Below are 57,671 nucleotides of genomic sequence, written 5' to 3' on the forward strand. Positions count from 1 at the left end.
CGGAGGGCCCCTGCGCGGGAGTCCCGCTCACCAGCGAGCCTCCGCTGCCCGACGCCGAGCCCCTCACCAGCGAGCCCCCGCTCTCCGACGCCGCCCCCCTGACCAGCGAGTCCGACGCCGCCATGGACGCCACCGGACTCGACTCCTTCCCGGCGCAGTACGTCCCGGAGCCCTAGATGGCCGGTGCCGGACCGGCCGAGCCGCCTTCAGAGTCGCCCTCCGACTCTTCCGAGTCGTTCTCCGACCCTTCCGAGCCACCGTCCGGGCTTTCCGCGCCGCCCCCCGGGCGGGCGCCGGTTCCCGACCCTTCCGAGTCTTCCGCGCCCTCCGCGGACCTGTCCCGGCTCGCCGCCCTCCATGGCGTCGCCACCGCCTACAGCCCCTCCCCGGACCGTACGGTCGCCGCCTCGGTCACCGCCGTCACCCGCGCCCTGGCCGCCCTCGGCGTGGACGCGGGGACCCCCGAGGCCGTCCGTGACGCGCTCGCCGCCCGCGAGCGGGAGCAGGCCGAGCGGCTGCTGCCGCCCACCGTGGTCGGCTGGGGCGCCGGCGCGCCGCCCGCCCTGGCCGCGCTCCCCGAGGGCACCCGGCTGCTCGTCCGCACCGAGCAGGGCGAGACCCGCGTCTCGGCCGGGAACCTCCCGCCCGGCGTGCACCGGGTGACCGCCACCGCGCCCGACGGTCGCACCGGCGAGGCCCACCTGATCGTCGCCCCGCCCCGGCTGCCCGCACCCCCGGCCCGCTCCTACGGGCTCCTCGTCCAGCTCTACTCGCTCCTCTCCCGCCGCTCCTGGGGCATGGGCGACCTCGCCGACCTCGGCGAACTCGCCACCTGGGCCGGCCGCGCCCTCGGCGCCGGATTCGTCCAGATCAACCCGCTGCACGCGGCCGTCCCCGGCACCCCGACCGACCCCTCGCCCTACCGGCCGTCCTCCCGCCGTTTCCCGGACCCGGTCCACCTGCGGATCGAGGACGTCCCGGAGTTCGCGTACGTGGGGGAGGGCGAGGGCCTCGCGGAAGCCACGGACATCGCGGGAGCCGCGGAAGTCACGGACATCGCGGGAGCTGCGGGAGCCGCGGGCCTCGCGGGAACCGGGGACGACCGCGACCGGCGGCGGGGCCCGCGGCGGGAGCGGCTGGAGGACCTGCTCCAGCGGGCCGCGGAGCTGCGCGAGGCGGTACTGGACAAGGGCGCCCTGATCGACCGGGACGCCGTCTGGGCGACCAAGAAGGCCGCACTCGAAACGATCGTGAACGAGGTACCGCTCGGCCCCGGCCGCCTCGCCGCCTACCGCGACTTCCTCGCCGAGCAGGGGCAGGCCCTGGAGGACCACGCCACCTGGTGCGCGCTCGCCGAGGTGCACGGCCCCGACTGGCACACCTGGCCCGCCGCACTGCGCGACCCGCGCTCGCCCGGGACCGCGCGGGCCCGCCGCGAACTGGCGGCCAGGGTCGACTTCCACTCCCGGCTGGCCTGGCTCACCGACACCCAGCTCACCGCTGTCCAGCGGGCCGCGCGCGAGGCCGGGATGCCGCTCGGGATCGTCCACGACCTCGCGGTCGGCGTGCACCCCGGCGGCTCCGACGCCTGGGCGCAGCAGGACACCCTCGCCGCCGGCATGTCGGTCGGCGCGCCCCCGGACGCCTTCAACGCCCGCGGCCAGGACTGGGGCCTGCCGCCCTGGCGCCCCGACCGGCTCGCCGCCTGCGGCTACGCGCCGTTCCGCGCCCTGCTCCAGGCCCTGTTCCGGTACGCGGGCGCCCTGCGCATCGACCACGTCATGGGCCTGTTCCGGCTCTGGTGGGTGCCCCAGGGGCAGCCGCCCACCGAGGGCACGTACGTCCGCTACGACGCCGAGGCGATGCTCGCCGTCCTCGTCCTGGAGGCCTCCCGTGCCGGGGCGGTGGTGATCGGCGAGGACCTGGGCACGGTCGAGCCCGGCGTGCGCGAGGCACTGCGCGAACGCCGGGTGTACGGGACGTCGGTGCTCTGGTTCGAACGGGACTGGGAGGGCGACCGCCGGCCCCTGCCGCCGGAGACCTGGCGCGCCGACTGCCTGGCCACCGTCACCACCCACGACCTGCCGCCCACCGCGTCCCGCCTCACCGGTGAACACGTCGGGCTCCGCGACGGCCTCGGCCTGCTCACCCGCCCCCTCGCCGAGGAACACGCGGAGGCCGTCGCGGACACCGCGGAGTGGCTGGACCTGCTGACCGGGCTCGGCCTGCTGCACGGCACGGACGGCGCCGCCGACGTGGAGGAGGAACGCATCCAGGCCGTCCACCGCTACCTGTTGCGCACCCCCGCCCGGATGATCGGCGTCTGGCTCCCCGACGGCGTCGGCGACCGGCGCCCGCAGAACCTCCCCGGCACCTGGGACCAGTACCCGAACTGGCGCCTGCCCATCGCCGACGCGCAGGGCCGCCCGACCCCCCTGGAGGACCTGACGGCGTCCCCGAGACTGCGCGCCCTGCTCGACGTGGTGCGCACCCGCACCGACCGGCCGGACGGAGCGGACAGCACGGACGGTACGGACAGCGCGGACGCCCCGGGCGGGACCTGAGGGCAAACCGGCTCACACCGGTACATACCCGGTGCGACCGGGGTCCCGTACGCACCCCCGGACGCGCGGGCCCCACGGCTGTTCGCTACGTTGGCACCGTGGACAAGACGAACGCCCTGCGCGCCGGCGCCCTGGCAGCCGGTACGACGCTGATGATGCTGCTCATGACGTCCCCCGCGCTCGCGCTCACCCGCGACGACGGCGACGACCCCGGCACGGGCCTGAGCGTGATCGAGACGCTGGGACTGTACGTCGTGGCCCCGATCGTGCTCTTCCTGGTCATCGCCGGGCTGGTGATGGTCCTCGACAAGTCGCACAAGCAGAAGGACACGACCAGCTCCAACATCAGGATCAAGCCCGACGCCCAGACCGACGTCAAGGCCTGACCCCGGTCCCGGACTCCGGCCGGTCGTCCCCGCAGCTTTCCGAGGGCGCCGGCCCCGCCCCCCGTACGCGTGAATCGCCGTACGGGGGCGGGGACGGCGCCCTTCGTGCCGGGTACCGCCCCGCCTCGATGAGTGATGTCCGCAGCAGTGGGCCGGTCCCTCTCTCCGAAACAGCCAGGGGTACCCCCACGGGTGCGCGGATCTGTTCCCCGCACCCACGGGTGGCTTCCCCCACGACTCACAGCGGCGACTTTTCGCGGCTGCGGGAAGCACCTGTGGTGAGCCGGGGTCGATGTCCACGACGATGGGCAGCAGGGCAGCGGCCCGAACCGGGGGCAGACACTCAGGCACCTGGCGACGACACGGCCACCACCGGCGGGCTGTCCCTGTAGCCGGCGTCCCGTCGGTGGCACGTACGGCGTGCCGCCCAGGTGGCGTTTCGGCAGGAGAACCCCTTGGGGCGTCCTTTCCGGCTTGAGACGATCACCGGGACCGTATGAACGAACGCAGGGGTGGGGAACATGATTGCTCTGGTGCTGCTCGGCATCTTGGTGCTCGTCGTCGGCGGGTGCGTATGCGTGGTGTGGGCGGAGCGCGGCGGGCCCCGCTGGGTCCGCGTCGTGGCGGCCGTGACGCTCGGTGCGGGGGAGTTGCTGCGCCGCTCCGGGAAGAACCGTCGCCGGGACCTGGACCGGCCCACCGGCGACGGTGACTAGGCCGTGTGTGAGATGTGGTGGCAACGCCGTCGATCCCGTGGCGGTCGTCCCGTCGTCGGTGTCGGCGGCAACAGCCGCTCCGGCCGCACCCGCTGTTCGCCCGTCAGGCCACCACGAGGCGTTCCGAGATCGCTTCAGATCTTGATCAACACCTCGGCACGCGGCCTAGCCCTGCGTCGGGTTGCTGTCCAGCTTGCGCCGCTCCCGGCGGTTGGGGTGGCGGATGACTACTCCCGCCATGCCTCCGGACCCGGTGAGCCGGATCAGCGGAGTTCCCGGGAGCCGGTCGGGAGTGGTCTTGTCCGTCAGGCCGCCGAAACCGGGATCCATGCCGCTGGTGTCCGCGGCCCAGCCGTCGGGGATGACAATCGTGACACCGGATGTCTCCCCGTACGCCTCCACTGCGACCTCCGTGAGGCGGCACTCGGCCCGGGTGAAGTCGACCTTCACACCCCCCACGCCTCCGTGAGCGATCACGTGCCCGGGAACCTCCCAGCGCCCGGGGCCTCGAGACGCGCCGTACATGCCGCCCTTGAGCACCAGCGGCGGCCGGCTCTCAGAGGAATTCAGCCTCGGCAAGTCGGCGGTCAGGACGGCCAACTCGGCGTAGGTCTTGGACTGCAACGCCTGCTCCAGGCGCAAATCCAGCTCATCGAAATCGATTCGCCCCTCGGCTGCCGCATCGCGCAGCTGCTCCACCACTGCTTCCCGGTCGTCGTGAGAGGCGCGGAGCTCTCCTGAGGGAACAGGGCGCGGAGAGGGCTCCGGAGGCTGGACAGTCATCTGATTCCTCTCGTGGATACCCCCGCCTTCAGGCGGGGGAGGAAACGAAACCCCTGCGGAGCAGGGCAGGAGGCGGGGTTTCGCCGCCAGGACGAAAGGCCGTGCTCTGACCAGCAGGTTTGATGCTCACAAACAGGCCCACTAGTTTGTGAGCCATGGCCACTCACGTGAAGCGGGCGTACAAGTACCGCTTCTATCCGACCGATGCGCAGGCAGCGGAGCTGTCGCGCACGTTCGGGTGCGTGCGAAAGGTCTACAACCTCGCCCTCCAGGCCCGCACCGAGGCGTGGACACGGCAGGAGCGGGTCAACTACAACGCCACCTCGGCGATGCTGACGGCCTGGAAGAAGACCGAGGAACTCGCCTTCCTCAACGAGGTGTCCTCGGTCCCGCTCCAGCAGTGCCTGCGGCACCTGCAGACGGCATTCGCGAACTTCTTCGCCAAGCGGGCCAGGTACCCCCACTTCAAGAGCCGGAAGAAGTCCCGGGCGTCCGCCGAATACACCACCTCCGGCTTCCGGTTCCGCGACGGCCGGCTCACCCTCGCCAAGATGACCGAACCGCTGAACATCGTGTGGTCGCGCCCGCTTCCCGAGGGGGCGAAGCCGTCCACGGTGACGGTGTCGCGAGACGCGGCCGGGCGCTGGTTCGTGTCGATGCTCGTTGAGGACCCGACGGTGAAAACCCTGCCCCCCGTGGACACGGCGGTCGGGATCGACGTGGGCCTCACCTCCTTGCTGACCCTGTCGACCGGCGAGAAGATCACCAATCCGAGGCATGAACGCAGGGACCGTGCCCGTCTGGCCAAGGCCCAGAAGGCACTCGCCCGCATGGAGAAGGGCTCCGGCAATCGGGCCAAGGCCCGCCTCAAGGTCGCCCGCATCCATGCCCGGATCACCGACCGACGCAGGGACCACCTGCACAAACTGTCGACTCGTCTCGTGCGTGAGAACCAAACGCTCGTGATCGAGGACCTGACCGTGCGCAACATGGTCAAAAACCGGAGGCTGGCCCGCGCCGTCTCCGATGCCGCATGGACCCAGTTCCGGAGCATGCTGGAGTACAAGGCGCAGTGGTACGGCCGGGAGGTGATCGCGGTCGACCGCTTCTTCCCCTCCTCCAGGCTGTGCTCGGCCTGCGGAGCCCTGCAGAGCAAGATGCCCCTCCATGTCCGCACCTGGACATGCCGGTGCGGCATCACCCACGACCGCGACGTGAACGCGGCGAAGAACCTTCTGGCCGCCGGACTGGCGGCAGCAGCCTGTGGAGACGGTGTAAGACCTCAACGGAGCACTCCGAGCGGGCAGTCGTCGATGAAGCAGGAACCCCGGCGGGCGACCGCCGGAATCCCCCGCCTTTAGGCGGGGGAGGAAGTCAAGGCCACAAGGATAAGCAGCCGGCGGACCGAGCGGACTGGGACTGCACATCTCAAACGCTGCCCGGTGCTCTGACCGGGAAGGTTCGCAGGGTCGGCGGTTGGAGCGGTTGGTCGGGCGGTGACGTCCGTTGCGACGCAGGTGAGTGGTCGCGGGAGCCACCGCGACCACCTCGATGCCGTCCGCGTCCGCCACGGCCGTACCGCCAACGGGGCCGCCTTCCTGACGCGTCCTGGAAAAAGTTGCGGGTCGCTGTCGATCCGGCCACGTCCCGTTCGACATCGTGACGTGGGGCACCTCGCCACACGAGGATTCGACAGGACCTGACGAGGAAACACGTGGATCAACTGCTGAGAGTCATGAACTTCGCCGTCTCGAGTGACGGAATCGGTGCCGGTGAGCACCAGAGCCTCGAGCGACCGTTCGGCCACGTCCATCCCGAAAAATTGTTCGCCTGGGCCGGCGCCACGGCGAGCTGGCCCATGCGCACCGACCCCGGGGGGAGCCGCGGCCTCGACGACTACTTCACGCGGGACTTCGCACGCAACATCGGCGCCGAGATCATGGGCCGCAACAAGTTCGGCCCCCAGCGCGGTCCCTGGCAGGACCATGACTGGCGCGGCTGGTGGGGCGACGAGCCCCCGTTCCACACCCCGGTGTTCGTCATGACCCACCACAAGCGTCCGTCGTTCACGCTCTCCGACACCACGTTCCACTTCGTCGACGACGACCCGGCTACGGTCCTCGAACGGGCACGGGAAGCGGCGCAGGGCAAGGACGTCCGCCTCGGCGGCGGGGTCACCACCATCCGGCAGTTCCTCGATGCCGACCTCGTCGACACCCTGCACGTGGCGGTCTCGCCGGTGAAGCTCGGGTCAGGCCTCCGCCTCTGGGAGTCCCCCGACGAGCTGCTCGACCGGTTCCACCTGGAGGTCGTGCCCAGCCCGAGCGGCGTGACGCACCACCTGTTCTGGCGGAGATGACGCGAGGGCCCACTCGAGTTCAGGCTGCGACTGCGAGAGGGCGTCCGTCCCATCGGATGCCCTTCTCGCCGCGGATGCGGACGATGCGTCCGTGCACTGTCCGCAGGTAGGCCGCGAGTTTGCGGATCGACCAGCGGGTGAAGGGGATGTCACTCGCACCGGAGCGGTCACGTGACCTCATCCATGAGCTGACCAAGGAGCTGTGAGGAACCCGATGACCCTGACCACTCGGTGGCGGAAGTCTTCCTGCTCCGGCGGCGGCGAGGGCAACGACCGTGTCGAGATCGCGGAACTGGACAGCGATACAGCCGTCCGCGATGCGAAGACTCCCCCCGCTCCCCTCTCCGTCCGCGCCCGGCCTTCACCTCCCTTGCCCAAGGGCTGACAAGGTGTCAAAGGCGCTCGAAAAACGTAGACATGACCGGGTGTCAGGGCGGAAAGCGTCGTTTCTAGACTCTGCCCATGAACACTCAAGCCACCCTGCCCGAGGTACCGGCCGGCGACGCCACCGAACTGGCCCTCTTCGCGACCATGTCCACCATGCGGGCCATGCGGCGCCTGAAGCCCGACCCGGTGCCCGACGAGCTCCTGGACCGGCTGATACAGGCGGCCGTCTGGGGCCCCAGCGGCGGCAACATGCAGCGCTACGAGTACGTCGTCGTCACCGACCCCGAGGTCATGGCCGAACTCGCGCCGCTGTGGAAGCGGTGCGTGGACGCCTACCTCGCCACGACCGGCAAGTACGCCCCCGCAGGCATGGACGAGGCCGCGTACGGGCGCATGGTCGCCGCCATCGAGTACCAGCGCGACCACTTCGCCGAGACCCCGGCGCTGATCATCCCCTGTTACCGGTTCCCCGAGCCGAGGATGGAGGAGGAGGGCGTGCGGAAGTACGCCGAGGCGCTCGGCGCCGAGGGGACGGCGCGCATGGGGCGGATCCAGGAGCGCTTCTCCGCCCTCGCGGAGGGCTCCTGCGTCTACCCGGGCGTGCAGAACCTGCTGCTCGCCGCGCGGGGCCTGGGACTGGCCGCCAACATCACCATCTGGCACCTGATGCTGGAGGAGGAGTGGAAGGCGGCCCTCGGGATTCCCGAGGACATGAACACCTTCGCGGCCATTCCGGTGGGGTGGCCGCGCGGCAAGTTCGGTCCGGTGAGCCGCCGCCCGGTCGCGGAGGTCGTACACCGCGACCGCTGGTAGGCCACAGGCGCCGGGCGCCGGGCGCTGCGCCGTTGAGTCGCCGCGCCGTTGCGCCGCAGGACTGTTGAGCCGCCGGGCCGCCGCCGGGCACCGGGCGGGGGAGGATGCCCGGCCCGGAGCGCGGTGGTGGTCCGGCGTTCGGCGTTCACACCCCGGACGTCGGCCGGTCCGCCACCTCTACCTCTCGGTGGCGAGCAGCAATTCCCTCAGCAGATCCGCCAGTTGTTCCGCCCGTTCCCCGCCCAGGGCGGACAGGGCCTCCGTCTGCAGGGCGAGGCCCGCGCCGACCGCCTCGTCGGCCAGGCGCAGGCCCCGCTCGGTGAGCGTGACCTGGAGCCCCCGGCGGTCGTGCGGGTCGGGGGAGCGGCGCAGCAGTCCCGCCCGCTCCAGCTTGTCGAGGCGGCCCGTCATCCCGCCGGTGGTGAGCATCAGCGTGGCCGAGAGCCGGCGCGGGGAGAGGGTGTAGGGCTCGCCGGAGCGGCGCAGGGTCGCGAGGACGTCGAACTCCCCGCGTGAGATGCCGTACTCGGCGTACGCCCTCTCCATCCGGTCACCCATGGCGCGCGAGAGCCGCTGGACGCGGCCGAAGACCTCCATGGCGGCCGTGTCGAGGTCCGGCCGCTCCCGGGCCCACTGCTCGATGATCGCGTCGACGGGATCCTTGCGCTGCTCGGGGCGTGCACTCATGGGCAGGAGTATCCGTCCCCTCCCAGTCACTCGCAAGAAAGTAGCTCGCTGGAAAGTTGCTTGCTGGAAAGTTGCTTAGCGCTAAGCTACCTTGTGTCTCCCTGAAGCTGCCCCGGGAAGAGGTGTGCACCCATGGCCCCGCGCCGCGCCACCCTGATCGCGCTCACCACCCTCGCCCCCGTCTCCTGGGGCACCACCTACGCCGTCACCACCGAGTTCCTCCCCGCCGACCGCCCCCTGTTCACCGGCCTGATGCGCGCCCTGCCCGCCGGACTGCTGCTGCTCGCGCTCGCCCGAGTGCTGCCGCGCGGTGCCTGGTGGGGGAAGGCGGCCGTGCTCGGCGCGCTGAACATCGGGGCGTTCTTCCCGCTGCTGTTCCTCTCCGCGTACCGCCTGCCCGGCGGCATGGCCGCGGCCGTCGGCTCGATCGCGCCGCTGTGCGTGATCGGCCTCTCGGCGTTGCTGCTGGGGCAGCGGCCGACGGTGCGCTCCCTGCTCGCCGGGGCCGTGGCCGCGTGCGGCGTGAGCCTGGTCGTCCTGAAGGCGGCCGGGGCGCTGGACCCGCTCGGCGTGCTCGCTGCGCTCGCCTCCATCGCCTCGATGTCCACCGGCACCGTGCTCACCAAGCGGTGGGGCCGCCCCGAGGGGGTCGGCCCGCTCGCGCTCGCCGGCTGGCAACTGACCGCGGGCGGCCTGCTGATCGCCCCGCTCGCCCTCCTGGTCGAGGGTGCGCCACCCGCGCTGGACGGCCCGGCGGTCGGCGGTTACCTCTACCTCGCCCTGGTGAACACGGCGGTCGCGTACTGGCTCTGGTTCCGCGGCATCGGCCGCCTCACCGCCACCCAGGTCACCTTCCTCGGCCCGCTCTCCCCGCTCACCGCGGCCGTCATCGGCTGGGCGGCACTCGGCGAGGCGCTGACGCCGTGGCAACTGGCCGGCATGGCGCTGGCGTTCGGAGCGACGATGGCGGGTCAGCTCGCACCCGCGCCTCGACGGAAGGTGCTTGAGCGAGGGGAGCGAGGGGAGCCCGAGCGGAAGGCTTCACGGTGCTGCGACACGATGGCACCGGTGGAGTGCCGCGGTATTCGAGAGGTGCGGTATTCGCCCGCAGGGCGAGCAGCCCCGCACCCGGTCCGGTCATGTCAGCGGTGACAAGGCGTACGGCCTTCGCCGCGACAGGCGCTGTCCGTGAAGACCAGGTGGTGTCTTCGGTCAGGACCGCTTCCGGCTCGGGCGCATTCAGCTCGTCCAAGGTGTGGGCTTAGTTCGCCACCGCCTGCTGGAGTTCGGCGATCACGAGACCACCGTCAGCACGATCTTGCCCTGGAGGTGGCCCTGCGCGGCTCGCGTGTGTGCGCTGCCCGCCGCGGGCAGCGGGTAGGTGCTGTCCACCCCGACCTGGAGCTTGCCCTCGTCGAACAGGCGCCCGATCTCGGCGAGCTGGGGGCCGTTGGAACGCACCTGGATGTTCGAGACCGTGATGCCCAGCCTCGCCGTCTCCTCCGGGTCGTACTGGGCGAAGAACACCGGAAGCATGGTGCCGCCGCGCTTGAGCACGGTCAGGAAGCGTGAGCTGTCCGGGCCACCGACGGTGTCGACCACCAGGTCGACACCGCTGACCACGTCCGCGGCCTGCGTCCTGGTGTAGTCGATGAACTCATCGGCGCCGAGCTTGCGCAGGAACTGCTCGTGCCGGCCCGAGGCCACCGCGATGACGTGTGCCCCCTTCCATTTCGCCAGCTGCACCGCGAAGTGGCCCACTCCACCGGCGGCCCCGTTGACCAGCACGGTCATCCCCGGTGTGATCGGCACCGGCTGGTGCACCCGGCCGGTGAAAGGGGACGGCACGTCGTGGCCGAGCCCGACCAGGTACTGCCAGGCCGTGAGTACGGCCATCGGCGCTCCGGCCGCCTGCACGTGGTCGATACCGGTCGGCTTGTGAGCGAGGTCCGAAGCCGGCGCGGCCGTGTACTCGGCGTACGTCCGGCCGTCGAATCCGGGGAACCGCAGCATGCCGAAGACCTCGTCACCGACGGCGAACCCCGGCACCCCCGGAGCGACCGCCTGGACCACGCCCGACATGTCCGTTCCAGGGATCAGGGGGAACTCCAGCGCCGGCCTCATCCCGGCCGGCATGACCTTCATCCCCTCACGCAGGTACCAGTCCGGCGGGTTGATGCCCGCCGCGTGCACCCGGACGAGCACCTCGCCCGGGCCGATCTCGGGAACCGGCACCTCTTCGTACCGCAGAACTTCCGGCCCGCCCGCTTCGTGGAACTGGATCGCCTTCATCGCGCCTGTCGCTTTCTCGGGGAAACGTTGCTCCTTCAGTCAAGGCCCAGGGCGGCATGGTCGTCCAAGACCGGTTCGGCAACCTGATCATTCCGAAACGGCATGACCCGTACGCTGCAAGGGTGAACGATCTCGGACAGGACCTGGAACTGCGGCTGGTGCGCTACTTCACCGTGGTGGCGGCGCACCAGCACTTCGGCCGGGCCGCCGCCGACCTGCACGTGGCCCAGCCGGCGCTGAGCCGCCAGATCCAACGGCTCGAGAAGCACCTCGGCGCACGACTGCTGGACCGCGGACCCCGGGGCGCCCGGCTCACTCCGGCCGGCCAGAGGTTCCTCCCCCGGGCCCAAGCCCTGCTACAGGCCGCCCGCCAGGCCGAGCTGGCCGTGCGTGAACAAGCCGAGACCCAACGAATCGCCATCGGCTACGTCGAAGACCTGGTGATCACCGCCGCCGTACGGGAACTACGCCGCCGTCACCCGGACGCCGAGATCGCCACCCGGTACCTGAGCTGCCGCGACGTCGGGGCGCTGTCCGACAAGCGCGTCGACGCCCTGATCGCGCGGGCCCCGCTGCCGCTCGCCGCCGACGACGTGTCCACCACCCCGCTGTACGAGGAGCCCCGGATGCTCGTGGTCCCGCACGGCCACCCCTTGGCCGGCCGCACGTCGGTGACCGCGGAAGAACTGGCCGGCGAGGAGGCCGCGCCGTGCGCGTTCGAGACCGCGGACTGGACTTCCTACCGGATCCTCGGGGCCGACGTACCGCCGATCGAGAGCTACGAGGACAAGCTCGAACTCGTCGCGAGCGGCAGGGCGATCGCCGTGCTACCGGTCGGCGACCGGCGTAGCTCACTGCGTCCCGACCTCGTCACCGTCCCGATCGAGGGTGCTCCCCCCAGCCAGGTCGTCCTGGTCAGCCGCGAGGGCGACCCGAATCCGATGATCAGGAACCTCCGGCTGGCGGCCAAGTCCGTCCTGACCGCCCCGGCAGCCTGACCGGGGCCGGCCGACCCGCTCGGCGCTGAACTGCACCGAGCGGTGCTCACGCGCGCCGAGTCCGCGCGGGCCCTTGTACTCTGCACCGGTACTGGCGAGTCCGGGTGGTCGTCGACAGCGGGGGCTGTACTGCATGAGGACGTCGGGACGGACCGCACGAGGATGGCGGGCGGCGGCCGTCGGCTGCGCCGTCCTGGTGTGCGTCGCCGGGTACGGAGTTCGACATCGTCCGCGGACTGCTCGACTACGTGCAGCACACCCCGGCGGCGACGGGACCATCCTGGTGGGTGCGGGGAGCAGGTCGAGCAGCGAGTCGCCGAGGGAGAGCGGCTGGGACCGTCCCTGTGGGCGCGGGGGTCCCCAAGACATTCTGCTCACTCAGGCGTGAGCTCGTACTGAAGCTCGTAGAGGTGGCCGGCCTTCACCATGACCGTGGCTTCCACGGGGCGTTCGTCGTCGCTGTAGACCACGCGCAGGGTGCGGAGTACCGGGAGGTCGCTGGGCAGGTGCAGGGCTTGGTACTGCTCCTGGGTGGGGACCCTGGCCGAGACCCGGTCCACGCTCAGGCGCGGTGGGAAGCCGAGCTGGGCGAGGAGGGCCGGGGTGCCGCCCTTGATCTTCCGTTTGGCCGTGAGGGCGGTGCCCCGGGCGAGGTGCAGGGGGTAGTAGGACTTGACCAGCTCGACGGGCTCGTCGTCGATGGACAGGACTTGATGACGCAGTACCGCGGTCTCGGTGTCGTCGAGGCCCAGCGCGGACGCGACGTCGGCCGGAGGGCGGGCCTCGGTCACGTCGAGCAGGGTGCTGTGCGCCTGGGTGCCGAGGCGTGCGGCCTCGGTGAGCCAGCGGTACGGCTTTCCCGGGGCCGCGGGAGCCATAGACGCGGCCGGGCGTACCGTGCGCTGCCGGTGCTCGCGAACGGTGACCGCAGATCCGGCGCGGCCCACTGCCAGTTGCTCGTCTTTGAGGAGCTGTAGCGCCTTCTGGATGGTCGCGTTCGAGGCGTCGAATCTGTCCTTGAGCCGGGCCGTGGAGGGAAGGCTGGCGCCCGGTGCCAGGTCCCCGCTCATGATTTCGTCCCGGAGGTCGGCGGCGATCCGCTCGTGCAGTGAACGTGGGTCCGGCGACGAGGTGTGGGTGGTGGGCACTGTCATCCGATCCGGATCTCGTAGCTCAGGCGCCGGCGGAGCGCCGGCATGACCATCATGTCGGCCTGGAAGGGGCGGTCGTCACCGTCGAGTGTGACTCGGCTCAGGTGGAGGACGGGCTCGTCCGGCCCCAGGCGCAGGAGGTCGCGTTCCTCCGGGCTCGGCATGCGCGCGGTCACGTCCTCACGTACGCGGACGCCGATGTGTCCCAGCTCGGCGAGGAGCGTCACGGCGCCGCCCGGGATCTTCCTCTCGTCGGCGAGGCGGGTGCCTCGGGCGATGTGTGCGGGGTAGTACGTGTCAGTCAGCTCGCAGGGCTCTCCGTCCAGCTCGATCACCCGCCGGCGCACGATCACCGTCTCTTCGGCGGGCAGCGCGAGGAGCGTGGCGACTTCCTCGGGAGGCGTTGCCTCACCGGCGTACGCGATGCGCTGTGTGCCCTTGCCGCCCCGGGCCGCGGCTTCAGCCGCCCAGGATCCCGGCCGCCCCTTTTCCTGTGGAGTCAGGTACGGGAGTGAGGTGCTGACCCATGTGCTGTCGCTCACGGTGTCCTCCAGGAGGCGAGTGTTCGACGACCTTGCTGCTTTACACGTTAAGTGAACTGCTTCAGATCTCACACCTTACTGCTTTTCGTGAATAGTGGTACGGTGGCCCGGACCGTAGACCCTTGATCCAAGGCGGTGCTCACCGTGCTTCTGTCGCGGCAACGTCGATTCCCGCGGGCTCGCCGCTCGGTGCCCGCCGCACGCAGGTTCGCTCTCGACACGCTCGCCGAGTGGGGTTACCGGGGTCGGGAGGACGACGTGCGCGTCTGCGTGTCGGAGCTTGTGACGAACGCCTTGCTGCACGGCGTACCGCCGGGACGCGAACTCTCCCTGGTGCTGGTCGGCGACGGTCCGCTCGTCCGGATCGAAGTCCGCGACAGCGGTAGTGGGAACCCTGAAGTGAAGGATGCGGCGGTGGGCGACTGCGGGGGGAGGGGGAGCGGCTGAGTATGCGCGGACGCACTGAGCGGATTCCGTGCAGCGAGCGTGCAGCGAGAAGGGCGCCCGGCCGTATACCGCCGGGCGCCCTTCTGAACGTGCGTACCGCTGCTCGGCTACTCCGCCGCCGCGTCCGCCGCCTGGGCGCGCAGGGCGCGTTCCACGCCTGCGCGGGACTCCGAGACGAGGCGGCGCAGGGCCGCGTTCGGCTCGGCGGAGGCCAGCCAGGCGTCCGTCTTCTCCAGGGTCTCCTCGGAGACCTGGACCGCCGGGTAGAGGCCGACCGCGATCTGCTGGGCCATCTCGTGCGAGCGGGACTCCCACACGCCGGCCACCGCCTCGAAGTACCGGTCCGTGTACGGCGCCAGCAGCTCGCGCTGGTCGGTCTGGACGAAGCCGGCGATGACCGCCTCCTGGACCGCGTTCGGCAGCTTGTCGGACTCCACGACCGAGGCCCACGCCTCCGCCTTGGCCTCCTCGGTCGGCCGGGCGGCGCGCGCGGTGGCGGCGTGGCGCTCGCCGGCGGCCGTACGGTCGCGCTCGTACTCGGCTGCGATCTCGCTCTCGTCGTACCGGCCCACCGCCGCCAGCCGCTCCACGAACGCCCAGCGCAGCTCGGTGTCGACGGCCAGGCCCTCGACCGTCTTCGTGCCGTCCAGCAGGCTGTCCAGGAGGTCCAGCTGCTCCGGCTTGCGCGCCGTCGCGGCGAAGGCGCGGGCCCACGCCAGCTGGTGGTCGCTGCCCGCCTCGGCGGCCCGCAGGTGGGCCAGCGTGGCCTCCGTCCAGCGGTTGAGCAGCGTCTCGCGGGCGTTCGGGGCGGCGTACAGGTCGATCGCCAGCTTCACCTGGCGGTGCAGCGACTGCACGACGCCGATGTCCGACTCCTTGCCGATGCCCGACAGCACCAGCGACAGGTAGTCGCGGGTGGCCAGTTCGGCGTCCCGGGTCATGTCCCAGGCCGACGCCCAGCACAGGGCGCGCGGCAGGGAGGCCTCGAAGTCGCCCAGGTGCTCGGTGACGAAGGCCAGGGAGCGCTCGTCCAGGCGGACCTTGGCGTACGACAGGTCGTCGTCGTTGAGGAGGACGACGGCCGGTCGGGCCTTGCCGACGAGCTGCGGGACGGCGGTCAGCTCGCCGTCGACGTCCAGCTCGACCCGGTCGACGCGCACCAGCTTGCCGCTCGCCGCGTCCAGGTCGTACAGGCCGACCGCGATCCGGTGCGGGCGCAGGGTCGACTCGCCCTTGGCGCCGGCGGGCAGCGCGGGCGCCTCCTGGCGGACGGCGAAGGAGGTGATGGTCCCCGTGCCGTCCGCGCCGTCCGTCTCGATCTCCGGGCGCAGGACGTTGATGCCGGCGGTCTCCAGCCACTTCTTCGACCAGGTGCTCAGGTCGCGGCCGGAGGTCTCCTCCAGGGCGCCCAGCAGGTCGGACAGGCGCGTGTTGCCGTACGCGTGCCGCTTGAAGTACGCCTGCACGCCGCTGAAGAACGCGTCCTTGCCGACGTAGGCCACCAGTTGCTTGAGGACCGAGGCGCCCTTGGCGTACGTGATGCCGTCGAAGTTGACCAGCACGTCGTCCAGGTCACGGATGTCGGCCATGATCGGGTGCGTGGACGGCAGCTGGTCCTGCCGGTACGCCCAGGTCTTCATGGAGTTCGCGAACGTCGTCCACGAGTGCGGCCACTTCGAGCCCGGCGCGTCCGCCTGGCAGGCGGCCTCGGCGTAGGTGGCGAACGACTCGTTCAGCCACAGGTCGTTCCACCACTCCATGGTGACCAGGTCGCCGAACCACATGTGGGCCAGCTCGTGCAGGATCGTCGCGGCCCGCACCTCGTAGGCGGCGTCCGTCACCTTCGACCGGAAGACGTACTGGTCCCGGATGGTCACCGCGCCGGCGTTCTCCATCGCGCCCGCGTTGAACTCCGGCACGAACAGCTGGTCGTACTTCCCGAAGGGGTACGCGTAGTCGAACTTCTCCTGGAACCACTCGAAGCCCTGCCGCGTGACGTCGAAGATCGCGTCCGCGTCGAGGTGCTCGGCGAGCGAGGGCCGGCAGTAGATGCCGAGCGGCACCGACTGGCCGTCCTTCTCGTACACGCTGTGCACGGAGTGGTACGGGCCGACGATCAGCGCGGTGATGTACGTCGAGATCCGCGGCGTCGGCTCGAACTCCCAGACGTTGTCCCGGGGTTCGGGCGTGGGGGAGTTGGAGACGACGGTCCAGCCGTCCGGTGCCTTCACCGTGAACCGGAAGGTGGCCTTGAGGTCGGGCTGCTCGAAGCTCGCGAAGACGCGACGGGCGTCCGGCACCTCGAACTGGGTGTAGAGGTAGGCCTGGTCGTCGACCGGGTCGACGAACCGGTGCAGGCCCTCACCGGTGTTGGTGTACGCGCAGTCGGCGCTCACCCGCAGCACGTTGCGGCCGGGGAGCAGGCCGGGCAGGGCGATCCGGGAGTCCGCGAAGACCTCGGCGGGGTCGAGGGCGTCCCCGTTGAGGGTCACCTCGTGCACGGTGGGGGCCACCAGGTCGATGAACGACTCCGCGCCGTTCGCGCCGGTGGAGGCGTCCGCGGAGACGTCGAAGCGCACCGTGGTCACGGACCGGTAGGTGCCGCCCTCCTGCGCGCCGGAGAGGTCGAGATCGATCTCGTACGAGTCAACGGTCAGCAGCTTCGCCCGCTGCCGCGCCTCTTCGCGAGTCAGGTTTGTGCCAGGCACGCGGTCATCTCCTCGTCATGTGTCGGTCTCGCCATCCTTCCACGCCACCGGCGCGGAACGCGATGTCCGTTTACCGCCGGTGAGGCGCCCCGCCGCACGCGAGCCTGGAGGCCATGACGACCCACGCACCCCGCCCCGTTCCGGCGGCGGTCCTGAAGGAACTGCGCAGCCTGGACGACGCGGGCCGCACCCCGGTCCCGTACACCGACGACGAGGGCGGCGCCCCGCTCCGCTGCTGCCTGCGCCACAGCGGGCCGGGCTGGGGGTCCCCCCTGCTCGAACGAAGCTGAGAGCTCGGGGGCCGATCGTCCTGGTCTCCTACGCCCCCCTGCGTCGCTGGGCGGCGGAAACGGGCGCCGACCCGGGCCCGTACGACGAGCAGGGGCCGGTCTTCGTCCACGCCGAGGACTGCGCGGGACCGCGGGGCGGCGACGGCCTCCCCTTCACCGCCGCCCACCGCGTCCTGCGCCGTTACTCCGCCGACGGGCACATCCTGGGCGGCCGGCCGGTGGAGACGCCGGACGGCTTCGGACCCGCCCTCACGGAGGCCTTCACCGACCCGGCCGTCGCCCTCGTCCACGTCCGCGCGGTGGAGTACGGCTGCTTCCTGTACGAGGTGCGGCGCCCGCTGCCGGCGGGCCGTGCCTGACACGCGGGCCCCGGACCCGCCGGCCGGGGAGCGCGGTGCGGGGGACGGCGGTCCGGAAGGGGCGATCCCGAACCGCGGTCTGGAGGGAGACGCCTTGCCGGACGATGCGAGCAGTCGGCGGATGAATGCCACATGAGCGCTCGGATGAGCGCCGTATGGACAGTTGCGTCCGAAGTGCTCACGGCTTTCGGGGAGGGTGATCCGGGGTGTGTGTCCCCTCCGCGGACCGGACGCCTGGACGGAGTTCCTCCGGGGGGAGTGGAGGAAGGGGGCTCACCGCTTCCACGGTGAGCCCCCTTCTCCCGGGTCGGGCGGCGGTCAGCCCTTCAGCTCGTCCGCCACCAGTTCCGCGATCTGGACGGCGTTCAGGGCCGCGCCCTTGCGGAGGTTGTCGCTGGAGACGAAGAGGGCCAGGCCGTTGTCGACCGTCTCGTCGCGGCGGATGCGGCCGACGTAGGACGAGTCCTGGCCCGCCGCCTGGAGCGGGGTGGGGATGTCGGTGAGGACGACACCGGGGGCGTAGGACAGCAGCTCGGTCGCGCGCTCCGGGCTGACCGGGCGGGCGAAACGAGCGTTGATCTGCAGGGAGTGCCCGGAGAAGACCGGGACGCGCACGCAGGTGCCGGAGACCTTGAGGCCGGGGATGTCCAGGATCTTGCGGGACTCGTTGCGCAGCTTCTGCTCCTCGTCGGTCTCGTTCAGACCGTCGTCCACGACGTTGCCGGCGAGGGGCAGCACGTTGAAGGCGATGGGGCGCTTGTAGACGGCCGGCTCGGGGAAGTCGACCGCGCCGCCGTCGTGGGTCAGCTTGTCGGCGTCGGCGACGACCTTCTGGGTCTGGCCGTGCAGCTCCGCCACGCCCGCCAGCCCGGAACCGGACACCGCCTGGTACGTGGCGACGACCAGCGCCTCGAGGCCCGCCTCGGCGTGCAGCGGACGCAGCACCGGCATCGCGGCCATCGTGGTGCAGTTCGGGTTGGCGATGATGCCCTTGGGACGGTTCGCGATCGCGCTCGGGTTCACCTCGGAGACGACCAGCGGGACCTCGGGGTCCTTGCGCCACGCCGAGGAGTTGTCGATCACGACCGCGCCCTGCGCGGCGACCTTCTCGGCCAGCGCCTTCGACGTCGCGCCGCCCGCCGAGAACAGCACGATGTCCAGGCCGGAGTAGTCGGCGGTGGACGCGTCCTCCACCGTCACGCCGTCCAGCTCCGTGCCCGCCGAACGGGCCGACGCGAACAGGCGCAGCTCGGTCAGCGGAAAGTTCCGCTCCTTGAGGATGCTGCGCATGACCGTGCCCACCTGACCGGTGGCTCCGACGATTCCGACCCTCACGGCGTCTCCCTCACTGCCTGCTGCGTCCTGCGACGTATGCGACGTACATGTGCCCTTTGCCCGACGGCCGGGCGTTTCCATCATGCGGCCGACCACGGCCCGCCTGTCCAATTCTTTGCGCCCCCTGCCCGCACAGTGGGACGCGCGAGCAGGCGCCACCGGTCGCGGACCTGCGGTCGCCACCCCTTTGAGCTGCAGGAATTCGTCCTTCGGGGGTCGGCGGCCGCAAGGTTCCCTGCCCCACCCGACTCCCCCCACACAGAGGTGTGACGTACGCCTCTGCCCGGTTCGCGCGACGGGCGAACGTTCCGGGCCCCGCCGGCGTCGTAGGGGAAACGGGGTGAGGGGGGTGGGCAGTGCTGCGCGGAAGGATCCGGCGTGGCCGGCAGGCGTACGGCGCCGCGGAGGACGACCCGCTGGACGCGGCGCAGGAGCGCCGGGTACGGGCGGTGCTCGCGCTCGGCGGGGTGCCGCAGACCGACCTGCCGGACGGGGTGCAGCAGGTCCGGCTGCGGCTGCTGGAACGCGCCGCGAACGGGCAGGAGGCGCCCCGGGACGTCTCGGCGTGGGCGGCGGTGGTCGCCTCCAACCTCGCCATGGACTGGCACCGGGCCAAACGCCGCCAGGAGCGGCTCGGCGAACGCCTCGCCGCGCTGCGCCCCGCCGAGCCCCCCGCCGACGAGGAGACCCGCCTGCTCTCCCTCGCCGTCGCCCGCGGCCTGGACCGACTGCCCGACGCCCAGCGCCAGGTCGTCGTGCTGCGGTTCTACGCCGACCTTCCGGTGCGCTCGATCGCCGAGCAGCTCGGCGTGCCGGAGGGCACGGTCAAGAGCAGGCTGCACACGGCGGTCCGGGCCCTGCGCGCCCGTCTGCACGAGGACGAGGTGGTGTGACGTGAGCGTCCACGACGACCGGGACGACCCCGGGGGCGAGCGGAACAGCACCGGGGACGAGCGCGGCACCGAGTACGACGGCGTCGACGCCCTCATGGCCGCGCTCCTCGACGAGCCGCTGCCCGCGGCGGCCCGGCAGGACCCGGCGTTCATGGCCGCGCGGGACGTGGCGGCCGCCGATGTCGCCGTGCTGCGGGAGCAGCTGGGGCTCATCGGGGACACGCTGGCCCGGGAGGCGGAGTCCGGCCCCGCACCGGTGCGGCCCCTGCCCGCCGTCGCCCGTCCGCCCCGCCGCGCCCGTCGCCCGCTGAGGGTCGCCTTCGGCGCGCTCGCCGCCGCGGCGGCCGCCTCGGTGGTCCTCGGTACGGGCTGGCTCGTGACGCAGGCCGGACAGGGCGACGGCATGTCGTCGTCGGCCGAGGCCGACCGGAAGGCGGTGGGCACCGACGAGGCGCCGGGCGCCAAGGGGTCGGCCGGTACCGGCTTCGGCACCCCTCGTTACCTCGCCTGCGCCCGGCTCGTCGCCGAGGGCACGGTGTCGGCGGTGGAGCCGGTGCCGGGCACCGGACAGGAACGCGTCACGCTGGAGGTGACCCGCCGCTACAAGCCGGAGCCGGGGGCCGGTCCGGACGAGGACGCCCCCGCAGGGGAACGGGACGAGGCCGAAGAGATCACCTTCCTGACCGGGCCGGCCGGCCCACCCCGGCTCCGCACCGGCGACCTGGTCATGGTCGGCCTTCCCCGCGAGGGCTCCGTCCCGGACGCCGTGATCCTCGGTGAGGAGGACATCGCCCCCGAGCGGGCGCGCGTCACCGCCGCCCTGCCCGCCTCACGCGCCCTGACCTGCGAGTGACGGCCGGAGGGCGCACGGACGACGAAGGGGCGGGGGGGGGGGGGGGGGGGGGGGGGGGGGGGCGCCCCCCCCCCCCCCCGGCGGGGGCGCCCCCCCCCCCCCCCCCCCCCCCCCCCCCCCCCCCCCGGGGGGGGGGGGGGGGGGGGGCCCCCGGCCGGCGGGGGGGGGGGGCCCCCCCCCGCCCCCCGCCCCGCCCCCCCGCCCCGGTGCGTCGGAGACGGTCAGCCGCGGCAGCCGTCGGCTGCTACGGCACGACCTTCTCGATCGTCACGCTGCCCGTGCCCGCGACCGTGCCGCGCGCGTTGACCAGCTGCACCCGGCCGAAGAACTCACGGCCCTCGGGAGCCGCCGCGGCGGCCGTGACGGTGCCGGAGACGGTGGCCGACTCGCCCGTGCCGATCCTCACCGGCGTGGCCCCGTCGACCGCGACCTCGCCGAGCGTGGTGGAGAAGAACACGTCCCGGTAGTCGTAGTCGGTGGAACCGGCCGGGACGGAGTAGCCCACGACCCTGACGGTGTAGGTGCCGGCCGCCGGGGAGGCGATGGACACCGACTCCTCCGAGTCGCCGTCGGCGGACTGGGCGACGAGGGCGCCCGCCGCGTTGTGGACCGCCAGGTCCAGGTCGGCGGCGGTGTCGGAGACGTTGCCGATGGCGACGTCGAGCGACGTGGCGCCCTCGGGCACCGTGACGGTGGTGGTGTGCGTGACCCCCCTGGCGATGGCCGGCCGGGTCGACTTGGCGGAGCCCAGCGGGCCGCCGACCAGCTTGCCGTCCAGGCCGGCGGCCTGGTTGGTCACCTTCCAGGAGACGTCGGCCGGGGTGCCGACCTCGGCCTCCGGCACGGTCACGGTCTCCGGGTCGAAGACCGCGCCGAGCACGGCGACGTCCAGCTTGTACGGGTTGTCGAGCAGCGGCGAGGTGCGGCGCGCCTCGACCTCGATCTCCCAGACGCCCGGCTGCGGGTTCACATACGAACGCAGGTCGGGGCGGCAGGTGTTGGCCGGGTTGCTGTAGTTCGGGTAGCAGTTGACCGTCGACGTCGGGTCGGCCGGGACACCGTAGGGGTGGAGGGCGATGAACCGGGTCTGGCTCGTGGCCTTCAGTCCGCCGAGCCCGATCTCCAGCGTCTTCGCGCCCTCGGGCACGGTGACGAAGTAGGAGGTGGTGGCGTTGCGCTGGGCGGTGCCCGAGGCGGAGAAGGTGTGCGCCAGCGGAGCCGAGACGACCACCGTGCTCAGGATCTGCCGGTCGACGCCCTCGGTGCGGGGGTCGTCGACCTCCAGGATGGCGCTCTTGAGGCCCGCGGACCGGGGCGCGGCCTGGACCTTGACGGTCACCGGCTTGTTCAGCGGCAGCCCGACCTCGTCGTCACCGAGGATGCGGAAGGCGTGGTCGGTGTTGTTCGCGAGGTCGAGCTCGTGCCGGATCACGCGGTCGGGACCGGACGTACGGGTGACGGTGACGTCGTACGTCTTCTTCTGGCCGGCCTTCAGACCGCCCTCGCGGTCGTAGATGCCGGTGCCGAAGCCGGGGGTCTTCAGGAACTGCTCGATCGCGGTGTCGACCGGCGCCTTCACGCTGTACTCGTGCGCGGTGGCCCCGTCCCGGATCGAGTCCCAGGCCTCCTCGAGGTCGATGAGACCGGCGCCCTCCTCGTAGGCCTGCAGGCCCTTGACGTGCTGGGCGGTGGAGGTGAGGGCGGTGCGCAGCTTCGCGGGCGTCAGGTCGATCCGCTTCTGCTTCGCGGCCGACAGCAGCAGCGCGGCGGAGCCCGTGGCCTGCGGGGACGCCATCGAGGTGCCCTGGAGCATGCCGTAGCCGGCCGGGAGGCCGTAGCCCGCCTCGGCGACCGGCTGGCCCGCCGTCCAGGTCTGGATGGTGTTGATCGACGCGCCGGGCGCGATCAGCGTCGGCGTGAAGCCGCCGTCCTCGCGCGGGCCGCGCGAGGAGAACGGCATCATGGCGTACTTCGTCTTCACGACGGAGCCGTAGTTGGCGGCCCAGGTCTCCCTGGAGACGGACGCGCCGACCGAGATGACCTTGTCGGCCAGCGACGGGTCGCCGATGGTGTTGGCGCCGGGGCCGGAGTTGCCCGCGGAGATCACCAGCTGGACGCCGTAGGTGTCGATGAGGCGGGTGTACAGCTCGGCGCGGGCGTTGTTGCCGTCGTTGAGCGCGGGCAGGCCGCCGATGGACATGTTGACGATGTCGACACCGCGCTCGGTGACGAGGTCGATCATGCCCTCGGTGAGCGCCACGCTGGTGCAGCCGCCGGACCAGGTGCAGGCACGGGAGGAGACGATCTTCGCGCCGGGCGCGGCGCCGTTCATCTTCCCGCCGAACAGGCCGTGGGCGGCGGTGATGCCGGCGACGTGCGAGCCGTGCGAGCCCTCGATGACGCCGATGTTGACGAAGTCGGCCTTGTCGCCGGCCGCGTTGCGGACGACGTCCTTGCGGATCTCCACGACGAACGGCTGGCGCTCGGCGACCTCGGTGGACGGGTCGTCGGTGCCGAAGTACCCGATCTGGAAGCCGTCCTTGTAGGGCTTCATCGGGGTGTCGTCGGAGAAGTCCCGGTTGTCGTTCAGGTCGACCCGGACGGTCCCCGCCGCGGCGTCGTACAGCATGCCCCAGGCGTCGGTGGTGTCGCCGTCGCGGTTGGCGTCGCCGCCCGCGTCGCCCCCGAGGGTGTACGACTCCTTGAACGTGCTGATCCGGTACGAGCCCGGGGGCGCCGTCCAGGTCTTTCCGTCGTGGGTGAAGGTGGGACCGGCCACCGACTCGGTCATCGGGCGCCAGGTCAGGTCGCCGTCGACGAGCGGGTCGGTCGCCGTCACCCAGTCGACGATCTTGCGTTCGCCGGTGGTGGTCTTCTGCAGCGCCGGGTGGGCCAGGTCCACACCCGAGTCGAGGATGCCGATGGTGACGCCGCGGCCGTCCGCCTTCGGGTTGTCCTTCACGAAGTCGACGGCGCCCGTCTCGAAGGACGGGTTGTACGGGTTCTTCGCGGGGGTCCGCCGGTCGGGTCCCGGGTAGGCGGCAGTGCCCTTGCCCTTGCCACCGGCGGCCTTGGCGGTGGTGTCCGCGGCCGGGGTCGGGTCGTCGAGCGGGATCTCGTCGCGCAGGTCGATGCCGTGCACGGTGGAGAGCTTGGCTGCGGCGGCGATGGCCGAGTCCGCCCTGGCGGTGGGAACGGTGGCGCGTACGTAGCCCAGCTCGTCGTGGGTCCGGCCGACCGAACCGCCCTTCACCGCGTTCAGCTCCCCGGCGACCTGCTCGGTCTTCCCGGGGGCGGTGGCGATCATCATCGTGACGTTCTTGACGCCGTCCGCCTTGGCCTCGGCGAGAAGGTCCGCGTCACGCGAACCGAGCTTGTCGTGGGCGGACTTGACGTCGCCGTCGACGGGTACGGCGGCCGGCGCGTCGGTGGCGGCCGCCAGGGGTATCGGGCCGACGGCGGAGAGCGCGGCGACGAGACCGGCGGCCAGGACGATACGGGCCGTGCGTCTGGCACCCGCTGTCGACTCGCGCGGGGAGGAATGGGTCATCGGCATCCCTTGTAAGTAAAGGAACCATCGTGGAGCGACCGGAGCCGATCGACCCTGGCCGCGATGCGTCCGGAATACGGTCCCGGACGATCGTTGAGCCTTACTCAAGGGGTGGGTGTTGGGCGAGGGTTGGCGGAATCGAAATGAAGGTATGGGGAAAACCCGCGATGCGCTTATGGGGCGCCTGGGCACGGAACGGGCAAGTCGCCCGCGCGGGCTGCCCCGTGAGCGCCCGCGGGTTAACGTCCCAGGATGCGGCAGACCCTGAGGGTGGCGGCCTACGCCGTGGTGGTGCGCGACGGACAGCTCCTGCTGGCCCGGTCCCCGGTGCGCGGAGGCGCTCCGGAGTGGGTCCTGCCGGGCGGCGGCATGGAGCACGGCGAGGATCCGTACGACACCGTGCGGCGGGAGGTCGAGGAGGAGACCGGGTACCGCATCGAGGTCACCGGCCTGCTCGGCGTGAACTCCGCCCGGCACACTTTCGCCCGGCGCGCCTTCGCCCGTCGCCCGGGCCGCAGGGACCACCACGCCGTACGGCTGGTCTACGAGGGGCGGATCACCGGCGGCGAGCTGAGGAACGAGATCAACGGCTCCACCGAACTGGCCGCCTGGCAGCCCCTGGACGCCGTCCCGGACCTGGTCAGGATCAGCATGGTCGACATCGGGCTGCGGCTGTGGCGGGAACGCCCGGCGGCGGGACGGGTGGAGCACGCGGAGGGCTGACGTGCGGGGGTGACGGTGAAGGGCCGAGGCGCGGGCATGCGAAGGTCTGGGCCTTACATGCCAATTGAGAAAAGTGACCGGAATGGACGGTTATGGATCTGTCCGGGTTCCCTGTCAAGTGAACGCAGCGTGACCGGTTCCGGGCCGGTGCGGAAGCGGGTGCCGACGGCCCGGGGGGCCAAGATCCACGTACGGCGATCGGTGTCGCGCGTTGCCGTCGCGTTCACACGCAGGTCATTCCCGCTGCCAAGCATCCAGTACGAGCGGGATGTTCGCCCGGCGAACGCCCCGCGGTCACTGCCGATGCGTTCGCACCCGGGGGGACAAGCGCCATGTCGCGCATACGCCCAGTCGCCGACTCCACCGCACTCCACCGCCGCTCCCTCCTCGCCGCCACCGGAGCGGTCGCCCTCTCCGCCGGCGCCGGATACGCCCTGTGGCCCGGTGGCGGCCAGGCCGTCGCCGCCGGCACCGCCGACGCCGCCGCGGACGAGGCCGTACTCACCTCCTCCCGGCAGGCACCGGCCGCCCCGCTCGCCCCGTACACGCGCGGCACCACCCTCGCCGGGGTGTCCGTACCGCGTGGCGGCCGTGCCGCCGGCTACCGGCGCCTCGACGAAGGACCCGGCTGGGAACGGGTGGTACGCGGCGAACTGGCCGGCGCCCGCCCCGGCCGGGACGACCGCCGCACCACGCTCGCCGCGTTCGTGCAGCTCACCGACCTGCATGTGATCGACGCGCAGCACCCGCTGCGCCTGGAGTACCTGCGCTCCACCGATGTGCACGCCTGGCGGCCGCACGAGGCGCTCACCGTGCACGGCGCGGTCTCCCTCGTCGAGCGGATCAACGCCCTGCGCGGCGCCCCCGTCACCGGCTCCCCGCTGCACTTCGCGATGACCACCGGCGACAACACCGACAACAACGCCCGCTCCGAACTGGACTGGTTCCTGACGGTGCTCAGCGGCGGCCGCGTCACCCCCAACAGCGGGGACCCGCGCCACTACGAAGGCGTCCAGAACAGCGGTCTGCGACAGTACTGGCAGCCGGACGCCCCCACCCGCGACGCCGACAAACAGCTCGGCTTCCCGCACCTCGACGGCTTCCTCGCCGCGGCCGTCCGCGAGGTGAACAGCCCCGGCCTCAACCTCCCCTGGTACTCCACCGTCGGCAACCACGACACGATGCCGCTCGGCTGCTACGCCTCCCACGGCGACCCGTACCTCACCGAACTCGCCGTCGGCGGCCGGAAGCTGATGGAACTCGGGGCGGCCGAGGCGAAGAAGCTCCAGCGGACCATCAGGAAGGCCACCGACCCGCGGGGCGTCCAGTACGGCGCGTTCCTCGAGTCCCAGGCCCGCGCCATGCGCCCGGTGACCCCCGACGAGGCACGCGCCCCCTTCACGCCCGCCGAGTACATCGAGGCCCACCTGGACCCCGCGCACCGCGGGTTCGGCCCGGTGGGGCACGGCTACTCCGCCGCCAACCTCGACGCGGGCACCCAGTACTACGCGTTCCGCGTCTCCGACGACGTCATCGGCATCAGCCTCGACACCACCGACCCGGGCGGCCACTACGCGGGCTCCGTCGGCACGGCCCAACTGCGGTGGCTGGAGCGGACGCTGCGCACCCACAAGGGCGCCCGCGCGATCGTCTTCAGCCACCACACCAGCGGGTCGATGACGAACACGCACCGCGACCCGGCCCGCCCCGACGAGCGACGCCACGACGGCAGGGAACTCGTCGAACTCCTCGGCGCCCACCGCAACGTGGTGGCCTGGGTCAACGGCCACATCCACCGCAACGCGGTCACCGCGCACACCGGTTCGGCCGGCTCCTTCTGGGAGATCTCCACCGCCTCCCACGTCGACTTCCCCCAGCTCGCCCGCGTCATCGAGCTGGTGGACAACAAGGACGGCACCCTGTCCCTGTTCACCACCCTGGTCGAGTCCGCGGCCCCGTCCCGCACGGACTACGGCGACCTCACCCAGACCGGCCTCGCCGCCCTCTACCGCGAGCTGTCCTGCAACGCCCCCGGCGCCCGCACCGACCTCGGCGGCACCCCCCGGGACCGCAACACGGAACTCCTGCTCAAGGCGTAGCCGGAGCGGACGGCCCGGGGCGTGCCCGCCCGCTTCAGCGGGGCAGGACCACGACGTAGGCGGCGGGATCGCGGTCGTCCGCCGCCATCAGGGCGGTACGGACCACCGCCGCCTGCTGCTCCGCGGCCTCCCGCAGCCTGCGCGGGGTGACCCGCACGACCGTGATGCCGAGCCGCTCCAGGTGCTCCCGCTTGCGGGCGTACTCGGACCGCAGGACGTCGTCGTCCGGGAGGTTCTCCCGGCAGGTGTCCAGGTCGAGTGCCACGGCCTGCTCCGGCCAGTACGCGTCCAGGCCACCGAGGTGCGGGCCGCCCGGCAGGCGCAGGTCGACGTTCCACAGCGGGTCGGGCAGACCGTACGCGCGCACCATCCGGTACAGGCCGTCCTCCGCGTGCGCGCGGCCCTCGGCCATCAGGGAGTCCACCGCGCGCACCACGTGCGGCCGGCCCAGCAGCTTCGCCGCGGTCAGCTCCCGTACCAGCGCGGTCGCCTCGCAGTGGCCGCCGACCACCGCCTCCATGAGCAGCCTGCGCACCGCGCCCGCGTCGTCCAGGCCCGCCACCGTGTCGGCCAGCGCCCGCGGGACCGGCGCCACCGGTACGCCCGCCACCCGCTCGGGAGCCGGCAGCACCGGAGTGCGCACGATGCGCACACAGCCCGTGGAGCGCAGCCGGCGCAGCCGCGGGACGAGTACGTCCAGGGTCTCCAGGGAGGGCAGCGGGGGAGCGGAGGAGAAGCCGTGCAGGGTCAGCGCGGCCTGCCCGGTGATCATCGCGTCCTCGTAGTGGGGCGCCGTCGAGTCGGCCGGACCGGGCTGGACGAGGACGCGCACGGACCGCTCCCGCGCCGCGTACAGCAGCGCCCCGTGCAGCCGCTCCTCGCTGCTCGGCGGACCCGGGTGGAGCAGGACGACACCGGGCAGGAACTGCTGCCAGGGACCGCCGGGGCGGCACTGGTCCTCGACCTCCGCGGCCGGGACGCCGTGCGAGCGGAGCTGGGCGGTCGTGAGCACGCGCCGCGGGCCGGCGGCGAGGTGGTGCAGGGGGCGGGGGGAGAGCGGGGGGAGCGGGGAGTCGTGGTTCATGTCCGGCAATCTCCCGCGCCGGATCCGCTCCCGAACCTCTGTTACACACCCGTCGGCAATTAGGGACAAGCCTGCCCTAAAGGACGCGTGTTCGGATACCGAAAACCCCTGGTCCATTCGGGTGAGACCAGGGGTTACGGCTGTTATTGACCGCATTCCGTAACGGTCACGGAGCGCGTGTCCCGGCGGCGGGGCCGGGGGCGGCACTCGTGCCCTGCCCCCGGCGGTCCGCCGCGTCCGCCGCGTCCGCCGCGTCCGCCGCGCCCGCGGCGCCCGTCGGCCCGCCGTGCCCGCGGGACGCGCCCGTGGTCACCCCGCCGCCGCGTCGCACGCCTGGCCGCGCAGCGCACGTGCCAGGTCGTCCCGGGCCTCCAGCACCAGACGGCGCAGCGCCGGGGGCGCGTCCTCGTGGGCCGCGAGCCACGCGTCCGTCGCGTCCAGGGTCCCCGGCGAGTCCAGCAGCTCGGGGAAGAGTCCCCGCACCACGTGCATGGCGATCTGGATGGACCGCTCCTCCCACACCCGCTCGATCACCGCGAAGTACTTGTCCGCGTACGGCGCGAGCAGCTCCCGCTGCGAGGGCTGGGCGAAGCCCGCGATCGTCGCCTCCACCAGCGCGTTGGACAGCTCCTCCGACTCCACCACCCGCGCCCAGCCCCGCGCCTTGACCTCCGCCGACGGGCGGGCGGCCAGGCAGCGGACCTGGTGGCGCTTGCCGGAGGCGGTGTCGTCCCGGACCAGCTCCTCGGCCAGCGCCTTCTCGTCGGCGAACCCGTGCGCGGCCAGCGGTTCCAGGAACACCCAGCGCAGCTCCTGGTCGACGTCGAGCCCCTCGACCGTCACCGTGCCCGACAGCAGCTCCTGGAGCAGCTGGAAGTCGCCCGGCGCCGCGGCCGACCGGGCGAAGAAGCGGGCCCAGGCCAGCTGCTGCTCGCTGCCCGGTTCGGCCGCCTCCAGCTCGCGCCGGGCACCCTCGGCGAGCAGCAGGCCGCCGGTCTCCCGCCAGGCGGGCGCCGCGTAGTGGACCAGCGCCGACTCGGCCCAGGCGTGCAGCATCTGCAGCACGCCGATGTCGGACTCGCGCCCGCCGAACCGCAGCACCAGGTCCACGAACTCCCGCGCGGGCAGCAGCGCGTCCCGGGTGAGGTTCCACAGCGCCGACCAGCACAGGGCGCGGGCCAGCGGGTCGGTCAGCGCACCCAGGTGCTCGCGGAGCGTGGCCAGGGAGGTCTCGTCGAAGCGGATCTTGCAGTACGTGAGGTCGTCGTCGTTGACCAGCACCAGCTCGGGCGCCTCGGCGCCCGCCAGCTCGGCGACGACCGTACGCGGCCCGTCGACGTCCGCCTCGGCCCGCGCGTACCGCTCCAGCGCGCCGCCGGACGTACGCCGGTACAGGCCCACCGCGACCCGGTGCGGGCGCAGTTCGGGGTGGGACTCGACGGCCTCCTGCACCACCGCGAGCTCCTCGACCCTGCCGTCCGCGCCCAGCAGCACCTGGGGAGTGAGGGAGTTGACCCCGGCCGTCTGGAGCCAGGCCCGCGACCACGCCGTCATGTCGCGTCCGCTGGTCTCCTCGAGGACCGACAGCAGGTCACCGAGACGCGTGTTGCCGTACGCGTGCCGCTTGAAGTAGCGCCGGGCGCCCTCCAGGAAGGCGTCCTGACCGACGTACGCCACCAGCTGCTTGAGCACCGAGGCGCCCTTGGCGTAGGTGATGCCGTCGAAGTTCAGCTTGGCGTCCTGCAGGTCGCGGATGTCCGCGGTGACGGGGTGCGTGGACGGCAGCTGGTCCGCGCGGTACGCCCAGGCCTTGCGGCGGTTGGCGAAGGTGATCCAGCCGTCGGTGAACCGGGTGGCGCCCACGAGCGAGAAGGCGCCCATGAAGTCGGCGAAGGACTCCTTCAGCCACAGGTCGTCCCACCACTCCATGGTGACCAGGTCGCCGAACCACATGTGCGCCATCTCGTGCAGGACGACGTTGGCCCGGCCCTCGTAGGACGCCTGGGTGACCTTGCCGCGGAAGATGAACTCCTCCCGGAAGGTGACCAGTCCGGGGTTCTCCATCGCGCCCAGGTTGTACTCGGGCACGAACGCCTGGTCGTACTTCCCGAAGGGGTACGGGTAGTCGACGTGGTCGTGGAAGAAGTCCAGGCCCTGCTTGGTCACCAGGAACACGTCGTCGGCGTCGAAGTGCGGCGCCAGAGCCTTGCGGCACATCGCGCCGAGCGGGATCTCCAGCCGTGTGCCGTCGGGCAGTTCGCGCTCGTAGGTGTCCGTGACGCAGTGGTACGGGCCGGCGACCACACAGGTGATGTAGGTCGAGATCGGCTTGGTCTCCGCGAACCGCCACACACCGTCGGCGAGTTCGCCGACGCCGTTGCTCCACACCGTCCAGCCCTCGGGGGCCCGCACCTCGAAGCGGTAGGGCGCCTTGAGGTCGGGCTGCTCGAAGTTGGCGAAGACCCGGCGGGCGTCGGCCGGCTCGTACTGGGTGTAGAGGTAGACCTCGCCGTCCTCGGGGTCGACGAAGCGGTGCATGCCCTCGCCGGTACGGGAGTACGCGCACTGGGCGTCGACGATCAGCTCGTTGTCGGCGGCCAGGTCCTCCAGCAGCAGCCGGGAACCGTCGAACACCTCCCCGGGGTCGAGGTCCCGCCCGTTGAGCGAGACGGCCGTCACGGCCGGCGCGATCAGGTCCGCGAAGCTGCTCGCGCCGGGCTCCGTGCAGCGGAACCGGACGGTCGTCACCGAGCGGAAGGTGCGCGGCCCCTCCGCGGCCCCTCCACCCTCGCCGCCGGTCGCGCCGGTCGCGCCGGTCGCGCCGGTCGCATCGGCCGCGGTGCGCAGGTCGAGGGACACCTCGTACCCGTCCACCGACAGCAGTGCGGCCCGCTCCCGGGCCTCGTCGCGGGTCAGGTTCTCACCGGGCACGGGCGGACTCCTCATACGTCGTCATACGTCGTCGGCATCGACAGGGCTGTACAGCACCGATCCTGCCACGCACCCCTGACGCGGGGCAGCCGGGAGCGGGAGGGCCGGGAGCGGTGCGGGAATGGCAGGGGGAGCCCCGGTGTTTCCCGGGGAAGCCATTCCCCGCACCTGCCTCCTGAGGAGCGTCATGCCGGACACGTCCACCGCCGCCACTCCCGTCGACTTCTGGTTCGACCCGCTGTGCCCCTGGGCCTGGATGACCTCCCGCTGGGTGCTGGAGGTGGAGAAGGTGCGGGACATCAAGGTCCACTGGCATCTGATGAGCCTCGCGGTGCTCAACGAGGACCGGCTCGACGAGCTGCCCGAGGAGTACCGCGAGATGCTCGCGACCAAGGCGTGGGGCCCCGTCCGCGTCGTCATCGCGGCCCAGGAGGAGCACGGCGCCGAGGTGCTCGGCGACCTCTACACCGCGCTCGGCACCCGCATCCACAACCAGGGCGAGGGTCCGGAGAAGGAGGCCGTCGCCGCCGCCCTGAAGGAGGTCGGCCTGCCCGACTCCCTCATGGAGCACTGGGACTCCACCCCGTACGAGCCCCAGCTGCGCGCCTCCCACAAGGAGGGCATCGACAAGGTCGGCCAGGACGTCGGCACCCCGGTCATCGCCGTGCCCGGCGCCGACGGCGAGCAGATCGCCTTCTTCGGCCCGGTCGTCACCCCCGCCCCCAAGGGCGAGGAGGCCGCCCGCCTCTGGGACGGCACCCTCGCCGTGGCCTCCGTCCCCGGCTTCTACGAGCTCAAGCGCACGCGGACGAAGGGCCCGGACTTCAGCAACCTGTGACGGGGCGACCCGGGGCCGGCCGCTCCGGCGGCCCGCAGTGACTCCGGGCCCCCCGCCCCGGGCCCGTCACTTCGGTTCGGGCAGGCGGATGGGCTTGGGGAACGGCTTCATGACCCACCCCGTGCGCAGGTTGCGGCACTGCCTGCCGGTCTCCGGGTCCAGCACGTTCTCGCAGATCCAGAACTCGCTCACCCCCGTGCGGCCCAGCCGTTCCTTGAGCTGTTCCTGTTCCGCCCTGGTCAGCTGACGGTGCAGTTGCTCCGCGTCGCAGGTCGAGCAGGGGTACTTCTTGGTCCTCAGTGTCGTCATGGGGCACTTTGACCCGGAACGCCGCATACCGGAAGCCCCCGCGAGTCGAGTCCTCGCGAGGGCTTCCGTCTTTCCGCCTGCCGGGTGAACGGTGAGAAGACGATCACGGGGCAGGACGTTCACGGGCGGCCCTCAGAGGGCGAGCAGGAGCACATCCGTGCGGGACTTCGCGGCCTCGTGGCGCCTGGCCACGTCCTGCCAGTTCACGACCGCCCACATGGCCTCGATGAAGTCGACCTTCTGGTTCCTGTACTGGAGGTAGAAGGCGTGCTCCCAGGCGTCGAAGACCAGGATCGGCGTCGCGCCCTGGCCGACGTTGCCCTGGTGGTCGTAGACCTGCTCCACGATCAGGCGGCCGCTCAGCGGCTCGTACGCCAGGACGCCCCAGCCCGACCCCTGTGTGGTCGCCGCCGCCTTGGACAGCTGCGCCTTGAAGCCCGCGAAGGAGCCGAAGGACTCCGCGATCGCGCCGGCCAGCTCGCCCACGCCGTCCTTCTCCAGCGGCTCGCCGCCGCCGTCGCCGGTCATGTTGTGCCAGTAGATCGAGTGCAGGATGTGCCCGGAGAGATGGAACGCCAGGTTCTTCTCGAGCCCGTTGACCGAGCCCCACGACTCCTTGTCCCGGGCCTCCGCGAGCTGCTCCAGCGTGTCGTTGGCGCCCTTCACGTAGGCCGCGTGGTGCTTGTCGTGGTGCAGCTCGATGATCTCGGGACTGATCACCGGCGCGAGCGCCGCGTAGTCGTACGGCAGGTCGGGCAGCGTGTAGACGGGCATGGGTCCCCTTCGAACCGCTTATTGCAAAGAGCTTGCAACTGCACGCTAGCAGCAGAAGGGCTCTCCGTGTGCCCGGTGCGCACAGCGGCACGCGAAAGGGCCCCCGCCCGGACTCGGTCGTCCGGGCGGGGGCCCTCGTCGTGGGAGCGGCGGGAGGGGGAAGGGGTCAGCCCTCGGCTCGCGTGCGGGCCCCGGACCGCTGCCAGGCGTAGCCGGCGGCCCCCAGGGCCAGGGTCATGCCGCCCGTCGAGTACAGCTGCACGCGCGTGTCCGGTTCCCGGGCCATCAGGACGAAGATGGCGGCCATCCCGGCCAGCGCGATCCACGTCAGCACCGGGAACGCCCACATCCGGACGACCAGCTTCTCCGGAGCCTCGCGCTCCAGGACGCGGCGCAGCCGCAGCTGCGAGACGGCGATGAAGATCCAGACGACCAGGATCACCGCGCCGATCATGTTGAGCAGCCAGGAGAAGACGTCGTCGGGCCGCCAGTAGCTCAGCAGCACGCACAGGAACCCGAAGACCGACGAGGCCAGCACGGCGATCCGCGGCACCCCGGCCGACACCCGGCCCAGCACCTTCGGGCCCTGCCCGCGCTGCACCAGGGAGTAGCCGATGCGCGAGGCGCCGTAGATGTTGGCGTTCATCGCGGACAGCAGTGCCACCAGCACCACGACGTTCATCAGCTGTCCGGCGCCCGGGATGCCCAGACGCTCCAGGGCGGCGACGTACGGGCCCTGCTCGACGACCGCCGGCGAGTCCCACGGGACCAGGGCGACGACGACCGCCATCGAGCCGATGTAGAACAGCGCGATCCGCCACATCGCCGTACGGACGGCGCTCGCGACGCCCTTGACCGGGTTCTCCGACTCCGCCGCGGCGATGGTGACCGTCTCCAGGCCGCCGTACGCGAAGACGGAGGCGAGCAGGCCGATCACCAGCCCCTCGCCGCCGTTGGGGAGCAGCGGGGTGAGGTTCGAGGTGCCGGGGGAGTCGGTGCCCGGCAGCACGCCCGCGAGGGCCAGTACGCCGAGCACCAGGAACAGTGAGATCGCGCCGACCTTCAGCGCCGCGAACCAGAACTCGAACTCGCCGAACTTCTTCACGGCCGCGAGGTTCGTGGCACAGAACATCACCATGAACAGCGCCACCCACGCCCACTCGGGCGTGCCCGGGAGCCAGCCGGTGACGATCTTCGCGGCGCCGATGCCCTCCAGGCCGACCGCCGTGCACAGCAGCACCCAGAACGCCCAGCCCGAGGCGAAGCCCGCCCAGGGCCCGATCGCCCGCTCCGCGTGCGCCGAGAACGAACCGGACGACGGATACGCGGCCGACATCTCGCCGAGCATCCGCATCACCAGCATGACCAGCAGGCCGGAGAGGGCGTAGGCGATGACGATCGACGGCCCCGCGGCGGCGATGCCCGCGCCGGAACCGACGAACAGCCCGGCGCCGATCACCCCGCCCAGGGCGATCATCGACAGATGGCGCTGCTTCAGGCCTTGGGAGAGCGGGGCTCCGTCCTGATGCCGCGGCGGTGACCCGGGTGTCCCGGGCGACCCGGACGTCCCGGCTGTCGCGGGTGACCCGGGTGTCTCGGTGGAAGGGCTGGGCACGGACACGGCTCGTCCAATACGGAAGACGGTGAAAACCCCGCCAGTCTGGGCGGCCCCTTCCGCCTGACGGGGAGGCCGCCCAGCATGTGGACACGTGTCATGCGGAGGGTGATGCTCCGGTTACTTGCCCGGCCGTCCGGCCGTCCGGCCGGTGCCCGGCCGCTCACGCGGCGGCCACGGGGTCGCCCGCCGCCTCCGCCTGCGGGCGAGACGGCGACGGCGTGCGCACGCGCCGGCGGCGAGAACCTCGGCCGACCGCTTTGGCGGGACCCTACAGACGCCGCCGGACCGGGCCCTGTAGGAGAGACCACGTCACCGCAGTGACCGGCATCACGCCGGGCCCCGGTTGGCGGGCGTTTTTTGTCCGGAGCCCACCACGGGCGTGCTGGAGCCTTTGTCGAGCGCTGACGGTGATCGGCGCGAGGGCGCTGGGATAGCGTCGCCGTGTCCCGAACCGCCCTCACCTCCGCGGAGTCCCCATGAGCACCGCAGCCGCCCCATCCGCTCTGCACCAGCAAGGCGGGACCCGAGTCGGTCTGGTCCTCGCCGACCTCGTCCCGGCGTCCCGTGTACGGGACGTGGCCCTCGTGGTCGGAGGTGCCGCGTTCACCGGCATCGCCGCCCAGCTCGCCGTCCCCGTCCCGGGCTCCCCGGTCCCGGTGACCGGTCAGACCTTCGCCGCGCTGCTCGTCGGCACCACCCTCGGCGCCCGGCGCGGCCTGTTCGCCCTCGCGCTGTACGCGATGGCGGGCGCCGCCGGTGTGCCGTGGTTCGCCGAGGGCGGGTCCGGCATCGGGATGCCGTCGTTCGGCTACGTCCTGGGCATGCTGCTGGCCGCGGTCGTCGTGGGCTCCCTCGCCCGCCGCGGCGCCGACCGCTCCGTCTGGCGGACGGCGGGCAGCATGCTGCTCGGCTCGGCGGTCATCTACGCCGTCGGTGTGCCCTACCTGGCGCTGGCCACCGGCATGTCCGCCTCCGCCGCGATCGCGGCCGGCCTCACCCCGTTCCTCATCGGTGACGCCCTGAAGGCGGCGCTGGCCATGGGCGTGCTGCCCACCGCCTGGCGGTTCGTCAACAAGCGGTGACGGACGGGTCCCTGCGGACCGGTCCGTAGCGAAAGAGCGAAGAGCGAAGAGCGAAAGAAGGAGGCCGGCCGGGCGCGCGTGCAGCGCCCGGCCGGCCTCCTTCCGCGTTCCCGGGGCCGCCCGGCGGTCTCACCGGGCGGCCCCGCCGGTGGGTCCGGTCAGCCCTCCCGCCGCCGTGGCCGCCGCGACGACCACCACAGCCCGGCCGCCCCGGCCGCGAGGAGCGCGGCCCCCGTCGTGCCCAGCGGCAGCAGCTCCCGCGCGGGGCCGGTCCTGGGCAACTCGTCCGCGCCCGGGTTCACCGGCTGGTTGTCGGTACCGAGGAGCAGAGGGGTGGCCGGGGCGTCCGGCGACGGGTTGGCGGTGCCGAACGGCACCGGGCCCTGCTGCCAGTACGTCTTCGACCCGTCCCCGGACTGGACGGGCAGGCAGATCTTCCCGGTCCTGCCGAGGTCGTACGTGGCGTCGACGGCGTACGACTTCGAGGCACCGGCTGCCAGATGGCCGAGGGCACAACGGAAACCGCTGTTCGAACCTTCCGGAAGGCTGTTCGCGGGAATGGGATCGCAGCCCTTCACTCCCTTGACGGTGAGCCCGTCGAAACCCACCACCAAAAGATTGATCTTCCCGCTGTCCTTGTTTCCCTCGTTCTTCACCGTGGCGGTTATCGCCGCCTTTTCCGAGTCGTTGTCGACCGAGATCCTTTCGGGCAGCCGGGTGGTCAGCTCGATTCCCTGCGGTGCCTGGTCGACGGGTTTTCCCCCCTTGTCGCTCCCGGGTCCCCCATCCTCCGCACCGGCCGTGCCGGAAAGGATCAGAACCACCGAGAAAGATGCTGCCACCAGCGATCCTGTGATGGTCGTCGTGCGACGAGAACTCATGTTCGCCCCCCTTGCCCGCGCCTGAATCCGCGTACTCGAAGAGGTACCACAAGATTTGTCCCCACTATGCTGGGACGGTCTGAAGTGTGACCATTGTGTTTCGCTCGGCGTATCGCGAAGGGGGTGCAGCGAATTGCCGGGAAACGCGGGCAGTGACGGTGTCGCGGGGATTCTGGTGGCGGGGCGCTATCGACTGGAAGAGAGTATCGGCCAGGGAGGAATGGGGCGGGTGTGGCGAGCCGCCGACGAAATGCTCGACCGGTGGGTCGCCGTCAAGGAGATGCGGATGGACGGCCTCGACGCGGAGGACGCCCGCACCCGCCGCGAACGCACCCTGCGCGAGGCCAGGGCCACCGCCCGGATCGACCACCCCAACGTCGTACGGGTCTACGACGTGGTCGACGAGGGCGAACGCCTCTGGATCGTCATGGAGTTGGTGGCCGGCCCCTCCCTGGAGCGGATCATCGCCGAACAGGGCCGGCTGAGCCCGTCCGACACGGCCCGCGTCGGCCTGGGCCTGGTCGCCGCGCTGCGGCAGGTCCACGCGCGCGGTGTACTGCACCGCGACATCAAACCCGGGAACGTCCTCGTGGAGAACGGCGGCGGCCGGCCCCGTGAACGGCGGGTCGTCCTCACGGACTTCGGCATCGCGGCCATCCAGGACGCCAAGGCCCTCACCATGATCGGGACGCTGGTCGGCTCGCCCGACTACATGGCTCCCGAGCGCATCTCCGGCCGCCCCCAGGGGCCGCCGTCCGACCTCTGGTCCCTGGGCGCCACCCTCTGCGCCGCCCTGGGCGGAAGGTCGCCCTTCACCCGCGACACCACCCTGGCGACCCTGCACGCGGTGCTCTACGAGGAGCCCGAACTCCCGCTCGATGCCGGTCCGTTGCACGAGATCCTCACCGCCCTCCTGAAGAAGGGGCCGTCGGACCGCCCCGGCCTGGACGACGTGGAATCCGCCCTGGAACCGGTCGCCTTCCCGGACCCGACCCCCACCCTCCCGGTGGCCGCGCGGGACATCCCGGCGTCACGACAACCCACGAGCACCCCGGAGGAGACACCGGAACCGGCGAACCCGGAGAGCCCCGCTCCCGCAGAACCCCCGTCCCCGTCCCCATCCCCGTCTCCGTCCCCCTCGGCATCGCCCCGCCCTCGCGGTGTCTCCCTCGACCGTGCCCGGGCGGTCACCGAGCAGCGCCCGCACCCCGACCCCGTACCGACACCCGGCCCCGTACCGACACCCGATCCCGTACCGACACCCGACCCCATGCCGCCGGGGGAGCCCCCGGGCCCCGCCCTGCCGGCCGCTCCGAGCCGGCCCCGGCGCGGGCGGGGGCGGGGGCGGGGCGGCGACCGTCGCCGTACCGTGCTCGCGGCCGCCGGCGGCACGGTGCTCGCCGCGGGTGTCGTCGTCGCCGTCCTCCTGGCGCCGGACGCCGGTCCGCCGGACGACGGCAACCGCGCCGTCGCCTCCTCCACGACGACGCGGACCACACCCGCACCGTCCGTGTCCTCCACGCCGTCCGGTACGGCGACCGCGGGCGACGCCTCGCCCACCGTCGGCGGCACCTCCCGCCCGGCCACCCTTCCGCCGGGCACCCGCCGGGAGGCCGGCGGGTTCGCCTGGGCCCCGCCCGAGGGCTGGCGGCGGGACGTGCAGACTGGAGCGGAGGTCCACTACACCTCCCCGGACGGCAGCCAGGAACTCGTCGCCAAGTCCTCCCTGGCCCGCGGCGACCTGCTGGAGACCTGGCAGACCTCGGAACGCAACGCCCATCAGGGCCGGGACTACCGGAAGATCCGCCTGGAGGAGACGGTCTTCCGCGACCACCCGGCGGTGGTCTGGGAGTACACGTTCACCCTCAAGGGTGTCGCCTGGCACGCACGTCTGCTCGGCTTCAACGTGGACGGGAAGTCGTACCAGATCAACACCTGGTACCAGCCGCACACCGGGACCGCCGCGCTCGGCACGTACGAGAAGGTGAAGGAGAGCTTCACGGTGCTTTGACCCCTGCCCCCGCGCTCCTGCGCCCTCGTGACCCGCGCTCCCGTGCCCCCTGCCCCGACGCGCCCGCGCGCGATCCGCCGTGTCACACTCGGAGCATGCGCGTGTACCTCGGTTCCGACCATGCCGGATACGAACTCAAGAACCACCTCGCCGCGTGGCTCAAGGACGCGGGCCACGAGCCCGTCGACTGCGGGCCCCACATCTACGACGCCCAGGACGACTACCCGCCCTTCTGCCTCCGCGCGGCCGAGCGGACCGCCGCCGACCCCGGCAGCCTCGGCATCGTGATCGGCGGCTCCGGCAACGGCGAGCAGATCGCCGCGAACAAGGTGAAGGGCGTACGGGCGGCCCTGGCGTGGAGCGAGGAGACCGCGGCGCTGGGCCGCACGCACAACGACGCCAACGTGGTCGCGGTGGGTGCGCGCATGCACACCACGGAGGAGGCGACGAAGTTCGTCGAGATCTTCCTCGGCACCCCGTTCTCGGGCGACGAGCGCCACAGCCGCCGCATCGACATGCTCGCGGCCTACGAGACCACCGGCGACCTTCCCCCGATCCCGCCCCACCACCCCCAGCAGTAACCGGCGACCGGCCCGTACACGACCCGCCGGGGAGCCGTAGCTCCCACGGCGGGGCCGAAGGACGCGGCCGGCTCCGGCAGCGATGGGGGAATCACAGGGCATTCAGAGGGCAGCGAGAGCAGAGAGGGAGGGACCGGACCCGTGCCGGAGGGACACACCATCCACCGGCTGGCCGAGGACTACGCCGCCGCCTTCGCCGACGGCAGCCCTCTCCGAGTGACCAGCCCCCAGGGCAAGTTCAGTGACGCCGCCGCCCTCCTGGACCGCACCCCCCTGCACACCGCCGACGCCCACGGCAAGCACCTCTTCCTCGGCTTCCGCGACCCCGACCCCGAGCACACCGACTGGGTCCACATCCACCTCGGCCTCTTCGGCAAGGTCGCCCTGGGCCCGGCCCCCGCGCCCCCGCCCACGGACACCGTCCGCCTGCGCCTCGCGCACCCCACCGCGTACGCCGATCTGCGCGGGCCCACCACCTGCGCCCTGATCACCGGTGCCGAGAAGCGGGCGATACACGACCGTCTCGGCCCCGACCCCCTGCGCCCGGACGCGGAACCGGACGCCGCGTACCGCAGGATCAGCCGCAGCCGTACGACGATCGCCGCGCTCCTCATGGACCAGAAGGTCATCGCCGGCGTCGGAAACGTCTACCGCGCCGAGGTCCTCTTCCGGCACCGCATCGACCCCTACCGAGCGGGCCGGGACATCACCCCCGCCGAGTGGGACGCGATCTGGACCGACCTGGTCGGGCTGATGCGCGAGGGCGTCCGCAACAACCGCATCGACACCGTCCGTCCGGAACACACCCCGGAGGCGATGGGCCGCCCGCCGCGCGTCGACGACCACGGCGGCGAGGTGTACGTCTACCGCAGGGCCCACCGGCCCTGCCACATCTGCGGCGGCGAGATCCGCACCGCCGATCTCGCCGCCCGCAACCTCTTCTGGTGCCCCGCCTGCCAACACCGGTAGACAATTTCCGCCGGACGCCCCCCGCGACGGCGCCCGGTGAAGTTGACTGTGAAGCAGGTTCCCCAACGAGGGACAACCAGGACCTCCCGTGCCAAGTGGCCGGTCCGATGGATAGGGTCCCGAACTAATGGCAGCAGGACGAGAGAGGCGCGCAGAAGCCGACACGCTGACGGCCCGGTTGAAGAAGCAGTGGCACCGGGCCCGCGTCGGCGTGCGCCGGGCTGCCGTCGACTACTTCCGCGGAGACGGCTCCGACTGGATAGCCCTCGCCGGACTGCTGCTGACGATCCCGCTCATCGCGGTGGCGACCCTCGCCAACTCCGTGTGGTTCGCGCCGTCCGCACTGGTCCTGCCGATCGTCGCCGGCGGGCTGCTGCTGCGCCCGGCGAGCCTGCTCGGCCTGTACGCGGCGGCGGCGACCGCGCTGATAGTCGAGGCCGTCCGGCTCGGCCCGTACACCGAGGGCGCCTCCCGGGTCACCCCCGGCGTCGTCCTCGTCGTGGCCGCCGGAGGCTTCTTCGGCCTGGTCGTCGCCCAGTTCCGCAGCCGGGTGGGCGTGCCCTGGCGGCGCGGCGGCACCATGCTGTTCGACCTGCGTGAACGCATCCGCGTCCAGAGCCAGTTGCCGACCCTGCCGAGCGGATGGCACCGGGAGATGTCCCTGCGCCCCGCGGGAGGCCAGTCCTTCTCGGGCGACTTCGTGGTCGCCGCCCGCACCAACGGCGGGCGCACCCTGGAAGTCGTCCTGACCGACGTGTCGGGCAAGGGCATGGACGCCGGATCGCGCGCCCTGCTGCTGTCCGGCGCCTTCGGCGGCCTGCTCGGCAGCCTCCCGCCGCACGCCTTCCTGCCGGCCGCCAACGGCTACCTGCTCCGCCAGGAATGGGAGGAGGGCTTCGCCACCTCCATCCACCTCGTCCTCGACCTGGACTCCGGCGACTACGAGCTGTACTCCGCCGGGCATCCGCCGGGCCTCCAACTCAGCGCGGGCAGCGGAAAGTGGGAGGAGAAGACGGGCGACGGCCCGCTCCTCGGGGTGTACGACGGCGCCCAGTTCGACCCGGTGAAAGGCTCGCTGCGCGCCGGCGACGTGCTGATGCTGTTCACCGACGGCCTGGTGGAGACGGCGGACCGGGACATCGTCGAAGGCATCGACCGCCTCACCGGTGAGGCCGACCGTTATGTCGCCGGCGGCTTCCACGGAGCGGCCTGGCACCTCATCGAAGCGGTCGCCAAGGACGTCAACGACGACCGGGCGCTCCTGCTGATCTGCCGCGAGGGTCCCACGGCCGCCGCGACCCGCTGACCGGACGGCCGGACGGCCGGGTGGCCGGACGAGCGGACGACCGGACGGCCGGACGACCGGACGGCCGGACGAGCGGACGACCGGAGGGCTGGGCGGCCGGGTGGGAACGGGACCGCGGGGCCGCCCCCGCGCCCGGCGCCACTCTCCTGACCCCCTCCAGCCCGCGCGGCACCGCACGAGGGTGACACTGGAGGGGTGACCGGGACACCACGCAGCCTGCTGACCACGGCCCAGATCGAGGCCACCGCCCGTGCCGTGCACGAAGGCCAGAGAGACAAGGCGGGCGTGCCGTACGCCGAGCACCTCCGGGCCGTCGCCGAGGGCGTCCGGGCGCGCGGCGGCGACGAGGAGCAGATCGCGGCGGCCTGGCTGCACGACGCCGTCGAGGACGGCAAACTGTCACAGGAGTGGCTCAGGGAAGCGGCACTGACCCGGCGTACCAGGGACATCGTCCTCGCGGTCACCAAGCGGTCCGGGGAACCGCCCGAGGCGTACGCGGCCCGCATCCTCGCGACCCCGGGCGCGCTGCTGGTGAAGGAGGCGGACCTGGCGCACAACGCCGATCCGGCACGGCTGGCGGTACTCGACAAGGCGACCCGCACACGACTGGCCGAGAAGTACGCGCGGATGCGCACACTCCTCGGCCTCGTGGCGGGCGAGCGGCCGGCCTGACCGACCGGCCGGGCCGACCCGGCCGCACTGCATCGCGGCGCGACCGACTAGGCGGAAACCTGCTCCTGAGCCTTCTGAGCCTCCCGGGACTCCCGCGTCCCCCCGGCCTCCTGCTTCGCCCGCTTCTCCCCTTGTTCGCGTTCGCGCTCGCGTTCGCGCTCGCGGGCCGGTCCGGCCGCGCCGCGCTTGAAGGCCCACTCCATCCTCGGCTCCATCGCGAACCGGAAGACCCGCTGCACCGGCCTGGAGCACAGGAACGTCACCAGGACCGCCGCGAACACGGTCACGGCGACCGCACCGGCCGGCTCGTGCAGCACCGAGGGCTCGAACCAGCCCTGGTAGTCACCGGCCTTCACCACGAAGCCGTGCAGCAGATAGCCGTACAGCGTGCCCGCGCCGAGTGCCGTGAACCACATGTGGCGGCCCGGCACCCAGGCGAAGAAGCAGGCCGTCAGCAGCAGGGAGCAGCCGAACAGCACCAGCACCATCACCGGACCGGCCCACCACGGCGCGCCCAGCTCCTGCGCGGAGTCACGGTGGTAGAGCCACCCGGTGGTCATCCGCGGTTCCGCCCACCAGGCGAGTGCCAGTGCGGAGACGAACACGGGCACCGACAGGATCCGCACCGACCGGCGGCGCACCAGGTGGAAGTGCTCGGGCCTCATGCACAGGCCGAGCACGAAGTACGGCAGGAACTGCAGGACACGCTGCAGATCGAGGTCGTCGCCGATCTGCGGGGAGACGCTCGCCAGCATGGCGAGGCCGAGCGCCAGCGGCAGCGGGTGGCGCACCGCCTTCCAGATCGGCGTGGTCAGCCGCCAGACGAACAGCGCGCACAGGAACCAGGTCAGATACCAGGGGTCGAGAAGACTGATCTCCTGCTGCGGGTCGCTGTCGACGACCCGCTTGAAGAGCGGGTAGGCCGTCTCGAAGACGATGTACGGCACGGCGACGCCGGTGACCAGCCGCCGCAGCCGGTCGGGGCGCATGTCGAAGCTGCGCGAGAAGAAGCCGGAGATGATGATGAAGGCCGGCATGTGGAAGGCGTACACGACGGTGTACGCGGCCTCCATGAACCGGCTGTCGCCCTTGATGGGCTCCCAGAAGTGGCCTATGGCCACCAGCACGATCGCCAGGTACTTGGCGTTGTCGAAGAACGCGTCCCGCCGCTTGCCGGAGGCCGGCGCCCCGCTCCTCGGCGTATCGGTCGTCGACGCGTCGGTTCCCGGCGACGAGGCCGGGGGAAGCGGCGTTCTGCGGTTGCCGTTCGGTCGAGGCGAGTCCGTCACAGGGCCACCCGCCAGGAAATCGGGGAAGGGACCGGCGCACTCGCTGCGCTTCTGGGGGACGAGGCAGCGTGGAACATCTGAGGCACCCTAGCGTTCGCTGCGGGGAGGCGTAAAACTCCCACGTCATTCCGGTTGTCCATTCCGGATACCCGCGATCCGGGAATGCCGACGGTTATGCCGGCGTGACGGCCGACACACGCCGAACGCACCGCACGAGCAAGGCTCCAGAGCAACCGGCACGCCGTTTCCGGACGAGTTTCTCCTGGACGAACAGCACATATGCCTCGTCCGTCCCTCCCGAAGAGATGTCCGCTTCATTCCTCTTCGGGTCCTGCCTGGGGGCTCGTTGGGATACGTGGGGCGGCAATGGGAAATGGCCGCGGAGGTGTTGTGTGGATATGGCACCGGTCCGGTCGGATTTCATCCGCGAGTGGCGAGTCGAATTACCGTGCGAGACCGCGCCGTCGGCTCCGCACGGGGCCCGTCCGGCACCCGCCGCGCCCTCGCGCGGGCGGGCGCGCACGCGGAACCTGGCCGATGTGAGGCGGATGATGTGTCACGAGCCGCATAGGCCGGTCCTGTTGGTGGCACGATGGTTCTGGCGGGGTGCGCGGGGATGCGTCGCCCGGACCGGACGAGCGGACCGACCAAGGGTGTGATCAGTTGTGGCCATTTCACTGTCTGTGGTGCTGCTGTTGGCGATCATCCTTGTAGTACTGATCAGAGGCGGGTCCATCAAGGCCGGACCCGCGATCGTCGCGATCCTCTTCGGCTTCTTCCTCGCCTCCACCGGCATGGCCCCGTCGATCAATCGCTTCATGGACTCGATAGCGGACATGATCAACTCGGTCAGCTTCTGAGAACACGCACAGGGCCGTCGGAGGAATGAAGCTCCGGCCGGCCCTGAACCGTGTGGAGCGGGCGACGGAATCGACCCCGCGTAGCTGGTGTGGAAGGTTGCGCGACCGGGCCGTGCCCGGCCTGGCGAGGCACTGAACCGGACTGTTTCGAGTCGTCAGCCGATGTTCCTCCCTGTTGCTCCCCGTCCGTTCCTGCTGGATCGGGCGCGCTGGGGGCGCGGGCGGCTCTCTCCCGGCTCCCCGGAGAGGGGAGGCCGGGGAGGGTCTCTTCGGGTCTAGTCGACGGTCACGCGCTCGTCTGCGGCCGTCGGGCCGACACTGCGCTCACCGCAGAGCCGCAGACCAGGACTGCTGACAGCGCGATCAGGCTGGTCAGGACGTCTTGGAGCTGTGCGACGGGGACGTAGACGACCACGATAACGACGAGGGCGGCAGCCCAGGCTCGCGGTCGGGGGATCGAAGGTGGGTTTGCCGAGGTCACACTCATAGCAGTACCTCCTGGGTGCCCGCCCGTCGATCGCTGCTCCTGCCGGGAAGCCTGCGCAGTGATCGGTGGGCTTCTGGGTCGGGCCACTGTGGTGTAGGTCTCCCCTCGATGCACGGTGAGGTAACGGTGCGTAAGAGTGATCTAACTAATAGTCACGATGCGCAGGGGGGTGCGAAGTCATGACATCCGCGATGTGAACGGTAAGGCCCGCCCGGCAGGGTCGGCGGAGTCTCGGTGACCGAGTCGAGCCGGGAGCGCGCCCGGCGGAGCGGAGCGCAGCCGGGGCTTGAACGGGCACGGAAGAGGAAGATCGAAAGCCCGAGGGACACGCGGGGGAGGGGGCGCGACCGGCTGATCGGAACCCCGGAATGCGATCAGGGCCAGGTCGGAGGAATGATCCTCCGACCTGGCCCTGATGCATGTGGAGCGGGCGACGGGAATCGAACCCGCGTAGCTAGTTTGGAAGACTAGGGCTCTACCATTGAGCTACGCCCGCACATCGCGTACCGCACGCCCTGGGGGCGCGGTACTGACAGGCATCGTAGCGGGTGGTGCGCCCTCGCCGCACACCGCGTGCCCGTTTCGGCCCCGGCGTCGCACCACGCCCGGTGCAATGAGGCGGCCCGGCCGTGCGGCGGCATGTACCCTACGTGTCGCACCAGACGGGGTGTGGCGCAGCTTGGTAGCGCGTCCGCTTTGGGAGCGGAAGGCCGTGGGTTCAAATCCCGCCACCCCGACCAGTCACCTGATCACCACGAGTGATCGGCTTTGGGGCGCTGTAGTCGCTGCCGTTACTATGCAAGCTGCACGCCCGTGTGTCTCATCGTCTGAAGTCTCCGGGCTGCGAAACGGCCGGACCGTTCTGGTCCCGGTGGAAATCCAGAAGTCAGCCACAAGGAGACCGAACCGTGAAGAGCGCCGTGGAGACCCTGAACCCGACTCGGGTTCGGCTCACTGTCGAGGTGCCCTTCGAGGAGCTCAAGGACAGCCTCGACGCGGCGTACAAGAAGATCAACCAGCAGGTCACGGTGAAGGGCTTCCGTAAGGGCAAGGTCCCGGCCCGGGTCATCGACCAGCGCTTCGGCCGCGGTGCGGTGCTGGAGGAGGCCGTCAACGACGCGCTCCCGAAGTTCTACACCGATGCGGTCAACGAGGCCGAGCTGAACCCGCTGGGCCAGCCCGAGGTCGACATCACGGAGCTGAAGGACGGCGAGACGCTGAACTTCACCGCCGAGGTCGACATCCGCCCGACCATCGAGATCCCGGACTACTCCGGCATCGAGGTCGAGGTCGACGCCGTCGAGGTCACCGAGGAGGACGTCGACAAGGCCGTCGAGGAGCTGCGTGAGCGCTTCGCCTCCACCGCCCCGGTCGAGCGTGCCGCCGAGGACGGCGACGTCGTCACGATCGACCTCGAGGCCAAGGTCGACGGCGAGGTCCTCGAGGACGGCATCGCCAACGGCGTCTCCTACACCATCGGCTCCGGCGAGCTGCTGGACGGCGTCGACGCCGCGGTGACGGGCCTGTCGGCCGACCAGGAGGCCACCTTCACCTCCGAGCTCAAGGGCGGCTCCGCGGCGGGCAAGGAGGCCGAGGTCACCGTCAAGGTCACCCAGGTCGCCAAGCGTGAACTGCCCGAGCTGGACGACGAGTTCGCGCAGATGGCCTCCGAGTTCGACACCCTCGAGGAGCTGCGCGCGGACAGCCGTAAGCGCCTGGAGAACATGAAGCAGTACGACCAGGCCACGCAGGCCCAGGAGCGCGTCCTGGACAAGCTGCTCGAGCTGGTCGAGGTCCCCGTCCCCGAGAAGCTGCTCGAGGACGAGATCAACACCCGCAAGCACAACCTCGAGCACCACCAGCTCGGCCAGATGGGCCTCGACCTCGAGAAGTACCTCGAGATCCAGGGCAAGACCGCCGAGGAGTTCGACACCGAGACCCGCGAGGCCGCGGTCAAGGGCATCAAGACCCAGTTCGTCCTCGACGAGCTGGTCAACCAGGAGAAGCACAACGTCAACCAGGAGGAGCTCACCGAGCACCTCATGCGGCGCGCGGCCTCCTCCGGCATGTCCCCCGACCAGTTCGCGCAGGCGGTCGTCGAGGGCGGTCAGGTTCCGCTCCTGGTCGGCGAGGTCGCCCGCGGCAAGGCCCTGGCCGCCGTGGTCGAGAAGGCCGTGGTCAAGGACACCAACGGCGAGATCATCGACCTCGACGACGAGGAAGAGGACGAGACCGCCGAGGCCCCCGCCGCGGACGCCGGCGAGGCCCCCGCCGAGGCCAAGGCCGACGACGCCGACGCCAAGGCCGACAAGGCCGAGGAGAAGACCGAGGGCTGAACCTCGCGTCGTCTCTGACGGACGTACGACAGGCGGGCCCCGGACATCGCGCCGGGGCCCGTCTGCCGTACGGCAGGGCAGCACACCCGGGAGTGCGGGGCCCCGCCGGTACGCGGCTCCACCGCGTGGGCGCGGCCGGCCACCCGCGATCCGCAGACTCCCACCGGCGGATGCACAGACCCCTACCGGCGGATGCGCAGACCCCCACCGGCGGATCCGCCCACGGCGTGAGGACCCGGCGCACCCGGTGGAGCACCCTGCGCTCACAGCGAACACCCCCCGCTGCGGGATTCCCCGAAGGGGCCCGCGCGTTAGGGTCCATGAGTACGAGGGCAGGGGAGTCCGCGAGCACGGCCGGACGGCCCCACGCCCCGGCAGAACACGTGAGACGGCCCGGCGCCGTCGTAAGACGAGCAGGTGGATACGTGACGAATCTGATGCCTTCAGCCGCCGGCGAGCCTTCCATCGGTGGTGGCCTCGGCGACCAGGTCTACAACCGGCTGCTCGGCGAGCGGATCATCTTCCTCGGCCAGCCGGTCGACGACGACATCGCCAACAAGATCACCGCACAGCTGCTGCTCCTTGCCGCCGATCCGGACAAGGACATCTATCTCTACATCAACAGCCCCGGCGGCTCGATCACCGCCGGCATGGCGATCTACGACACCATGCAGTTCATCAAGAACGACGTGGTGACCATCGCCATGGGCCTCGCGGCCTCGATGGGTCAGTTCCTGCTCAGCGCGGGCACGCCCGGCAAGCGCTTCGCGCTGCCGAACGCGGAGATCCTGATCCACCAGCCCTCCGCCGGCCTGGCCGGCTCGGCCTCGGACATCAAGATCCACGCCGAGCGGCTGCTGCACACCAAGAGGCGCATGGCCGAGCTCACCTCGCAGCACACCGGCCAGTCGGTCGAGCAGGTCACCCGCGACTCGGACCGCGACCGCTGGTTCGACGCCTTCGAGGCCAAGGAGTACGGCCTCATCGACGACGTCATCCCCACGGCCGCGGGCATGCCGGGCGGCGGCGGCACCGGGGCGGCCTGAGCGGCCCACGGGAGCCCCACGGCCCCGTAGGACCCCCCACCGGACCCCCTCCAGGGTCCGGTGGCAGCCCCAGCAGCCCCGGCAGACCGCCTCAGCCCCTTTCCAGGAGACACTGTGAACGACTTCCCCGGCAGCGGCCTGTACGACCGCACCCGTGCCGAGTACACCGGCCCCGCGGCCGAGTCCCGCTACGTCATCCCGCGCTTCGTCGAGCGCACCTCCCAGGGCATCCGCGAGTACGACCCGTACGCGAAGCTCTTCGAGGAACGCGTGATCTTCCTCGGCGTGCAGATCGACGACGCCTCCGCCAACGACGTCATGGCGCAGCTGCTGTGCCTGGAGTCGATGGACCCCGACCGGGACATCTCCGTCTACATCAACAGCCCCGGCGGCTCCTTCACCGCGCTGACGGCGATCTACGACACCATGCAGTACGTGAAGCCCGACGTGCAGACGGTCTGCATGGGCCAGGCGGCCTCCGCCGCCGCCGTGCTGCTCGCCGCCGGCACCCCCGGCAAGCGCATGGCGCTGCCGAACGCGCGCGTGCTGATCCACCAGCCGTACAGCGAGACCGGCCGCGGTCAGGTGTCCGACCTGGAGATCGCCGCCAACGAGATCCTCCGGATGCGCTCGCAGCTCGAGGACATGCTCGCCAAGCACTCCACCACGCCGGTCGAGAAGATCCGCGAGGACATCGAGCGCGACAAGATCCTCACGGCCGAGGACGCGCTGAGCTACGGCCTGATCGACCAGATCATCACCACCCGGAAGATGGACAACTCCAGCCTGCGCTGACGCGTGGGGCCCGAGAGGCTGTATCGTCTGCCGCCCCTTGGCATGGTTCATGACGGTTCGCGCCGAAGCGAACCGTGCCAAGGGGGGCCCGGACGGGGGGCCCGGCAAGGTACCGTCGGACATAAGGCAGCACCAGGAGTCGCTGGACGTTGACGTTCAGGCGGCTCCCAGGCGAAGGGGAAGCACACCGTGGCACGCATCGGTGACGGCGGCGATCTGCTCAAGTGCTCGTTCTGCGGCAAGAGCCAGAAGCAGGTCAAGAAGCTCATCGCAGGGCCCGGTGTGTACATCTGCGACGAGTGCATCGACCTCTGCAACGAGATCATCGAGGAAGAACTCGCCGAGACCAGTGAGGTCCGCTGGGAGGAACTTCCCAAGCCCCGCGAGATCTACGAGTTCCTCGAGGGATACGTGGTCGGCCAGGAATCGGCCAAGAAGGCCCTCTCCGTGGCCGTGTACAACCACTACAAGCGGGTCCAGGCGGGGGAGAACGGCGGCGCCCAGAGCCGCGAGGACGCCATCGAGCTGGCGAAGTCCAACATCCTGCTGCTGGGCCCCACCGGCTCCGGCAAGACCCTCCTCGCCCAGACCCTCGCCCGCATGCTGAACGTCCCGTTCGCGATCGCGGACGCCACCGCCCTCACCGAGGCCGGGTACGTCGGCGAGGACGTCGAGAACATCCTGCTGAAGCTGATCCAGGCCGCCGACTACGACGTCAAGAAGGCCGAGACCGGCATCATCTACATCGACGAGATCGACAAGGTCGCGCGCAAGAGCGAGAACCCGTCGATCACGCGCGACGTGAGCGGCGAGGGCGTCCAGCAGGCCCTGCTGAAGATCCTCGAGGGCACCACGGCGTCCGTCCCGCCGCAGGGCGGCCGCAAGCACCCGCACCAGGAGTTCATCCAGATCGACACGACGAACGTCCTGTTCATCGTGGGCGGCGCCTTCGCGGGCCTGGAGAAGATCATCGAAGGCCGGGCCGGCGCCAAGGGCATCGGTTTCGGCGCGACGATCCGCTCCAAGCGGGAGATCGAGTCCAAGGACCAGTTCGAGCAGGTCATGCCGGAGGACCTGGTCAAGTTCGGCATGATCCCCGAGTTCATCGGCCGGCTCCCGGTCATCACCTCGGTCCACAACCTCGACCGCGAGGCCCTGCTCCAGATCCTGGTCGAGCCGCGCAACGCGCTCGTCAAGCAGTACCAGCGCCTCTTCGAACTCGACGGCGTGGAGCTGGACTTCGAGCGCGAGGCCCTCGAAGCCATCGCCGACCAGGCCATCCTCCGCCAGACCGGCGCGCGCGGCCTGCGCGCCATCATGGAGGAAGTCCTCCAGGGCGTCATGTACGAGGTCCCGTCCCGCAAGGACGTCGCCCGCGTGGTCATCACCGCGGACGTGGTCCTCTCCAACGTCAACCCGACCCTGATCCCGCGCGACGCCCGCGGCCGCGGACCGGGCGAGCAGAAGACGGCGTAGCGGCGCGGCGGCAACCGCCGTTCCCCGCACGCGTGAAGGGCCCCGGTCGAGTGACCGGGGCCCTTCACGCTTCACGTACTGAGCCGGGACGCGCACGGCGTACTACGCGGGGACGCGCACGTCCTTGCGGAGCTTCGTGGCGATGTCCGCGGCGGCGTCCTTGGTGATGTCCTTGGTGTTGTCACCGGGGGAGACGACGGCGACCGTGCTGTAGTCGGCCCAGATGCAGAACCAGTTGGTGGTCGGCTTCTTGGTGAGGTTGTTGTTGCCCTTGCCCGCCTGGCACTTCATGACCGCGCCGTCGAGGTCGACCGCCTCGGGCTCGCCCACCAGCTCCGTCATGAGCTCGTTGGACGAGTTCTCCTTGGTCTCCTTCTCGATGTTGGCGAAGAGCTTGTCCACGGCCGCCTCGGGGTCCTTGACCTCGCCGTAGGCGCCGATGAACGTCACGCCCTTCGCCTTGAGCAGCTCTTCCTGACCGGGGATGTCGGCCGGGTCGGGGTCCGTGGGGTCGTACCTGCTGAAGTCGGCCGTCGAGTAGGAGGCGCCCACCGACTTGCCGTCCTTCACGCCACCCTTGGCCAGGTCCTTCGTGGTGCCGGAGCTCGCGTCCTCGCCGCCCTCCCCGACACGCGTGTACTCGCCCAGCACCTTCTCCGGTGCCGACAGCTTGTGCGGGCCGTCGTCCTCCACGCCGCCCGCGCCGCCGCCCCCGCCGATCACGAAGTACACGCCGACACCGATCGCCGCCACGACCGCCACCGCACCGATGATCCAGCCGGCCTTCTTGGAGCTGCCACCCGGCGCCGGGGGCTGGGGCGCGCCGTACGGGGCCTGGCCGTACGGGGGCTGCTGCGGCGGGACACCCTGGCCGGGCTGCTGCGGGTAGCCGTACCCGGGCTGGCCGGGCGGCGGAGCCTGCTGGGGGTAGCCGTAGCCGGGCTGCGGAGCCTGCGGCTGCTGGCCGTAGGGACCCGGCTGACCGTACGGTCCGGGCTGCTGGGGCTGCCCGCCGTACGGGCCCGGCTGGTTGTAGCTCATTTCTGGGTTCCCCTCCAGATGCTTATGTGTCGCTGACATCCTGTCTCAGCTCCGGCGTGATCAGGCCATCGGGGGGTGCACCGTTACAAAGGAATCGCGTTTCGGGACTGGGCCGTGACACCTCTAAACTGAGGCGCGTGACCGAGAACTCTCAGCAGCCGCAGCCGCCCACCTCCGAACTGCCGACCCAGTACGCGCCGGCCGACGTAGAGGGGCCGCTGTACGAGCGCTGGGTGGAGCGGGGCTACTTCGAGGCGGACGCGAAGAGCGACAAGCCCCCGTACACCGTCGTCATCCCCCCGCCGAACGTCACGGGCAGCCTGCACCTCGGCCATGCCTTCGAGCACACCCTCATCGACGCCCTGACCCGCCGCAAGCGCATGCAGGGCTTCGAGACGCTGTGGCAGCCCGGCATGGACCACGCCGGCATCGCCACGCAGAACGTCGTCGAGCGGGAGCTCGGCAAGGAGGGCAAGTCCCGGCACGACCTCGGCCGGGAGGCCTTCGTCGAGCGGGTCTGGCAGTGGAAGGGCGAGTCCGGCGGCCAGATCTCCGGGCAGATGCGCCGCCTCGGCGACGGCGTCGCCTGGTCGCGCGAGCGCTTCACCATGGACGAGGGGCTGTCCCAGGCCGTCCAGACCATCTTCAAGCGGCTCTACGACGACGAGCTGATCTACCGCGCCGAGCGCATCATCAACTGGTGCCCGCGCTGCCTGACCGCGATCTCGGACATCGAGGTCGCGTACCAGGACGACGACGGCGAACTCGTCTCCATGAAGTACGGCGACGGGGACGACACCATCGTCGTCGCCACCACCCGCGCCGAGACGATGCTCGGCGACACGGCCGTCGCCGTCCACCCCGAGGACGAGCGGTACCGGCACCTGATCGGCAAGCTCATCAGGCTGCCGCTGACCGACCGCTCCATCCCGGTCGTCGCCGACGAGCACGTCGACCCCGAGTTCGGCACCGGCGCCGTCAAGGTGACCCCGGCCCACGACCCGAACGACTTCGAGATCGGCCGCCGCCACGACCTGCCGTCCCTCACCGTGATGGACGAGCACGCCGTCATCACCGTCCACGGCCCCTTCCAGGGCCTGGACCGGCTCGAGGCCCGCTCCGCCATCGTCGCCGCGCTGCGCGCCGAGGGCCGGATCGTCGCCGAGAAGCGGCCCTACGTCCACAGCGTCGGCCACTGCTCGCGCTGCAGGACCACCGTCGAGCCGCGGCTGTCCATGCAGTGGTGGGTCAAGGTCGGCCCGCTGGCGAAGGCCGCCGGTGACGCCGTCCGCGACGGCAGGGTCAAGATCCACCCGCAGGAGATGGAGAAGCGGTACTTCGACTGGGTCGACAACCTCCACGACTGGTGCATCTCCCGGCAGCTGTGGTGGGGCCACCGCATCCCGGTCTGGTACGGCCCCGACGGCGAGGTCGTCTGCGTCGGACCCGACGACGAGGCCCCCAGCGGCGAGGGCTGGCACCAGGACACCGACGTCCTCGACACCTGGTTCTCCTCCGGCCTGTGGCCCTTCTCGACGCTGGGCTGGCCCGAACAGACCGAATCGCTCGCGAAGTTCTACCCGAACTCCGTCCTGGTCACCGGCTACGACATCCTCTTCTTCTGGGTCGCCCGGATGATGATGTTCGGCCTGTACGCGATGGACGGCACCCCGCCGTTCCACACCATCGCCCTGCACGGCATGGTCCGCGACCAGTTCGGCAAGAAGATGTCGAAGTCCTTCGGCAACGCGGTCAACCCGCTGGACTGGATGGACAAGTACGGCAGCGACGCCCTCCGCTTCACGCTGGCGCGCGGCGCCAACCCGGGCGTCGACGTGCCGATCGGCGAGGACTGGGTCCAGGGCTCCCGCAACTTCGCCAACAAGATCTGGAACGCGACCCGCTTCGCCCTGATGAACGGCGCGACGGTGGACGGCCCGCTGCCGGACGCGTCGACGATGTCGTCCACCGACCGCTGGATCCTCTCCCGGCTGAACTCGGTCGTCGCCGAAGTCGACGCGTACTACGACGACTTCCAGTTCGCCAAGCTGTCCGACGCCCTGTTCCACTTCGCGTGGGACGAGGTCTTCGACTGGTACGTCGAGCTGTCCAAGACGACGTTCCAGGCGGGCGGCGAACCGGCCGAGGTCAGCAAGCGCGTCCTCGGCAAGGTCCTGGACGTCACGCTGCGGCTGCTGCACCCGGTGGTCCCGTTCGTCACCGAGACGCTGTGGACGACGCTGACCGGCGGCGAGTCGGTCGTCATCGCCGACTGGCCGCAGGACAGCGGCTTCCGGGACGCCGGCGCCGAGCGGGAGATCGGGACCCTCCAGTCCGTCATCACCGAGGTCCGCCGCTTCCGCGCCGACCAGGGCCTGCAGCCCGGCCAGCGGGTCCCTGCCCGGCTGTCCCTCGACGGCTCGGCGCTCGCCCCGCACGAGGCGGCGATCCGGCAGCTGCTGCGCCTCCAGCCGGAGGGCGACGCGTTCACCGCGACGGCGACCCTGCCGGTGGCGGGCGTCGAGGTCGCCCTGGACCTGTCCGGGGTGATCGACTTCGAGGCGGAGCGCAAGCGCCTCACCAAGGACCTCGAGGCCGCGCAGAAGGAGCGACGGCAGGCGGAGGCCAAGCTGGGCAACGAGGCGTTCCTGGCGAAGGCCCCCGACCACGTGGTCGACAAGATCCGTACGCGGCTGGCCAAGGCGGACGAGGACACCGCCCGCATCGGCACCCAGCTGGAGCGACTCCCGAAGGCGTAGGGCCTCTCGTTCGGCGCGGTGCCGGGCTCGCGGGCCCGGCACCGCGCCTCGCCGCGTTGTCGTCGGTCCCCAGGGCTCTGCCCCGGCTCCCTCCTCCGCCTTGCGATGCACGGCGCCGGGCCCCGCTCCCTGATCCGGCCCGATCCAAACGAAAGACCCTGGCCCCCGGCCGTCCCACGTCCTCGAAAGCCCCCGGAGCCCGAGCGGTTCCGGGGGCTTTCGGCTGCCGTGGGGCGGATGCGGGCGGATACGTAGACTGGCCCCGTGAGCGACCTCCCCCCGAACGGCAACCCCGACGACCCCGACGACCGGCCGGACCCTCTCTACCCTCTCGACTCCTTCGAGGAGATCATCGAGGCGGAGACCCACCGGGACCCCGACCTCGCGGTGATCGAAGCAGGCAGCCGCACCCTGCGCACGCAGGGCGGCCCGCCCGAGTCCGACGTGCCCGCGCGGCCGGAGGACCCCGAGGTCGCCCAGGCGCTGCGGGAGGTCGAGGGAGAACTGGCGACCCGCTGGGGCGAGACCAAGCTGGAGCCGTCCCTCGACCGGGTCGCCGCGCTGATGGACGTCCTGGGCGAGCCGCAGCGCGCGTACCCGTCGATCCACATCACCGGCACCAACGGCAAGACCTCCACCGCCCGCATGATCGAGGCCCTCCTCGGTGCCTTCGAACTGCGCACCGGGCGCTACACCTCGCCGCACGTCCAGTCGGTCACCGAGCGGATCAGCCTCGACGGCGCGCCGGTCTCCGCCGAGCGGTTCGTGGAGACGTACCGGGACATCGCGCCGTACGTCGAGATGGTCGACGCCCGGCAGGAGCACCGGCTGTCCTTCTTCGAGGTGCTCACCGGCATGGCGTACGCGGCCTTCGCCGACGCGCCGGTGGACGCCGCCGTCGTCGAGGTCGGCATGGGCGGCAGCTGGGACGCCACCAACGTGATCGACGCCGGCGTCGCCGTGGTCATGCCGATCGACCTCGACCACACCGACCGGCTCGGCACCACGCCCGCCGAGATCGCCACCGAGAAGGCCGGCATCATCAAGCCGGACGCGACCGTGGTCATGGCCCAGCAGCCGGTCGACGCGGCCCAGGTGCTGCTGAGGAAGGCCGTCGAGGCCGGCGCGACCGTGGCCCGGGAAGGGCTGGAGTTCGGCGTCGTCGCCCGGCAGGTCGCCGTCGGCGGCCAGCAGGTGACCCTGCGCGGCCTGGGCGGCGAGTACCCCGAGGTGTATCTGCCGCTGCACGGCGCCCACCAGGCGCACAACGCCGCCGTGGCGCTCGCCGCCGTGGAGGCGTTCTTCGGGGTCGGCGCCCAGCGCGCCGAGCAGCTGGACATCGGCACCGTCCGCAAGGCCTTCGCCGCCGTCGCCTCACCGGGCCGGCTGGAGGTCGTACGCCGGTCGCCCACCGTCGTGCTGGACGCCGCCCACAACCCGGCGGGTGCGCGGGCCGCGGCCGGGGCGATCGGGGAGGCCTTCCAGTTCAGCCGGCTCATCGGCGTGGTCGGCGCGAGCGGCGACAAGAACGTGCGCGGGCTGCTGGAGGCCTTCGAGCCGGTCTTCGCCGAGGTCGTCGTCACGCAGAACTCCAGCCACCGCGCGATGGACGCCGACGAACTGGCGGGGATCGCCGTCGAGGTGTTCGGCGAGGACCGCGTCCAGGTCGAGCCCCGGCTGCCCGACGCGCTGGAGGCGGCGATCACGCTCGCCGAGGAGGAGGGCGAGTTCACCGGCGCCGGTGTGCTCGTCACCGGTTCCGTCATCACGGTCGGCGAGGCCCGACTGCTTCTGGGGAAGGGCTGAGACACCGTGCGTACGCTCTGCGCGTCGACCCTGATCGGCGAGTTCTTCGTCATCGGTTTCGCCGGACTGGTCGCGATGAAGGATCCGGACCTGGCGGTCGGCACCGTGTGGACGGTCTGCGGCATCGCGATGTTCCTGTCCGTGGCGCTGTGCGGGATGATCACCCGGCCCGGCGGCGTCGCCCTCGGCTGGGCCCTGCAGATCGTCCTGATCGTCTCCGGCGTCTTCGTCCCGATGATGTTCATCCTGGGCGTGCTGTTCGCGGTGCTGTGGTGGGCCTCGGTCCACTACGGGCGGAAGATCGACGAGGCGAAGGCGAGGTTCGCGGCACAGCAGCGGGCGTAGCAGGTCGTCGTCGGCACCGGCGCTTTACCGCGCCCGGCACCCGGGCCCTCTCCGCCGACGCGGAGAGGGCCCGGCTTTTCCCTGTGCTCGGCGTACTGCTGATCGTGCTCCCCGCGGCGGCGGGGTCATCGGGCGAGGTCCGGGTGCCGGCCTCGCCGCCTCACCGGGTAGCCTCGGGCCATCCGACTTCCTGGCCTGCAAGGAGCCGCACACCATGACACAGCGCACCCTCGTCCTCCTGAAGCCGGACGCCGTCCGCCGCTCACTGGTCGGCGAGATCATCAGCCGTATCGAGCGCAAGGCCGGCTGGCGGATCACTGCGCTGGAGCAGCGGACCCTGGACCGTGCCACTCTGGAGCAGCACTACGCGGAGCACGTGGGCCGCCCGTTCTACGAGCCGCTGATGGAGTTCATGGCCTCCGGCCCGGTCGTGGTGATGATCGTCGAGGGGGAGCGGGTCATCGAGGGCGTGCGCCAACTGGCCGGCCCGACCGACCCGGTCGCCGCGGCCCCGGGTTCGATCCGCGGGGACTTCGGCGTCATCGTCCGTGAGAACCTGATCCACGCCTCCGACTCCGAGGAGTCCGCCGAGCGCGAGGTGAAGATCTTCTTCCCGGGCCGCGCCTGACGGTCGCGGGCACCACCGTCCGTACCGGCCGCGCGGGTATCGGCGTGCCTGTCGATCGCCGGAGTGCGTGACGGCCGTGCGTATCGATCACCCGCGTAGGTCTACTTGGCGTAACCGCCGTGCATCACCCATGCGCACAACGGTTGTGTACGACACGCGTACGACACGTGGTGTGAAGGTCACGCGCGACGATCACCCGCCAAGGCCGTGCATAACAATCGCATAGCGGCCGTGGGCTGCGGTTTTGGCCGCCTGGCGACGGTCTGGGGGCTTTGCCCCCAGGCCTTTTCGACATGCGGGCGGCGTTCGGGGGAACGCATGCCCCCGATGGCCCGTCTCCACAAGCAACGGGACCCGCCATCTGATGACAATGGCGAAGACCCTCGCGCCGTGTTCGCGAAGGCGCGTCTACGATGGAAGCCTTCGCGTCACCGCACCCACCTCGCCTACCTGAAAAGCCCTCAAAAGCCAGTGGGAAGGCCAGACGAATCCTCATGGGGAACTCTATGTCGTTCATCGGCCGTGACATGGCTGTCGACCTCGGGACCGCCAACACGCTGGTGTACGTGAGGGGTCGCGGAATCGTACTCAATGAGCCGTCCGTCGTCGCGATCAACACCAATACCGGTGGCATCCTCGCGGTCGGGTCCGAAGCGAAGAAGATGATCGGGCGCACCCCCGGCAACATCGTTGCCGTCCGCCCCCTGAAGGACGGCGTCATCGCCGACTTCGAGATCACCGAGCGGATGCTCCGCTACTTCATCCTGAAGATCCACAAGCGGCGGCATCTGGCCCGACCGCGGGTCGTCGTC

48 protein-coding genes, 2 tRNA genes and 2 pseudogenes (2 of these 52 cut by a window edge) are annotated in these 57,671 nt (G+C 71.3%); 34 read left to right on the forward strand and 18 right to left on the reverse strand.

Annotation, left to right across the window (positions count from 1 at the left end):
- The 4 genes from ACIF80_RS26275 to ACIF80_RS26290 all read left to right on the forward strand — a co-directional run.
- On the forward strand, window positions 1-176 hold the 3' portion of the coding sequence (locus ACIF80_RS26275) for a hypothetical protein (RefSeq protein ID WP_399809408.1). Its footprint begins 88 nt before the window's first position; only the last 176 of its 264 coding nucleotides appear in the window; its start codon lies beyond the left edge, outside the window; the stop codon is at window positions 174-176.
- The gene (gene malQ, locus ACIF80_RS26280) at window positions 177-2,564 is read left to right on the forward strand and encodes a 4-alpha-glucanotransferase (RefSeq protein ID WP_399809176.1); all 2,388 of its coding nucleotides are present in this window, start codon (window positions 177-179) and stop codon (window positions 2,562-2,564) included.
- 98 nt (window positions 2,565-2,662) lie between these two features.
- Complete coding sequence (locus ACIF80_RS26285) at window positions 2,663-2,950, forward strand: hypothetical protein (RefSeq protein WP_399809179.1); 288 nt, start codon at window positions 2,663-2,665, stop codon at window positions 2,948-2,950.
- A gap of 521 nt (window positions 2,951-3,471) precedes the next feature.
- Complete coding sequence (locus tag ACIF80_RS26290) at window positions 3,472-3,666, forward strand: hypothetical protein (protein WP_399809182.1); 195 nt, start codon at window positions 3,472-3,474, stop codon at window positions 3,664-3,666.
- A 165-nt stretch (window positions 3,667-3,831) separates the two neighbouring features.
- On the opposite strand, the gene ACIF80_RS26295 is transcribed toward ACIF80_RS26290, so the two are convergent.
- Complete coding sequence (locus tag ACIF80_RS26295) at window positions 3,832-4,449, reverse strand: DUF1707 domain-containing protein (RefSeq protein WP_399809185.1); 618 nt, start codon at window positions 4,447-4,449, stop codon at window positions 3,832-3,834.
- Window positions 4,450-4,604: 155 nt separating this feature from the next.
- On the opposite strand from ACIF80_RS26295, the gene ACIF80_RS26300 reads away from it, so the two are divergent.
- Window positions 4,605-5,810, forward strand: a complete 1,206-nt coding sequence (locus tag ACIF80_RS26300; protein ID WP_399809188.1) for an RNA-guided endonuclease InsQ/TnpB family protein — start codon at window positions 4,605-4,607, stop codon at window positions 5,808-5,810.
- A 353-nt stretch (window positions 5,811-6,163) separates the two neighbouring features.
- A complete protein-coding gene (locus tag ACIF80_RS26305) occupies window positions 6,164-6,808 on the forward strand; it encodes a dihydrofolate reductase family protein (RefSeq protein ID WP_399809190.1) in 645 nt (214 codons plus the stop codon).
- Between the two features lie 52 nt (window positions 6,809-6,860).
- On the opposite strand, the pseudogene ACIF80_RS26310 reads toward ACIF80_RS26305, so the two are convergent.
- Window positions 6,861-6,953 (reverse strand): annotated as a pseudogene (locus ACIF80_RS26310) (IS630 family transposase); the annotation flags it as partial.
- Window positions 6,954-7,022: 69 nt separating this feature from the next.
- Here ACIF80_RS26310 and ACIF80_RS26315 point away from each other — a divergent pair.
- Both ACIF80_RS26315 and ACIF80_RS26320 read left to right on the forward strand, forming a co-directional pair.
- Window positions 7,023-7,193 (forward strand): DUF397 domain-containing protein, encoded by a 171-nt coding sequence (locus tag ACIF80_RS26315; RefSeq protein WP_399809193.1) that lies wholly within the window; start codon window positions 7,023-7,025, stop codon window positions 7,191-7,193.
- 77 nt (window positions 7,194-7,270) lie between these two features.
- Window positions 7,271-8,008, forward strand: a complete 738-nt coding sequence (locus ACIF80_RS26320; protein ID WP_399809196.1) for a nitroreductase family protein — start codon at window positions 7,271-7,273, stop codon at window positions 8,006-8,008.
- 177 nt (window positions 8,009-8,185) lie between these two features.
- On the opposite strand, the gene ACIF80_RS26325 is transcribed toward ACIF80_RS26320, so the two are convergent.
- Entirely contained in the window at window positions 8,186-8,695 is a 510-nt protein-coding gene (locus ACIF80_RS26325; protein ID WP_399809199.1) for a MarR family winged helix-turn-helix transcriptional regulator, read from the reverse strand.
- 132 nt (window positions 8,696-8,827) lie between these two features.
- Here ACIF80_RS26325 and ACIF80_RS26330 point away from each other — a divergent pair, with 132 nt between their 5' ends.
- Window positions 8,828-9,847, forward strand: a complete 1,020-nt coding sequence (locus ACIF80_RS26330) for an EamA family transporter (protein ID WP_399809201.1) — start codon at window positions 8,828-8,830, stop codon at window positions 9,845-9,847.
- Window positions 9,848-9,988: 141 nt separating this feature from the next.
- Here ACIF80_RS26330 and ACIF80_RS26335 read toward each other — a convergent pair whose 3' ends face one another.
- Window positions 9,989-10,987: an NADP-dependent oxidoreductase gene (locus tag ACIF80_RS26335; RefSeq protein ID WP_399809204.1), complete on the reverse strand. Its 999-nt coding sequence runs from the start codon at window positions 10,985-10,987 to the stop codon at window positions 9,989-9,991.
- A 122-nt stretch (window positions 10,988-11,109) separates the two neighbouring features.
- Between ACIF80_RS26335 and ACIF80_RS26340 the strand changes: the two genes are divergently transcribed.
- Entirely contained in the window at window positions 11,110-11,985 is an 876-nt protein-coding gene (locus ACIF80_RS26340) for a LysR family transcriptional regulator (RefSeq protein ID WP_399809207.1), read from the forward strand.
- 374 nt (window positions 11,986-12,359) lie between these two features.
- On the opposite strand, the gene ACIF80_RS26345 is transcribed toward ACIF80_RS26340, so the two are convergent.
- Entirely contained in the window at window positions 12,360-13,139 is a 780-nt protein-coding gene (locus ACIF80_RS26345; RefSeq protein ID WP_399809210.1) for a GntR family transcriptional regulator, read from the reverse strand.
- On the reverse strand, window positions 13,136-13,678 hold the full coding sequence (locus ACIF80_RS26350; RefSeq protein ID WP_399809213.1) for a GntR family transcriptional regulator: 543 nt from the start codon (window positions 13,676-13,678) through the stop codon (window positions 13,136-13,138). Before ACIF80_RS26350 ends, ACIF80_RS26345 begins: the two co-directional genes overlap by 4 nt.
- A 135-nt stretch (window positions 13,679-13,813) precedes the next feature.
- Between ACIF80_RS26350 and ACIF80_RS26355 the strand changes: the two genes are divergently transcribed.
- Window positions 13,814-14,125, forward strand: coding sequence for an ATP-binding protein (locus ACIF80_RS26355; protein WP_399809216.1), 312 nt, complete (start codon window positions 13,814-13,816; stop codon window positions 14,123-14,125).
- 107 nt (window positions 14,126-14,232) lie between these two features.
- Here the strand turns inward: ACIF80_RS26355 and pepN (ACIF80_RS26360) are convergent, their stop codons facing one another.
- A complete protein-coding gene (gene pepN, locus ACIF80_RS26360) occupies window positions 14,233-16,833 on the reverse strand; it encodes an aminopeptidase N (protein WP_399809219.1) in 2,601 nt (866 codons plus the stop codon).
- 113 nt (window positions 16,834-16,946) lie between these two features.
- Between pepN (ACIF80_RS26360) and ACIF80_RS26365 the strand changes: the two are divergent.
- Window positions 16,947-17,482, forward strand: a pseudogene (locus tag ACIF80_RS26365) (DUF1203 domain-containing protein).
- Between the two features lie 318 nt (window positions 17,483-17,800).
- Here the strand turns inward: ACIF80_RS26365 and ACIF80_RS26370 are convergent.
- Window positions 17,801-18,817, reverse strand: a complete 1,017-nt coding sequence (locus ACIF80_RS26370; RefSeq protein WP_399809222.1) for an aspartate-semialdehyde dehydrogenase — start codon at window positions 18,815-18,817, stop codon at window positions 17,801-17,803.
- Window positions 18,818-19,173: 356 nt separating this feature from the next.
- Here ACIF80_RS26370 and ACIF80_RS26375 point away from each other — a divergent pair, with 356 nt between their 5' ends.
- Window positions 19,174-19,710: an RNA polymerase sigma factor gene (locus tag ACIF80_RS26375; RefSeq protein ID WP_399809225.1), complete on the forward strand. Its 537-nt coding sequence runs from the start codon at window positions 19,174-19,176 to the stop codon at window positions 19,708-19,710.
- A gap of 1 nt (window position 19,711) precedes the next feature.
- The gene (locus tag ACIF80_RS26380) at window positions 19,712-20,563 is read left to right on the forward strand and encodes a hypothetical protein (RefSeq protein ID WP_399809228.1); all 852 of its coding nucleotides are present in this window, start codon (window positions 19,712-19,714) and stop codon (window positions 20,561-20,563) included.
- A gap of 244 nt (window positions 20,564-20,807) precedes the next feature.
- Here the strand turns inward: ACIF80_RS26380 and ACIF80_RS26385 are convergent, their stop codons facing one another.
- On the reverse strand, window positions 20,808-24,113 hold the full coding sequence (locus tag ACIF80_RS26385) for a S8 family serine peptidase (protein WP_399809231.1): 3,306 nt from the start codon (window positions 24,111-24,113) through the stop codon (window positions 20,808-20,810).
- Between the two features lie 252 nt (window positions 24,114-24,365).
- On the opposite strand from ACIF80_RS26385, the gene ACIF80_RS26390 reads away from it, so the two are divergent.
- Together ACIF80_RS26390 and ACIF80_RS26395 are read left to right on the forward strand one after the other, a co-directional pair.
- Window positions 24,366-24,836 (forward strand): NUDIX hydrolase, encoded by a 471-nt coding sequence (locus ACIF80_RS26390; RefSeq protein WP_399809234.1) that lies wholly within the window; start codon window positions 24,366-24,368, stop codon window positions 24,834-24,836.
- Between the two features lie 332 nt (window positions 24,837-25,168).
- Window positions 25,169-26,935, forward strand: coding sequence for a TIGR03767 family metallophosphoesterase (locus ACIF80_RS26395; protein WP_399809237.1), 1,767 nt, complete (start codon window positions 25,169-25,171; stop codon window positions 26,933-26,935).
- 34 nt (window positions 26,936-26,969) lie between these two features.
- Here ACIF80_RS26395 and ACIF80_RS26400 read toward each other — a convergent pair whose 3' ends face one another.
- Window positions 26,970-28,019, reverse strand: coding sequence for a hypothetical protein (locus tag ACIF80_RS26400; protein WP_399809240.1), 1,050 nt, complete (start codon window positions 28,017-28,019; stop codon window positions 26,970-26,972).
- A gap of 309 nt (window positions 28,020-28,328) precedes the next feature.
- On the reverse strand, window positions 28,329-30,950 hold the full coding sequence (gene pepN / locus ACIF80_RS26405) for an aminopeptidase N (RefSeq protein ID WP_399809242.1): 2,622 nt from the start codon (window positions 30,948-30,950) through the stop codon (window positions 28,329-28,331).
- Between the two features lie 187 nt (window positions 30,951-31,137).
- Here pepN (ACIF80_RS26405) and ACIF80_RS26410 point away from each other — a divergent pair, with 187 nt between their 5' ends.
- Entirely contained in the window at window positions 31,138-31,788 is a 651-nt protein-coding gene (locus ACIF80_RS26410) for a DsbA family protein (RefSeq protein WP_399809245.1), read from the forward strand.
- A gap of 66 nt (window positions 31,789-31,854) precedes the next feature.
- On the opposite strand, the gene ACIF80_RS26415 is transcribed toward ACIF80_RS26410, so the two are convergent.
- The 3 genes from ACIF80_RS26415 to ACIF80_RS26425 form a co-directional block, all read right to left on the reverse strand.
- Window positions 31,855-32,097 carry a hypothetical protein gene (locus tag ACIF80_RS26415; protein ID WP_399809247.1) on the reverse strand — a complete coding sequence of 81 codons (243 nt, stop codon included), beginning with the start codon at window positions 32,095-32,097 and terminating at the stop codon, window positions 31,855-31,857.
- Window positions 32,098-32,229: 132 nt separating this feature from the next.
- The gene (locus ACIF80_RS26420; RefSeq protein ID WP_399809250.1) at window positions 32,230-32,871 is read right to left on the reverse strand and encodes a superoxide dismutase; all 642 of its coding nucleotides are present in this window, start codon (window positions 32,869-32,871) and stop codon (window positions 32,230-32,232) included.
- 166 nt (window positions 32,872-33,037) lie between these two features.
- Window positions 33,038-34,369, reverse strand: coding sequence for an amino acid permease (locus tag ACIF80_RS26425; RefSeq protein ID WP_399809411.1), 1,332 nt, complete (start codon window positions 34,367-34,369; stop codon window positions 33,038-33,040).
- A gap of 596 nt (window positions 34,370-34,965) precedes the next feature.
- Here ACIF80_RS26425 and ACIF80_RS26430 point away from each other — a divergent pair.
- Window positions 34,966-35,571 (forward strand): biotin transporter BioY, encoded by a 606-nt coding sequence (locus ACIF80_RS26430; RefSeq protein WP_399809252.1) that lies wholly within the window; start codon window positions 34,966-34,968, stop codon window positions 35,569-35,571.
- Between the two features lie 158 nt (window positions 35,572-35,729).
- Here the strand turns inward: ACIF80_RS26430 and ACIF80_RS26435 are convergent, their stop codons facing one another.
- Window positions 35,730-36,452, reverse strand: coding sequence for a hypothetical protein (locus tag ACIF80_RS26435; protein WP_399809255.1), 723 nt, complete (start codon window positions 36,450-36,452; stop codon window positions 35,730-35,732).
- Window positions 36,453-36,627: 175 nt separating this feature from the next.
- On the opposite strand from ACIF80_RS26435, the gene ACIF80_RS26440 reads away from it, so the two are divergent.
- The 5 genes from ACIF80_RS26440 to ACIF80_RS26460 all read left to right on the forward strand — a co-directional run bounded on the left by ACIF80_RS26440 (window position 36,628) and on the right by ACIF80_RS26460 (window position 41,991).
- On the forward strand, window positions 36,628-38,463 hold the full coding sequence (locus ACIF80_RS26440; protein WP_399809413.1) for a protein kinase: 1,836 nt from the start codon (window positions 36,628-36,630) through the stop codon (window positions 38,461-38,463).
- 95 nt (window positions 38,464-38,558) lie between these two features.
- Entirely contained in the window at window positions 38,559-39,044 is a 486-nt protein-coding gene (locus ACIF80_RS26445) for a ribose-5-phosphate isomerase (protein WP_055691572.1), read from the forward strand.
- 141 nt (window positions 39,045-39,185) lie between these two features.
- On the forward strand, window positions 39,186-40,013 hold the full coding sequence (locus ACIF80_RS26450; protein ID WP_399809257.1) for an Fpg/Nei family DNA glycosylase: 828 nt from the start codon (window positions 39,186-39,188) through the stop codon (window positions 40,011-40,013).
- 127 nt (window positions 40,014-40,140) lie between these two features.
- Window positions 40,141-41,319 (forward strand): PP2C family protein-serine/threonine phosphatase, encoded by a 1,179-nt coding sequence (locus ACIF80_RS26455; protein ID WP_399809260.1) that lies wholly within the window; start codon window positions 40,141-40,143, stop codon window positions 41,317-41,319.
- A gap of 195 nt (window positions 41,320-41,514) precedes the next feature.
- Complete coding sequence (locus ACIF80_RS26460; protein ID WP_399809262.1) at window positions 41,515-41,991, forward strand: HD domain-containing protein; 477 nt, start codon at window positions 41,515-41,517, stop codon at window positions 41,989-41,991.
- Between the two features lie 47 nt (window positions 41,992-42,038).
- On the opposite strand, the gene ACIF80_RS26465 is transcribed toward ACIF80_RS26460, so the two are convergent.
- Entirely contained in the window at window positions 42,039-43,280 is a 1,242-nt protein-coding gene (locus tag ACIF80_RS26465; protein ID WP_399809264.1) for an acyltransferase family protein, read from the reverse strand.
- 665 nt (window positions 43,281-43,945) lie between these two features.
- Here ACIF80_RS26465 and ACIF80_RS26470 point away from each other — a divergent pair.
- Entirely contained in the window at window positions 43,946-44,140 is a 195-nt protein-coding gene (locus tag ACIF80_RS26470; protein ID WP_055593252.1) for a hypothetical protein, read from the forward strand.
- 909 nt (window positions 44,141-45,049) lie between these two features.
- Here the strand turns inward: ACIF80_RS26470 and ACIF80_RS26475 are convergent.
- Window positions 45,050-45,123 (reverse strand) — tRNA-Gly (locus ACIF80_RS26475).
- A gap of 167 nt (window positions 45,124-45,290) precedes the next feature.
- Here ACIF80_RS26475 and ACIF80_RS26480 point away from each other — a divergent pair.
- The 5 genes from ACIF80_RS26480 (at window position 45,291) to clpX (ending at window position 50,280) form a co-directional block, all read left to right on the forward strand.
- Window positions 45,291-45,367, forward strand: a tRNA-Pro gene (locus tag ACIF80_RS26480).
- Between the two features lie 168 nt (window positions 45,368-45,535).
- On the forward strand, window positions 45,536-46,963 hold the full coding sequence (gene tig, locus ACIF80_RS26485; protein WP_399809267.1) for a trigger factor: 1,428 nt from the start codon (window positions 45,536-45,538) through the stop codon (window positions 46,961-46,963).
- A gap of 437 nt (window positions 46,964-47,400) precedes the next feature.
- On the forward strand, window positions 47,401-48,009 hold the full coding sequence (locus ACIF80_RS26490) for an ATP-dependent Clp protease proteolytic subunit (RefSeq protein ID WP_399809417.1): 609 nt from the start codon (window positions 47,401-47,403) through the stop codon (window positions 48,007-48,009).
- 114 nt (window positions 48,010-48,123) lie between these two features.
- On the forward strand, window positions 48,124-48,804 hold the full coding sequence (locus tag ACIF80_RS26495; protein WP_399809270.1) for an ATP-dependent Clp protease proteolytic subunit: 681 nt from the start codon (window positions 48,124-48,126) through the stop codon (window positions 48,802-48,804).
- Between the two features lie 189 nt (window positions 48,805-48,993).
- The gene (gene clpX / locus ACIF80_RS26500) at window positions 48,994-50,280 is read left to right on the forward strand and encodes an ATP-dependent Clp protease ATP-binding subunit ClpX (protein WP_055570715.1); all 1,287 of its coding nucleotides are present in this window, start codon (window positions 48,994-48,996) and stop codon (window positions 50,278-50,280) included.
- 102 nt (window positions 50,281-50,382) lie between these two features.
- Here clpX and ACIF80_RS26505 read toward each other — a convergent pair whose 3' ends face one another.
- Complete coding sequence (locus tag ACIF80_RS26505) at window positions 50,383-51,321, reverse strand: hypothetical protein (RefSeq protein ID WP_399809273.1); 939 nt, start codon at window positions 51,319-51,321, stop codon at window positions 50,383-50,385.
- Window positions 51,322-51,458: 137 nt separating this feature from the next.
- Between ACIF80_RS26505 and ACIF80_RS26510 the strand changes: the two genes are divergently transcribed.
- From ACIF80_RS26510 to ACIF80_RS26530, 5 genes are all read left to right on the forward strand, one after another.
- A complete protein-coding gene (locus tag ACIF80_RS26510; protein WP_399809275.1) occupies window positions 51,459-54,080 on the forward strand; it encodes a valine--tRNA ligase in 2,622 nt (873 codons plus the stop codon).
- A gap of 264 nt (window positions 54,081-54,344) precedes the next feature.
- Window positions 54,345-55,886: a bifunctional folylpolyglutamate synthase/dihydrofolate synthase gene (locus ACIF80_RS26515; RefSeq protein ID WP_399809277.1), complete on the forward strand. Its 1,542-nt coding sequence runs from the start codon at window positions 54,345-54,347 to the stop codon at window positions 55,884-55,886.
- 6 nt (window positions 55,887-55,892) lie between these two features.
- The gene (locus ACIF80_RS26520; protein WP_399809280.1) at window positions 55,893-56,231 is read left to right on the forward strand and encodes a DUF4233 domain-containing protein; all 339 of its coding nucleotides are present in this window, start codon (window positions 55,893-55,895) and stop codon (window positions 56,229-56,231) included.
- A 214-nt stretch (window positions 56,232-56,445) separates the two neighbouring features.
- Window positions 56,446-56,859, forward strand: a complete 414-nt coding sequence (gene ndk, locus ACIF80_RS26525) for a nucleoside-diphosphate kinase (RefSeq protein ID WP_399809282.1) — start codon at window positions 56,446-56,448, stop codon at window positions 56,857-56,859.
- Between the two features lie 506 nt (window positions 56,860-57,365).
- Window positions 57,366-57,671, forward strand: partial view of a rod shape-determining protein gene (locus ACIF80_RS26530; protein ID WP_399809419.1) — the 5' end (the start) only. 714 nt of this gene lie beyond the right edge of the window; only the first 306 of its 1,020 coding nucleotides appear in the window; its start codon is at window positions 57,366-57,368; the stop codon falls past the right edge of the window.

The organism is Streptomyces sp. NPDC085927, from assembly GCF_044540975.1.
Lineage (GTDB): Bacteria > Actinomycetota > Actinomycetes > Streptomycetales > Streptomycetaceae > Streptomyces > Streptomyces hirsutus.

What these genes read in the sequence shown, in the direction of transcription:
- ACIF80_RS26455 (WP_399809260.1), top strand. Translation starts at nt 40,141, where the DNA reads ATGGCAGCAGGACGAGAGAGGCGCGCAGAAGCCGACACGCTGACGGCC.
- ACIF80_RS26325 (WP_399809199.1), bottom strand. Translation starts at nt 8,695, where the DNA reads ATGAGTGCACGCCCCGAGCAGCGCAAGGATCCCGTCGACGCGATCATC.
- ACIF80_RS26505 (WP_399809273.1), bottom strand. Translation starts at nt 51,321, where the DNA reads ATGAGCTACAACCAGCCGGGCCCGTACGGCGGGCAGCCCCAGCAGCCC.
- ACIF80_RS26490 (WP_399809417.1), top strand. Translation starts at nt 47,401, where the DNA reads ATGCCTTCAGCCGCCGGCGAGCCTTCCATCGGTGGTGGCCTCGGCGAC.
- ACIF80_RS26395 (WP_399809237.1), top strand. Translation starts at nt 25,169, where the DNA reads ATGTCGCGCATACGCCCAGTCGCCGACTCCACCGCACTCCACCGCCGC.
- ACIF80_RS26430 (WP_399809252.1), top strand. Translation starts at nt 34,966, where the DNA reads ATGAGCACCGCAGCCGCCCCATCCGCTCTGCACCAGCAAGGCGGGACC.
- ACIF80_RS26420 (WP_399809250.1), bottom strand. Translation starts at nt 32,871, where the DNA reads ATGCCCGTCTACACGCTGCCCGACCTGCCGTACGACTACGCGGCGCTC.
- ACIF80_RS26320 (WP_399809196.1), top strand. Translation starts at nt 7,271, where the DNA reads ATGAACACTCAAGCCACCCTGCCCGAGGTACCGGCCGGCGACGCCACC.
- ndk (WP_399809282.1), top strand. Translation starts at nt 56,446, where the DNA reads ATGACACAGCGCACCCTCGTCCTCCTGAAGCCGGACGCCGTCCGCCGC.
- ACIF80_RS26415 (WP_399809247.1), bottom strand. Translation starts at nt 32,097, where the DNA reads ATGACGACACTGAGGACCAAGAAGTACCCCTGCTCGACCTGCGACGCG.
- ACIF80_RS26410 (WP_399809245.1), top strand. Translation starts at nt 31,138, where the DNA reads ATGCCGGACACGTCCACCGCCGCCACTCCCGTCGACTTCTGGTTCGAC.
- ACIF80_RS26295 (WP_399809185.1), bottom strand. Translation starts at nt 4,449, where the DNA reads ATGACTGTCCAGCCTCCGGAGCCCTCTCCGCGCCCTGTTCCCTCAGGA.
- ACIF80_RS26435 (WP_399809255.1), bottom strand. Translation starts at nt 36,452, where the DNA reads ATGAGTTCTCGTCGCACGACGACCATCACAGGATCGCTGGTGGCAGCA.
- ACIF80_RS26445 (WP_055691572.1), top strand. Translation starts at nt 38,559, where the DNA reads ATGCGCGTGTACCTCGGTTCCGACCATGCCGGATACGAACTCAAGAAC.
- ACIF80_RS26290 (WP_399809182.1), top strand. Translation starts at nt 3,472, where the DNA reads ATGATTGCTCTGGTGCTGCTCGGCATCTTGGTGCTCGTCGTCGGCGGG.
- malQ (WP_399809176.1), top strand. Translation starts at nt 177, where the DNA reads ATGGCCGGTGCCGGACCGGCCGAGCCGCCTTCAGAGTCGCCCTCCGAC.
- ACIF80_RS26345 (WP_399809210.1), bottom strand. Translation starts at nt 13,139, where the DNA reads ATGACAGTGCCCACCACCCACACCTCGTCGCCGGACCCACGTTCACTG.
- ACIF80_RS26335 (WP_399809204.1), bottom strand. Translation starts at nt 10,987, where the DNA reads ATGAAGGCGATCCAGTTCCACGAAGCGGGCGGGCCGGAAGTTCTGCGG.
- ACIF80_RS26390 (WP_399809234.1), top strand. Translation starts at nt 24,366, where the DNA reads ATGCGGCAGACCCTGAGGGTGGCGGCCTACGCCGTGGTGGTGCGCGAC.
- ACIF80_RS26385 (WP_399809231.1), bottom strand. Translation starts at nt 24,113, where the DNA reads ATGACCCATTCCTCCCCGCGCGAGTCGACAGCGGGTGCCAGACGCACG.
- ACIF80_RS26330 (WP_399809201.1), top strand. Translation starts at nt 8,828, where the DNA reads ATGGCCCCGCGCCGCGCCACCCTGATCGCGCTCACCACCCTCGCCCCC.
- ACIF80_RS26400 (WP_399809240.1), bottom strand. Translation starts at nt 28,019, where the DNA reads ATGAACCACGACTCCCCGCTCCCCCCGCTCTCCCCCCGCCCCCTGCAC.
- ACIF80_RS26315 (WP_399809193.1), top strand. Translation starts at nt 7,023, where the DNA reads ATGACCCTGACCACTCGGTGGCGGAAGTCTTCCTGCTCCGGCGGCGGC.
- ACIF80_RS26300 (WP_399809188.1), top strand. Translation starts at nt 4,605, where the DNA reads ATGGCCACTCACGTGAAGCGGGCGTACAAGTACCGCTTCTATCCGACC.